The sequence below is a fragment of the Bacillus chungangensis genome (assembly GCF_030812995.1).
Taxonomy (GTDB): domain Bacteria; phylum Bacillota; class Bacilli; order Bacillales; family Bacillaceae_C; genus Bacillus_CF; species Bacillus_CF chungangensis.
On the sequence record NZ_JAUSTT010000013.1, the window covers coordinates 57,672 to 115,342 of the forward strand.

General features: G+C 37.3%; 57 protein-coding genes and 3 pseudogenes (2 of these 60 cut by a window edge). 40 read left to right on the forward strand and 20 right to left on the reverse strand.

Annotated elements, in window-relative coordinates:
• Nucleotides 1–153: the 5' end (the start) of an ImmA/IrrE family metallo-endopeptidase gene (locus tag J2S08_RS11730; protein ID WP_307229822.1), read on the reverse strand. Its footprint begins 234 nt before the window's first position; 153 of the gene's 387 nt are visible here — the first part of the coding sequence; the start codon lies at nt 151–153; the stop codon falls past the left edge of the window.
• A 165-nt stretch (nt 154–318) separates the two neighbouring features.
• Here J2S08_RS11730 and J2S08_RS11735 point away from each other — a divergent pair, with 165 nt between their 5' ends.
• The 5 genes and pseudogenes from J2S08_RS11735 (at nt 319) to J2S08_RS11750 (ending at nt 3,366) form a co-directional block, all read left to right on the forward strand.
• Nucleotides 319–495, forward strand: coding sequence for a hypothetical protein (locus J2S08_RS11735; RefSeq protein ID WP_307229694.1), 177 nt, complete (start codon nt 319–321; stop codon nt 493–495).
• A 495-nt stretch (nt 496–990) separates the two neighbouring features.
• Nucleotides 991–1,239, forward strand: a complete 249-nt coding sequence (locus J2S08_RS22530; protein WP_370875675.1) for a CotD family spore coat protein — start codon at nt 991–993, stop codon at nt 1,237–1,239.
• 484 nt (nt 1,240–1,723) lie between these two features.
• Nucleotides 1,724–2,137 (forward strand): phage holin family protein, encoded by a 414-nt coding sequence (locus tag J2S08_RS11740; protein ID WP_307229695.1) that lies wholly within the window; start codon nt 1,724–1,726, stop codon nt 2,135–2,137.
• Nucleotides 2,134–2,559 (forward strand): annotated as a pseudogene (locus tag J2S08_RS11745) (glycoside hydrolase family 73 protein); the annotation flags it as partial. The gene J2S08_RS11740 and the pseudogene J2S08_RS11745, both read left to right, overlap by 4 nt.
• Before the next feature lie 48 nt (nt 2,560–2,607).
• Complete coding sequence (locus J2S08_RS11750) at nt 2,608–3,366, forward strand: N-acetylmuramoyl-L-alanine amidase family protein (RefSeq protein WP_307229824.1); 759 nt, start codon at nt 2,608–2,610, stop codon at nt 3,364–3,366.
• Between the two features lie 624 nt (nt 3,367–3,990).
• Here J2S08_RS11750 and J2S08_RS11755 read toward each other — a convergent pair.
• A complete protein-coding gene (locus J2S08_RS11755; RefSeq protein WP_307229697.1) occupies nt 3,991–4,779 on the reverse strand; it encodes a helix-turn-helix domain-containing protein in 789 nt (262 codons plus the stop codon).
• Nucleotides 4,780–4,999: 220 nt separating this feature from the next.
• Here J2S08_RS11755 and J2S08_RS11760 point away from each other — a divergent pair, with 220 nt between their 5' ends.
• From J2S08_RS11760 to J2S08_RS11770, 3 genes and pseudogenes are all read left to right on the forward strand, one after another.
• On the forward strand, nt 5,000–6,355 hold the full coding sequence (locus J2S08_RS11760; RefSeq protein ID WP_307229699.1) for an acetaldehyde dehydrogenase (acetylating): 1,356 nt from the start codon (nt 5,000–5,002) through the stop codon (nt 6,353–6,355).
• Nucleotides 6,356–6,651: 296 nt separating this feature from the next.
• A pseudogene (locus J2S08_RS11765) lies at nt 6,652–6,798 on the forward strand (sporulation protein YhbH); the annotation flags it as partial.
• A gap of 525 nt (nt 6,799–7,323) precedes the next feature.
• A complete protein-coding gene (locus J2S08_RS11770) occupies nt 7,324–8,289 on the forward strand; it encodes an alpha/beta fold hydrolase (RefSeq protein WP_307229702.1) in 966 nt (321 codons plus the stop codon).
• Between the two features lie 441 nt (nt 8,290–8,730).
• Here the strand turns inward: J2S08_RS11770 and J2S08_RS11775 are convergent, their stop codons facing one another.
• From J2S08_RS11775 to J2S08_RS11800, 6 genes are all read right to left on the reverse strand, one after another.
• Nucleotides 8,731–9,357, reverse strand: a complete 627-nt coding sequence (locus tag J2S08_RS11775; RefSeq protein WP_307229704.1) for a superoxide dismutase — start codon at nt 9,355–9,357, stop codon at nt 8,731–8,733.
• Between the two features lie 259 nt (nt 9,358–9,616).
• Nucleotides 9,617–10,552 (reverse strand): ferrochelatase, encoded by a 936-nt coding sequence (gene hemH, locus J2S08_RS11780; RefSeq protein WP_307229705.1) that lies wholly within the window; start codon nt 10,550–10,552, stop codon nt 9,617–9,619.
• A gap of 7 nt (nt 10,553–10,559) precedes the next feature.
• Complete coding sequence (locus tag J2S08_RS11785) at nt 10,560–11,567, reverse strand: ABC transporter substrate-binding protein (RefSeq protein WP_307229707.1); 1,008 nt, start codon at nt 11,565–11,567, stop codon at nt 10,560–10,562.
• Nucleotides 11,568–11,757: 190 nt separating this feature from the next.
• Nucleotides 11,758–12,531, reverse strand: a complete 774-nt coding sequence (locus J2S08_RS11790; protein ID WP_307229709.1) for an ABC transporter ATP-binding protein — start codon at nt 12,529–12,531, stop codon at nt 11,758–11,760.
• Complete coding sequence (locus J2S08_RS11795) at nt 12,528–13,607, reverse strand: FecCD family ABC transporter permease (protein WP_307229710.1); 1,080 nt, start codon at nt 13,605–13,607, stop codon at nt 12,528–12,530. Before J2S08_RS11795 ends, J2S08_RS11790 begins: the two co-directional genes overlap by 4 nt.
• A gap of 295 nt (nt 13,608–13,902) precedes the next feature.
• Complete coding sequence (locus J2S08_RS11800; RefSeq protein ID WP_307229826.1) at nt 13,903–15,120, reverse strand: NAD(P)-dependent malic enzyme; 1,218 nt, start codon at nt 15,118–15,120, stop codon at nt 13,903–13,905.
• Between the two features lie 372 nt (nt 15,121–15,492).
• Here J2S08_RS11800 and J2S08_RS11805 point away from each other — a divergent pair, with 372 nt between their 5' ends.
• The 4 genes from J2S08_RS11805 (at nt 15,493) to J2S08_RS11820 (ending at nt 19,125) form a co-directional block, all read left to right on the forward strand.
• Nucleotides 15,493–16,482 (forward strand): ABC transporter substrate-binding protein, encoded by a 990-nt coding sequence (locus J2S08_RS11805; protein ID WP_307229828.1) that lies wholly within the window; start codon nt 15,493–15,495, stop codon nt 16,480–16,482.
• A 17-nt stretch (nt 16,483–16,499) separates the two neighbouring features.
• A complete protein-coding gene (locus tag J2S08_RS11810) occupies nt 16,500–17,522 on the forward strand; it encodes an ABC transporter permease (protein WP_307229712.1) in 1,023 nt (340 codons plus the stop codon).
• Nucleotides 17,523–18,320: an ABC transporter ATP-binding protein gene (locus J2S08_RS11815; RefSeq protein ID WP_307229714.1), complete on the forward strand. Its 798-nt coding sequence runs from the start codon at nt 17,523–17,525 to the stop codon at nt 18,318–18,320.
• Nucleotides 18,321–18,462: 142 nt separating this feature from the next.
• Nucleotides 18,463–19,125 carry an HAD family hydrolase gene (locus J2S08_RS11820; RefSeq protein ID WP_307229716.1) on the forward strand — a complete coding sequence of 221 codons (663 nt, stop codon included), beginning with the start codon at nt 18,463–18,465 and terminating at the stop codon, nt 19,123–19,125.
• Between the two features lie 389 nt (nt 19,126–19,514).
• On the opposite strand, the gene J2S08_RS11825 is transcribed toward J2S08_RS11820, so the two are convergent.
• Nucleotides 19,515–20,513: an inorganic phosphate transporter gene (locus tag J2S08_RS11825; RefSeq protein WP_307229718.1), complete on the reverse strand. Its 999-nt coding sequence runs from the start codon at nt 20,511–20,513 to the stop codon at nt 19,515–19,517.
• A gap of 11 nt (nt 20,514–20,524) precedes the next feature.
• Complete coding sequence (locus J2S08_RS11830; RefSeq protein ID WP_307229720.1) at nt 20,525–21,145, reverse strand: DUF47 domain-containing protein; 621 nt, start codon at nt 21,143–21,145, stop codon at nt 20,525–20,527.
• A gap of 512 nt (nt 21,146–21,657) precedes the next feature.
• Here J2S08_RS11830 and J2S08_RS11835 point away from each other — a divergent pair.
• From J2S08_RS11835 to J2S08_RS11915, 18 genes are all read left to right on the forward strand, one after another.
• Complete coding sequence (locus J2S08_RS11835; RefSeq protein WP_307229722.1) at nt 21,658–22,488, forward strand: aldo/keto reductase; 831 nt, start codon at nt 21,658–21,660, stop codon at nt 22,486–22,488.
• Between the two features lie 318 nt (nt 22,489–22,806).
• Nucleotides 22,807–22,953: a DUF3889 domain-containing protein gene (locus J2S08_RS22535; RefSeq protein WP_370875677.1), complete on the forward strand. Its 147-nt coding sequence runs from the start codon at nt 22,807–22,809 to the stop codon at nt 22,951–22,953.
• A gap of 175 nt (nt 22,954–23,128) precedes the next feature.
• A complete protein-coding gene (locus J2S08_RS11840) occupies nt 23,129–23,836 on the forward strand; it encodes a pirin family protein (protein WP_307229724.1) in 708 nt (235 codons plus the stop codon).
• Between the two features lie 173 nt (nt 23,837–24,009).
• Nucleotides 24,010–24,618 carry an NAD(P)H:quinone oxidoreductase gene (wrbA, locus tag J2S08_RS11845; RefSeq protein WP_307229727.1) on the forward strand — a complete coding sequence of 203 codons (609 nt, stop codon included), beginning with the start codon at nt 24,010–24,012 and terminating at the stop codon, nt 24,616–24,618.
• A 375-nt stretch (nt 24,619–24,993) separates the two neighbouring features.
• Nucleotides 24,994–25,707 carry a phosphoadenylyl-sulfate reductase gene (locus J2S08_RS11850; RefSeq protein WP_307229729.1) on the forward strand — a complete coding sequence of 238 codons (714 nt, stop codon included), beginning with the start codon at nt 24,994–24,996 and terminating at the stop codon, nt 25,705–25,707.
• Between the two features lie 50 nt (nt 25,708–25,757).
• Nucleotides 25,758–26,903, forward strand: a complete 1,146-nt coding sequence (sat, locus tag J2S08_RS11855; RefSeq protein ID WP_307229731.1) for a sulfate adenylyltransferase — start codon at nt 25,758–25,760, stop codon at nt 26,901–26,903.
• A gap of 18 nt (nt 26,904–26,921) precedes the next feature.
• Nucleotides 26,922–27,521, forward strand: coding sequence for an adenylyl-sulfate kinase (cysC, locus tag J2S08_RS11860; protein ID WP_307229733.1), 600 nt, complete (start codon nt 26,922–26,924; stop codon nt 27,519–27,521).
• A 12-nt stretch (nt 27,522–27,533) separates the two neighbouring features.
• Nucleotides 27,534–29,162 carry a nitrite/sulfite reductase gene (locus J2S08_RS11865; RefSeq protein ID WP_307229736.1) on the forward strand — a complete coding sequence of 543 codons (1,629 nt, stop codon included), beginning with the start codon at nt 27,534–27,536 and terminating at the stop codon, nt 29,160–29,162.
• Nucleotides 29,163–29,189: 27 nt separating this feature from the next.
• Nucleotides 29,190–29,390, forward strand: coding sequence for a DUF3906 family protein (locus tag J2S08_RS11870; protein WP_307229738.1), 201 nt, complete (start codon nt 29,190–29,192; stop codon nt 29,388–29,390).
• Between the two features lie 46 nt (nt 29,391–29,436).
• Complete coding sequence (gene cobA / locus J2S08_RS11875; protein ID WP_307229740.1) at nt 29,437–30,237, forward strand: uroporphyrinogen-III C-methyltransferase; 801 nt, start codon at nt 29,437–29,439, stop codon at nt 30,235–30,237.
• Nucleotides 30,238–30,239: 2 nt separating this feature from the next.
• Entirely contained in the window at nt 30,240–31,004 is a 765-nt protein-coding gene (locus J2S08_RS11880) for a sirohydrochlorin chelatase (protein ID WP_307229742.1), read from the forward strand.
• A gap of 108 nt (nt 31,005–31,112) precedes the next feature.
• Nucleotides 31,113–31,685 carry an NAD(P)-binding protein gene (locus tag J2S08_RS11885; protein WP_307229744.1) on the forward strand — a complete coding sequence of 191 codons (573 nt, stop codon included), beginning with the start codon at nt 31,113–31,115 and terminating at the stop codon, nt 31,683–31,685.
• Between the two features lie 57 nt (nt 31,686–31,742).
• Nucleotides 31,743–31,985 (forward strand): 4Fe-4S dicluster domain-containing protein, encoded by a 243-nt coding sequence (locus J2S08_RS11890; protein WP_307229746.1) that lies wholly within the window; start codon nt 31,743–31,745, stop codon nt 31,983–31,985.
• 101 nt (nt 31,986–32,086) lie between these two features.
• Nucleotides 32,087–32,233 (forward strand): YezD family protein, encoded by a 147-nt coding sequence (locus J2S08_RS11895; RefSeq protein ID WP_307229748.1) that lies wholly within the window; start codon nt 32,087–32,089, stop codon nt 32,231–32,233.
• Between the two features lie 533 nt (nt 32,234–32,766).
• Entirely contained in the window at nt 32,767–33,405 is a 639-nt protein-coding gene (locus tag J2S08_RS11900) for a TetR/AcrR family transcriptional regulator (RefSeq protein WP_307229750.1), read from the forward strand.
• Between the two features lie 61 nt (nt 33,406–33,466).
• The gene (locus J2S08_RS11905) at nt 33,467–34,609 is read left to right on the forward strand and encodes an acyl-CoA dehydrogenase family protein (protein WP_307229752.1); all 1,143 of its coding nucleotides are present in this window, start codon (nt 33,467–33,469) and stop codon (nt 34,607–34,609) included.
• Nucleotides 34,610–34,630: 21 nt separating this feature from the next.
• A complete protein-coding gene (locus J2S08_RS11910) occupies nt 34,631–36,265 on the forward strand; it encodes an AMP-binding protein (RefSeq protein WP_307229754.1) in 1,635 nt (544 codons plus the stop codon).
• A 32-nt stretch (nt 36,266–36,297) separates the two neighbouring features.
• Nucleotides 36,298–36,510 carry an acetyl-CoA carboxylase biotin carboxyl carrier protein subunit gene (locus J2S08_RS11915; RefSeq protein WP_307229757.1) on the forward strand — a complete coding sequence of 71 codons (213 nt, stop codon included), beginning with the start codon at nt 36,298–36,300 and terminating at the stop codon, nt 36,508–36,510.
• Between the two features lie 135 nt (nt 36,511–36,645).
• Here J2S08_RS11915 and J2S08_RS11920 read toward each other — a convergent pair whose 3' ends face one another.
• The 3 genes from J2S08_RS11920 to J2S08_RS11930 all read right to left on the reverse strand — a co-directional run bounded on the left by J2S08_RS11920 (nt 36,646) and on the right by J2S08_RS11930 (nt 38,722).
• A complete protein-coding gene (locus J2S08_RS11920; RefSeq protein WP_307229759.1) occupies nt 36,646–36,954 on the reverse strand; it encodes a DUF3870 domain-containing protein in 309 nt (102 codons plus the stop codon).
• Between the two features lie 177 nt (nt 36,955–37,131).
• Nucleotides 37,132–38,547: an amidase gene (locus J2S08_RS11925; protein WP_307229762.1), complete on the reverse strand. Its 1,416-nt coding sequence runs from the start codon at nt 38,545–38,547 to the stop codon at nt 37,132–37,134.
• Nucleotides 38,540–38,722, reverse strand: coding sequence for a hypothetical protein (locus J2S08_RS11930; RefSeq protein WP_307229765.1), 183 nt, complete (start codon nt 38,720–38,722; stop codon nt 38,540–38,542). The genes J2S08_RS11925 and J2S08_RS11930 overlap by 8 nt, the downstream gene beginning before the upstream one ends.
• 478 nt (nt 38,723–39,200) lie before the next feature.
• Here J2S08_RS11930 and J2S08_RS11935 point away from each other — a divergent pair, with 478 nt between their 5' ends.
• Nucleotides 39,201–41,495, forward strand: coding sequence for a transporter substrate-binding protein (locus J2S08_RS11935; protein ID WP_307229767.1), 2,295 nt, complete (start codon nt 39,201–39,203; stop codon nt 41,493–41,495).
• A 382-nt stretch (nt 41,496–41,877) separates the two neighbouring features.
• Here the strand turns inward: J2S08_RS11935 and J2S08_RS11940 are convergent, their stop codons facing one another.
• A complete protein-coding gene (locus tag J2S08_RS11940; RefSeq protein WP_307229768.1) occupies nt 41,878–42,777 on the reverse strand; it encodes an RluA family pseudouridine synthase in 900 nt (299 codons plus the stop codon).
• 346 nt (nt 42,778–43,123) lie between these two features.
• Here J2S08_RS11940 and J2S08_RS11945 point away from each other — a divergent pair, with 346 nt between their 5' ends.
• Nucleotides 43,124–43,525: a DUF5365 family protein gene (locus J2S08_RS11945; protein ID WP_307229769.1), complete on the forward strand. Its 402-nt coding sequence runs from the start codon at nt 43,124–43,126 to the stop codon at nt 43,523–43,525.
• Nucleotides 43,526–43,562: 37 nt separating this feature from the next.
• Here J2S08_RS11945 and J2S08_RS11950 read toward each other — a convergent pair whose 3' ends face one another.
• The 3 genes and pseudogenes from J2S08_RS11950 to J2S08_RS11960 all read right to left on the reverse strand — a co-directional run.
• Nucleotides 43,563–44,030: a thioredoxin family protein gene (locus tag J2S08_RS11950; protein WP_307229770.1), complete on the reverse strand. Its 468-nt coding sequence runs from the start codon at nt 44,028–44,030 to the stop codon at nt 43,563–43,565.
• On the reverse strand, nt 44,031–44,468 hold the full coding sequence (locus J2S08_RS11955) for a disulfide oxidoreductase (protein WP_307229772.1): 438 nt from the start codon (nt 44,466–44,468) through the stop codon (nt 44,031–44,033).
• A gap of 129 nt (nt 44,469–44,597) precedes the next feature.
• Nucleotides 44,598–45,209: pseudogene (locus J2S08_RS11960) on the reverse strand (cupin domain-containing protein); the annotation flags it as partial.
• Between the two features lie 138 nt (nt 45,210–45,347).
• On the opposite strand from J2S08_RS11960, the gene J2S08_RS11965 reads away from it, so the two are divergent.
• The 3 genes from J2S08_RS11965 to J2S08_RS11975 all read left to right on the forward strand — a co-directional run bounded on the left by J2S08_RS11965 (nt 45,348) and on the right by J2S08_RS11975 (nt 49,548).
• A complete protein-coding gene (locus J2S08_RS11965; protein ID WP_307229774.1) occupies nt 45,348–46,886 on the forward strand; it encodes a carbon-nitrogen hydrolase family protein in 1,539 nt (512 codons plus the stop codon).
• Between the two features lie 857 nt (nt 46,887–47,743).
• Nucleotides 47,744–48,859: a GAF domain-containing sensor histidine kinase gene (locus J2S08_RS11970; RefSeq protein ID WP_370875678.1), complete on the forward strand. Its 1,116-nt coding sequence runs from the start codon at nt 47,744–47,746 to the stop codon at nt 48,857–48,859.
• A 53-nt stretch (nt 48,860–48,912) separates the two neighbouring features.
• The gene (locus J2S08_RS11975; RefSeq protein WP_307229778.1) at nt 48,913–49,548 is read left to right on the forward strand and encodes a response regulator; all 636 of its coding nucleotides are present in this window, start codon (nt 48,913–48,915) and stop codon (nt 49,546–49,548) included.
• A 77-nt stretch (nt 49,549–49,625) separates the two neighbouring features.
• Here J2S08_RS11975 and J2S08_RS11980 read toward each other — a convergent pair whose 3' ends face one another.
• From J2S08_RS11980 to J2S08_RS11990, 3 genes are all read right to left on the reverse strand, one after another.
• Entirely contained in the window at nt 49,626–49,871 is a 246-nt protein-coding gene (locus tag J2S08_RS11980) for a YhdB family protein (protein WP_307229779.1), read from the reverse strand.
• Between the two features lie 118 nt (nt 49,872–49,989).
• Complete coding sequence (locus J2S08_RS11985; protein ID WP_307229781.1) at nt 49,990–50,304, reverse strand: hypothetical protein; 315 nt, start codon at nt 50,302–50,304, stop codon at nt 49,990–49,992.
• 49 nt (nt 50,305–50,353) lie between these two features.
• Entirely contained in the window at nt 50,354–50,593 is a 240-nt protein-coding gene (locus J2S08_RS11990; RefSeq protein WP_307229783.1) for an indolepyruvate ferredoxin oxidoreductase subunit alpha, read from the reverse strand.
• 262 nt (nt 50,594–50,855) lie between these two features.
• Here J2S08_RS11990 and J2S08_RS11995 point away from each other — a divergent pair, with 262 nt between their 5' ends.
• The 5 genes from J2S08_RS11995 to J2S08_RS12015 form a co-directional block, all read left to right on the forward strand.
• Nucleotides 50,856–52,265, forward strand: coding sequence for a SpoVR family protein (locus J2S08_RS11995; RefSeq protein ID WP_307229830.1), 1,410 nt, complete (start codon nt 50,856–50,858; stop codon nt 52,263–52,265).
• An 877-nt stretch (nt 52,266–53,142) separates the two neighbouring features.
• Nucleotides 53,143–53,694, forward strand: coding sequence for a class I SAM-dependent methyltransferase (locus J2S08_RS12000; RefSeq protein WP_307229832.1), 552 nt, complete (start codon nt 53,143–53,145; stop codon nt 53,692–53,694).
• Between the two features lie 408 nt (nt 53,695–54,102).
• Nucleotides 54,103–54,840 (forward strand): 2,3-diphosphoglycerate-dependent phosphoglycerate mutase, encoded by a 738-nt coding sequence (gpmA, locus tag J2S08_RS12005; RefSeq protein WP_307229785.1) that lies wholly within the window; start codon nt 54,103–54,105, stop codon nt 54,838–54,840.
• A gap of 408 nt (nt 54,841–55,248) precedes the next feature.
• A complete protein-coding gene (locus tag J2S08_RS12010) occupies nt 55,249–56,217 on the forward strand; it encodes a DMT family transporter (RefSeq protein ID WP_307229787.1) in 969 nt (322 codons plus the stop codon).
• Between the two features lie 25 nt (nt 56,218–56,242).
• A protein-coding gene (locus J2S08_RS12015; RefSeq protein ID WP_307229789.1) for an NAD(P)H-hydrate dehydratase crosses the window boundary here: on the forward strand, nt 56,243–57,671 show its 5' portion. The gene runs 29 nt beyond the window's last position; only the first 1,429 of its 1,458 coding nucleotides appear in the window; its start codon is at nt 56,243–56,245; its stop codon lies off the right edge, out of view.

Below are 57,671 nucleotides of genomic sequence, written 5' to 3' on the forward strand. Positions count from 1 at the left end.
CGCACACACGAAATATTGAGTAGCAATATCCAATCTGTTATTAATATGAATAAACTGAACGCGTATATAAGAGCTATAGTAGCCGAAAGTTTTACCTAAGTTTTCAAACAATATTTCAATATTACGTGCTTTTGCAATTTCAAAAGGGTTAATCGGCTTTCATTAATTGCTTCTTTGCCTCATATATTTTCAGAATATCTCCCAATTTTTTCATTTAATACCTACTTTACACTATATGGACTAAAAAATAAATAAGAATTTTAACAGGGTCGTCCACCTGAAGATGGTGCATATACATGCTCCAAAGGGGATGACCGCATGAAGCCACCAAAAGCATTCAAGTTTGGCAATACAACCGTCATCATCCATTCTCCACTCGCTCATATGACAAACCAAGAACAAAAACAATGGTTCGATAGAGAATGGAAGAATGGCAACAGTGTATTAAAAGGAATCGCTGCCACTTTGTTTAACCGACGTTCAAGCTCCTGGTGAGCTTGATGAGGTGGACAAGCTATTTTCATCTATTAAATGTGGAATAAACGGAAGGAGGCAAAAATTAAATTTAATAAAATTGCCTAAATTAACCGAATTATCTAGAAGGAAATATCGATAAGCGATATCGTTCAAAAATTTCTATGTAATTCGATTAGATTCGACAATAACGGAGGGAATCGTTATTTATGTCAAGAGTCTTGTATTCTCTTAGGCACAAGAGTAGAAAAAGCTATTTAATCTGATCCATCTTGCATTTTGAAATGAAGAAGGCGACATGCAATAAAATTACTAAAGAATTAGCGAGATGAGGGAGCCAGTACTCCTTTCTGGACATTCGCCTCCAATTTCAAGTCTTTATTTTATCACTTCCTAAAAATATTAAAGGGCTTCTTAGTTAATTTAGTAAATTTAATTATTATGTCTAAGACAAGTTCTCCTTTTTTTCATAAGATATAACGTAAGTAAAAAAACTGAAAAAGGGGGGTACTTTCAATGAGCTGCCATTGTAATAGATGTAGATGCGAAGACTCTCATTGGGATGATGTGTTTATATGTCCTACTAAAAAGATTGTAAAGAAAAGAACGAATCATCGTGTAGTGAAACACATTCACCCAATTGAGGTTATTAATGTAAATAGAAGAGTAATTTGGAATGAACATTTCTATCCAATCACTGAGAGAGATGTACATGAAACTGTTGAAGAAAACTGTCATTGTGGTTATTCTAAAAGATGTAAATAAAATGGGTTTTAGTATATGGAATTATTCAGGCACTCAATTATGAGTGCTTTTTTTATATGCGGATAAGTCATCAAATTAGTGGTAATTTTGAAAAACGGATCAATATATAAGGTAGCGATTAAGCCTAAGCCTATTTATAGATAGGTTAGAAAACGTTTAAAACAATACCTTGTGTCGTTAATCACTTTTACTTCTTTGATTGAAATAGGTAGTTTCGTAAATTGTTATTTTTAAAATACACATTCTTATATTAGATATGTAAAACGACAATAAGGAGGAGATTATCGGATGTCAAAACTATCTAAACATATAGTTGTTGTAGAGCTTGAAAGAACTTTCATTTACAGGAGCGATTAATACAAAAAATTAGAAACTTAAAATGTTTGCTTCATATTTACTACGAATGAAACATGAAAGAAAACTCGTATAATAGAAAATTTATTTTTGTAAATAACATTAATCTAATTGAGAATGGAGTAGAAAAATGGAAGGTTTTTTAAAATGGACGGCGGCAGCTGTATCGGCTGTCGTTTCTTTTTTATTTGGGGAATGGTCTCCTATGCTTAGTATTTTAATAGCATTAGTTATGATGGATTATGCTAGTGGACTTACGGCAGCATACCTTGAAGGCGGATTGAAATCTAATGTTGGTCTTTTAGGAATTGCTAGGAAAGTATTCATTTTTCTTATGGTTGCTGTAGCTAACTTAGTTGATGTAGTGATGATCGAAACAGGTATTCGAGAGGAGCCATTAGTAATGATGGCAGTTATTATTTTTTATATCATCAATGAATTACTATCCATAACGGAAAATGGCGGCCGCATCGGGTTGCCTATTCCAAGTCAAATTAGGCAAGCGATAGAAATACTAAGGCAAAAGGATAGTGATAAAAAATGAGCTTCATAGATGAAATTGCACCTTATGCTCAGGATATCGGAATAGAGAATGATATTCTTCCATCTTTAATCATTGGACAGGCGATACTTGAAAGTGCTTCTGGCAAGTCGGAACTGGCTCAAAAAGGGAAGAACTTGTTTGGGATAAAAGGATCATACAATGGAGAGTCCGTCACCATCCTAACGAAAGAATTTGTAAATGGGGAAGAAATCAAAGTAAACGCAGCTTTCTGTAAATATCCAAGTTGGCGTGAAAGTATCGAAGCTTTGGTGAACAAATACGTAAACGGTGTTTCATGGAATCAGGATTTATACCGAGCAGTCGTTGGTGAAGAAGACTACCGAAAGGCAGCACATGCAGTCAAGAATGCTGGCTACGCTACAGATCCTGCTTATCCAAGTAAAGTGATCAATATAATTGAGAAATACAATTTAACAAAATATGATCAAGTACCAGAAAGGATGGATAAAATGGTTAAGATCTTTATTGATGCTGGACATGGTGGAACGGACTCAGGAGCAAATGGAAATGGTTTAAGGGAAAATGATGTGACACTACAAATCGCTAATCGTGTACGTGATATGCTGCAAAACGAATACCAAAATGTATCAGTCAAAATGAGTCGTACAGATGATCAAACACTATCGTTAAAACAGCGGACAGATTTGGCCAACGCTTGGGGAGCTGATTTCTTCCTTTCTATTCATATCAATTCAGGAGGCGGAGTAGGTTATGAAGATTTCATTTACGACAAGTTGTCCGACAGCTCAAGAACAGCTCAACTACGAAATGTCATTCATGAAGAAATTACTAGATTGATAGGAATGAAAAACCGCGGCAAGAAAAAAGCAAACTTTCATGTGCTACGTGAATCTAAGATGGATGCGATCTTAACCGAGAATGGGTTCATTGATAATGCTGGTGATGCAGCACTGATGAAAAGCAATGCGTGGCTGGATAAAGCGGCTCGTGGTCATGTCAATGGTTTGGCTAGGGCGTTAGGGTTGAAAAAGAAAAGTGGCATTGCAAATCCTACAGTGCCAAAGGAGGAACCAAAAATGGACAAAAATAAACCATCCGCATGGGCGAAAAAAGATTGGGATGAAGCTGTTGCTAATGGATACTTTGACGGCACACGTCCACAAGAAAACATCACTCGCCAGGAAATGGCTGTTGTCGTGAATCGCCTGCGGAACAATCTGCTGCCTTTGATACACTCAGAAAAATAAAAATAGCCCGCCATAATGACGGGCTGTTCCTCATCTAAAAGAGACGTCCAACTGGGCGTCTTTCCAATCCCTCATAGGTAAGATATAAACCCCAAAATTGGTTAATGTTATGCACATTACAAAATTTCAGATTGCCGTTCAAGCCAATTAAAATTTATCCCACATCTAACTGGCAGTAAGACCCCCACCTCAAGAGTTAAGAGGATTCGAAGAAGTCTAGGTGGGATAACTGCCAGTAAATGTCCGATTGGTTCGGGCCGACAGGATGTCGGTCACAAAGGCGTTGCAACAGGACGTTGCGACCTTAGCCTTTGTTCTACTAACCATCAGTAGGGGATGAGAGAAAACCCCCACTGATGGAAGTCTCACTTTATTGTGATATACGAAAAAACAGACAGTTTCTTTCTTACCGCTAATCAAGTGTTTTTATGAAGTTTTAGCCTTTCCACTTAAAATACATTCATCTTCAATGACGTGCTTTAGATAGTTCATGAACAGATATATTACTATGTTTAGTCAGTTTATAAATAGTAAGTGCTGATATAACAATGAAATTAGATAGTAATCAATAATTCAGTAAGGATAGTGAATGTGGCGGTTGTAGTTCACTTAAATAAAAAAGTGTTATTTTGCTGACATCTCCTCGGCAAATGCTAAATCAGCTGGAGTGTGTTCACCTTGAAAGATTTGTTTGAATTCATTCGGCGTGAGGTTAGTTTCTTTTTTGAAAATGCGACTAAAGTAGGTTAATTCAGGATATCCAACTTGTTCAGCAATTTCTGTTATTGTTAACTCAGATGTTCGTAATAGCTTTTTCGCTTGTTCGATTCGGTAATGTCGTAAATAACTTGAAAACGTCATGCCTACTGTTTCTTTAAAAAAACGACTTACATAACTTTTGTTCAAATGCATAAAGTGAGCTAATAAATCTAAATTAATTTCTTCATTATAATGTTCGTGCACATATTGCATCATTTGACTGGCACTTTCTTTAATAGTATCTGTAACCGATTTTCTTTCGTAATGGAGTAAAGAAACTTGATTTAACGCTAAAATAGCACGGTGGATCGCAGATTTGCATTCCTCTACATCCAATGGCTTAACAAGATAATCAATCGCACCACAACGAATGCCAGTTTGAATATGTTTAAAATTTTCCTCATCATCTAGTAAAATCACTTTGACGTTAGGATAACGCTTTACAATGTTTGTTTTATAATGAAAAATATCATTACTAGAGCCACTTAGATCTAAAATCAGCATGTCAGGTTGTTTCACCAGTGAATGTTGATACGCTTCTTCAGCTGACAAAGCGTCTTCAAGAAAAGTAACATTAAAAAAGTATTGGCCAAATAGTCGTTTTAAAAACTCTCGATCTGCTTGATAAGGACTCGCTATTAAAACACGGCACATGAACAACACCTCACTATTTATTCAGATCGTCTCCCTCTTTATAAGTATAGCATGAATACATTGTAAGCTATATGATTGGAGTTAGTACTTCAGTTTTAATTGTGAAATTGTGAGCAAGTGTCAAAATAGTGCAAATAAAGCCAAAAATAATCCTAACGACTTAATATGTAAACGCTTTATGATAGAGGTAGAAAAAATACAATTTAAAGGGGATGGCAACATGGCTATCAATTTAGCAAAAGAAAACGCTCACGAATTTGAGATAGAAACCTTCATCCATGAAGCAAAGCAGGCTCAAAAAGTATATGCCGATTTTACCCAAGAACAAGTAGATAAAATTGTGGAAGCTGTTTCATTGGAATTAACAGAAGCAGCAGAGGATTTAGCGATAAAAGCTCATACGGAAACAGGCTTTGGAAATATAAAAGATAAAACAACGAAAAATTTATTTGCCAGCCAGCAGGTATATGAGAGCATCAAAAATGAAAAGACTGTTGGTGTTATTCATCGGGATGACGTAAATAAAGTAATAGAGGTTGGAGTGCCAATGGGTGTTATTGCAGCACTTGTTCCTGTTACTAACCCGACATCAACGGTTATTTTTAAAACATTAATTGCATTAAAAACGAGAAATGCAATTGTATTATCACCTCATCCAAAAGCAGTCAATACAATTGTTGAAGCAGCACGTTTAGTAGAGGCAGCAGCAATAGAAGCTGGTGCACCGAAAGGAATAGTACAAGTAATTGAGTCACCAAGTCTAGAAGGAACACAAGCTTTGATGAAGCATGATGATATAGCGTTAATTTTAGCGACTGGCGGAGGTCCAATGGTAAAAGCCGCTTACTCTTCAGGCAACCCAGCAATTGGTGTAGGACCTGGTAACGCACCAACATTTATTGAAAAAACCGCTGATATAAAAGCAGCTATTGATAAAATTATTACGAGTAAGACATTCGATCATGGCACGATCTGCGCTTCGGAACAGTCACTTGTCGTAGAGAAAAGTGTGAAAGAACAAGTTGTTCAGGAATTGAAAAACCGGCATGCTTATTTTATGAATCAAAAGGAATCAGAACAAGTTGCGAAGTTTATCATGCGAGAAAATGGCACAATGAACCCACAAATTGTAGGAAAACCAGCAACCGATATTGCGAAACTATGTGGCATTATTATTCCTACTGACACTACTGTTCTTATTTCAGAAGAAACAACAATAGGTTCAGACAATCCTTATTCACGCGAGAAATTGACTCCTATTTTAGCCTTGTATACCGTTGATGATTGGGAGGAAGGAATAGCTACATGTAACGCTATTTTAGAAAATGAAGGTGCTGGTCATACAGCTATTTTGCATACGACTGATGGCGATTTAGTACAAGATTTTGGTTTGCGTATTAAAGCATCACGCATTTTGATTAACACGCCTGGAACATTTGGAGGAATCGGCTTATCAACGAAGCTCTCTCCATCTTTAACGCTAGGTTGTGGTGCAATAGGTGGCAGTAGTATTACAGATAATGTAAGTATCCGACAATTAATGAATATTAACCGAATAGCTTATGATAATCAATAATCATACTTCCTTCAGATTCTAGGTCACCCTAGAGCTAACGGTTACTATTGATATGATATAAATTACCACTAAGGGTGGGAGAATATTGAAGAAATTTTATTTAATTACTTCTATGAAATTTAGAATAAACAAAGCCGTTGATAGGTATTTATTTATGTTTAGTATTTACTCCTAAGAACTTATTGTATATTAACGATTTCGTGTAGTATGTACATCTGTCTAAGGGCTTCTTTCATTTTATGAAAATAGTATATTCGGAATAATCGATCATTTGGGTATATGTTGGGTAGTTATATCAATACAATCGTTATTCAACGTTAATGTCAGCATACAAAAATTTTCAGGACGATAAATTTCGTTCCTACATTTTAAAACAAAAAAAAGATGTCTTTTTTGCGATGAAGCACTTTTTTAGCAGTGAAAAGCAAACAATTGCACAGTGAGCTATTGACAGTCCCACTTAAAGTATATAGTGGGGCTGTCCAATGCACCAACTCCTGAAGTCGTTCTCAAATATGACATTTAAAGTTGACCACTGCAAATATAATAGCGCACACTTATTGTATAGATGAAAATCAATGGAAGAAAACGATTGCACCAGTTAATCCTTCGTTATTCATTGGTCCTCCTAAAGAATGTGAAAGAGGGAGTAAAAGGACAGCTTATCAAAATACCCATTATGTAAATTATTGGAATTACAACACCAATAAATATCAGCCCTATTATCAACCAAACTATCAACCCACCCCATATTTACAGTATTATGATTAAATGACATGTTGTTACATGTCTTTTTTTGATATTGTTATGTAAGATAATAGAATTCCGATAAGTTGGACGTGTAGAGCAAAGGAACTGTTGAAGTAATACTTAAGGAGCTTTATAGTTCAATTGACCTAATGGTTCTTGTTTTTCTTATATTCACTGCTTATTCGTTGTTTACTATATAAATAAGGAGGAAGTGATAGATGAAAATTTTTAAAAAAAGGAAGAATAAAATGAGCTACTTACTCTATTTTATTCTGGTGGCTATCATTTTTGTTGTTAGTACCTCTATCTATCAATACATAGGTGTGAGAACGGATCAAAAAAATCATTCTTTTTTAGGCAATTTTATTAAATTAGAAAATGAAAAGATTCATTTTTATGAAGCCGGAGAAGGTGAGGTAACGGTTGTATTCGGCTCTGGCAGTGGGACCTCTTCACCTTATTCAGATATGTATTATCTTCAAAATGAAATTAGTAAGTATACGAACACAGTAGTTTATGAACGTCCAGGATATGGGTGGAGCGATAAAACGTCTAAAAAGAGATCTGTAGACAATATTTCAGAGGAAATTAGTGATGTATTAAAAGAAACTAGTGGTAATGACTCCTATATTTTTGTAGCACACTCCATGGCTTCATTGGAAGTAATGCGTTATGCCCAAAAGTATCCTGAGCAAATAAAAGGAATTGTATTAATTGATGGAGTAAGTCCAGAATTTGCATTAAACATGGAAAATACAGTGTCAACTGGTTATTACTTCATGCAAGGGTTGAAAAATACAGGAGTACTCCGTCTATTAGCTAATATGGACAGTGTGTATGAAGGTTTAAATACAAACAATTACTTGCCGGAAGATTTGAAAGAACAGAATACTGCATTAACTTTAAAGCACCTTTGGAACAGCACAATGTTAAATGAGAGGAAACTTTTAAATGAAAATGGAAAAGTAGTTATTTCTAATGGAGACCTTGGAGACATTCCATTAGTCATTTTAACTGCTGAAACTAGTGAAATGAAAGGATGGCACGAATCTCAGGAAACTTTAAAATCCTGGTCTACGAATAGTCATCAAATTTTAGTAGAAAACACGAATCACTTTATCCACTACGAAGAACCTAATGTAGTTATTGAAGAGATTAAGAAACTACTGTCCGTTTCAGACTAGGTAGCATATATTGTACTTAATATGGAGAAAAATAGAAGAACGAGATTAAGCGTGTAAACTAAGAAGTGGGGTGAAGTTCCTTCTTTTAACCACCAATAATTTATATTTCCGATTTTTTTGGATGAATTGATGACAGATTTGTTCGGAAATGAAACCAATTTTATCTACGTCTTCGTTAATCCCTGTTATCTAAGTTACATGATATGCCTGAAACAGTTGTACCAATCTCTTTTTCGTTTTTATTATGAGTGAGTACGCAATTATATCATGAGGACAAAAAAAAGACTCCCGGAATGGCAAACCGGGAGTTTTCAACATGACGTTTGAATTACCGCTAATAAAAACATCAATGAACTAATAACATCACACTAACTTGAAACAACATCACATTAACTAAAATCGGTGTACAACAATGAATACAATTTCAAGACTTTCCATGTTTTACAGATTCTCATTTGACTTTGCCTGTAGGAAACGTTCGTTTACCATGTCCCAATTAACCGTTTCCCACCAATTTGTAACAAACTCAGGCCGACGATTTTGATACTTTAAGTAATAGGCGTGCTCCCATACATCAATGACGAGAAGCGGCACCTTATCTTCTACAAGAGGGGTATCTTGATTTGGTGTACTCGTGATAGAGAGCTTTCCTTTGTCATAGACTAGCCAGCCATATCCGCTTCCAAAACGGCCTATAGCGGCTTGGGATAGTTGATCTTTAAACTGATCAAAGCTTTTAAAATAGTAATCAATTTCCTTAGCAATATCAGCAGTTGGCTCGCCGCCTCCTTTAGGGCTCATGACTTCCCAGAATAGGCTGTGACAGTAGTGTCCCCCACCATTATTGCGAACAGCCGTTTGAATATCACTAGGCAGTGAATCAACGTTTCGCAATAACTCCTCTAAAGAATTTTGTTGTAAGCTTTCATGGTTTGCCAAAGCATTGTTTAAATTATTTACATAAGTTGCATGGTGCTTTGAATGATGAATTTCAAGTGTGCGAGCATCAATATATGGCTCTAATTCATCATATTCATATTGCAGCTTAGGCAAGGTAAAAGTAGACAATTTATCACCTCTTTCGTTGATTTGGTTATGGGACACTTTTTTCCTTAAATTAAAAAAGTTTCTCTGATGCAAATTTACGATTTTTAAAATGAAAAGTCAACTACCTGTACGAATATTATTAAAAATAAGACTAAAGAACTAAAATTCTATTCTCACTTCTTCGAATGAATGTTTGTCTAAGCAAGTTAGAGTTGATGAGGATGTTATTGACGAGGCAAGAAAGCGGGAGGCAATTCTAAAGAAAAGGCTCAAAAGAACGTTAAAAAAGTTCTTTTGAGCAGTCATTTTCCCATTTCTCTAAAACGAGGTTCATTAATACTTCAATGAAATCGTGGCTGTCATTTAAATATTGCGTGCGAACAAAATCTAAATGTAATTCCTGAGCAAGCTGTTGGCAATCCACCCCTGCTTCATATATTGCTTCAACATTTTCAATCATCGAAAGAAGTTCACAAACAACGACAGCTTTAAATCCATCATTAGCTGCACAATGAATGACTTCAAGTACATCTGGTTCTAACCAGACTTGCGGTTTTGGATTGCCGCTTCTATATGCCATTTCATAATTTCTCCATGAAATGGAGGCTGCAGTTTGTTCTGCTAAATGTTGGTACTGTCGAATGAATTCTTTATGTCCACTCGGCAAACCAGGCTGACTATGGGCTGTGAAAATCACTTTTGTCTGAGCGCGCACGCTGTTAGGCAGCCAATTAATCGCATCTTGTAATCGTTCAGAAATAAGCATGATAAAAGCTTTGTTATCAAAATAATCATGTATATGCAGCACAGGAATGGCTGCTTCCATTTGAGCTAATTGTTTTTTTACTGTCCTTTCATATTTTTTCGTACCAGAATGAGAATATAAAGGGGAAAGCGGCAATGTAAAAATTTTAGTAACGCCATCTTCTATGCATTGTTTGACGACGTCTCCAATAAAAGGCGACGTATGTTTATTGCCAATATATACTTTCCACTTTTGTGATGTAGCGCTGCTTAGTCTTTTTTCCAACGCTTTTGCAATGCGAATACTGTACGAGCCAAGGGGATCACATGTACCTATTGCAGCGTATTTTTGGATTCCTTTTTCGATAATCTGCTTGTTTGGCAGTCTTCTATTAAAAATATGATTGTAAAAAGGTTCCACATCATCAAGCGAATGAATCGTTCCATAACTAAATAAAATGAGACCATTCATGATGAACTCACTCCTTCGCAGGATAGATCCAATTTGTTAATATTTCTAAACCATCTATTACTTTCGTATTTGGGTTTAATAAGTATTTAACTTCTAATACCTTTAACTGATCGTTTTTTACTGCTTGTAAAGTGCTCCAGCCAGGTGTTTCAATTAAATCTTTATAAGTTTCTTCGCCTCTGCCAGCCCAGTCTAAAAGCACGATATAATCAGGGTCCATTTTTATTACTTGTTCCACAGATGCTTTGGTTGAACGATCAAGGCCAATTGTATCTACGGCAGGGGCTCCGCCTGCAAGATGAATGATATCATATGAAATATTTCCAGCTGCCATCATATAAGGGCCTGTTCCGGGGCCAACTTCCGAAAGTACAAGGACTGTCGGCTTTTCTGCATCTGTTGGAATCTGTTTTTGGATTTCTGCCATTCTATTATTCATTTCTTCTACTAAAGTGTTTGCTTTTTCTTCTTCACCAATTGCCTGTCCAATAATGAATAAGTTATCTTGGAATTGTTTTACAGTCTCCATTTTATCAAATGAAAGAATAGGAATTCCAGCTTGGCTAAGTACTTGATCAGCATCCTCTTCTTGGCCATGTAATTTTGTTAGTAATAACAAGTCAGTTTTGTATGAAAGCACTTGTTCAGGATCAATAGAAGTCGCAGAGGCAATATTGTTTTCGATATTCGCAGCTTTTTCAGATTGTGTAGACAAATATGGATCAGCTATACTACTTGAGATTGCCACTACTTTTGATTCATCAACAAGCTCTAACACAATTTCTGCTACATCAAGAGAGAGAGGAGCTATCTTCGTTGGTTTTTCAGGAATAGAAATTGTCTTGTCTCCAATCTGAATATTACGCGGAAAAGCATTCATTTCTTTTGTCTCTTCTAACATTTCTTCTTTCTTTGGAGATGCATTTTCTGGCGTTTCTTCTTTTTTTCCAGTACAAGCACTTAATAAGAGTACAGATATGATTGCACAAGCAAAGCTTTTTGTTCTAAGTTGCATTTTCTAAATCCTCCATTATATATTTAATTTTCATTTATCCCACATCTAACTGGCAGTAAGACCCCCACCTCAAGAGTAAGAGGGAATCGAAGAAGTTTAGGTGGGGGATAACTGAAAGTCAAATGTCCGATTGGTTCAACTAACCATCAGTGGGGGATGAGAGAAAACCCCCACTGATGGAAGTTTCACTTTATCGAAATGCAGTGACAGTAACTGAATCTGTCGCGTCATCGAAACGAATATGAGTGTTCACATGATAAGCATCTTTTAATAGCTGTTTCGTCAAGACATGTTCAGGATTTCCAAATTGCAGCATTTGACCATCTTTTATTAACATTAATTTATTACAGTACCGGGCAGCCAAATTCAAATCATGCAGCACTGCAATAATTGTGGCGCCTTGATTTCTACGTTTTTGCAGCAGTTCTAATATATGGAGCTGAAAATGAATATCTAAAGCTGATATTGGTTCATCCAGCAGCATAATGGGTGTTTCTTGCGCCAATGCTTTTGCAAGAAAAATGAGCTGCCGTTGTCCTCCTGATAAATTCAATATTGATTGGTCCGCTAAATGCAAGGAATTTGTTTCCTGTAAAGCGAGTTCAGCACAACGAATATCTTCTTTTGTTTCCGTTGCAAAACGCGACGTATGCACATGTCTGCCCATTAAGACAATTTCTCTTGCTCTAAAATGAAAATTGACCTTTGTCTCTTGTGGAACATAGCTCATTAATGCTGCTCTTTCTTTCGTTTTATAGGTATGAAGCTCGTTTCCAGCTACTGTAACAGTGCCTTTTGTTATTCTTTGCAAGCCAGCAAGTGTTCTTAATAAAGTTGATTTTCCACTCCCATTTGGGCCTATCAATCCGATAAGATCTCCTTTATCGATATTGGCATGAATATCGGTAAGAATTGGTTTTTTTTCAATGGCTACCTGTAGCCCGCTTGTATGTATGATGCTCATGTTGCATTCATCCCCTTGTTTGTTCGCAATATAAGCATGATAAATAACGGTGCTCCAATGATGGCACAGATAACACCAACTTGCAGAACAATTGGCTGTATGATTAACCTGGAAATCAGGTCTGCTAGAATTAAGAAAATTGCTCCGCCGATCGCGCTGATAGGGAGTAATAAACGATGATCAGGTCCAATGATAAAGCGCATGATATGAGGAACGATGAGACCGACAAAACCGATAATCCCACTTACTGCTACAGCTGATCCTGTTATGAAGGAGGCTAGAATTAAAACGATATACCTAGTCGCTTTTACATTGACTCCAGAGCTGCTCGCTTGTTCATCACCGAGCAGCATCATATTTAAATCACGTCCAAACAAGCATAAAATGATGCAGCCAATGAGAATAGGGAAAAAAATAAGTGTTACATGACCCCATGTTCGTGCTTCTAATCCGCCTTGCAGCCAGTAAACAATACTTCGCAACTCTTGTTCATTTTTGGATGCTGCTATCATGATGTTCATGAGGGCTGAAAAAAATGAATTGATCCCAATCCCTAATAAGAGAAGCGTGACAATGTTTCTTTGGCTATTTATGCTCCAAATAGACAACACAACTAAGATAGCAACAAGCGCCCCTAAAAACGCGGCTCCCGGTAAAAACCAACTGCTTATTTTCGTCCAGCCAAAAAAGATGGCACAGACTGCACCTAATGCTCCACCACTAGATACACCGACATAGCCCGGCTCTACTAGTGGATTTCGAAATAAACCTTGCATAGCGGCTCCAGATACGCCAAGTGCGGCTCCTACAAGTGCCGCAACCAGAACACGAGGGAGGCGAACTTCAGTGATGACAATTGTCGGCTGCTCGTTATGCATTATGCCTAGAGAAATACGCAATTTATTCAACAATATTCCAACGGTTTCACTAAATGGAATGTTAATAGGTCCGAGTGAGACCGCTAAAATTATTGCCAAAAATAAAAAAATGACCGACAAAATAGCAACCATACTTAATCGCCATGTTTGTACATTCGTCATTGCGATTCTTTTTGTTGTTTTTTTATTAACGAGCAAATCTTCTTCTCCTTTCTTTTAGTTAAAATTGTTTCTTTAGGTGAAATTTATTTACCATAGTTAAAATAGTAGTGTCTAGTAAAATGAAAGTCAATCAATTTCGTTTATACATTTGTTTCAGCAGTATTTTTAGCTCAAGTTTAAAGATAAACTGCTTAAAAATTGGACGTATAGAAATGAAAGTATTTTTATCTTTTTGTGCGCTTGATTGGGAGTTTATTAAAAAAGCAGCATCCTCTCGCATAAGTGATAGAGGATGCTTTTTTATAAAATGAAGGCTCTAATAATAAGAGCTTTATATGACTGCATTTGCCAACGTAATTTTAACAGAGGAAAGCTGGTAGCAGTTATTTCGAAGCTGATTCAAATCAATGACTTGACGAGCGATCCCTGTTTCCATTGCAGCAGAAGCTACTGCGGCTGCTACTTCCGGAGCAACTCGTGCATCAAAGGGAGAAGGAATAATGTAGTCTTCCTTCATCTCATAAGTGTTTACTAATGAAGCAATCGCTTTGGCAGCGGCAATTTTCATTTCTTTATTAATATCAGTTGCTCTTACATCTAAAGCCCCTCTAAAAATGCCGGGAAATGCCAATACGTTGTTAATTTGATTTGAGAAATCAGATCGTCCTGTTCCAATGATCCGTGCCCCTGCTTTTTTTGCTTCATTTGGATGTATTTCAGGATTTGGATTTGCCAATGCAAAAACGATTGGATCATGCTTCATTTTTTGTACCATTGCTTTTGTTAATGCTCCTTCAACGGAGACGCCAATGAATACATCTGCATCAACTATTGCGTCCTCCAATGTACCTGCTTTCTGTGCTGGATTCGTGATAGAAGCAATTTCATCCTTGATGGCATTCATGCCATCACCGCGATCTTGATAAATGATGCCTTTCGTATCACAAACAAGCATATGCTGAACTTTAAAATCCAATAACATCTTTGTAATTGCAATTCCTGCTGCCCCGGCACCGTTGATGACAATTTTTATCGTGGAAAAATCTTTTCCTGTTATTTTTAAGGCATTTATTAGTGCTGCTGTTGTGACAATGGCAGTGCCATGCTGATCATCATGGAAAACGGGAATGTCAAGCGCTTGCTTTAAATGTTTTTCAATGATAAAACAATTTGGCGCTTTAATATCCTCTAGGTTGATGCCGCCATAAGAAGATTGAACGAGCTTAACAGTTTCAATCACTTTTTCAGCATTAGCCGTATCAATACAGAGTGGAACAGCATCGACTCCTGCGAAATGTTTAAAAAGAATCGCCTTTCCTTCCATTACAGGCAAAGCTGCATCTGCTCCAATATTTCCTAACCCTAAAACCGCCGTACCGTCAGTTACAACTGCCACTGTGTTGGCTTTCATCGTATATTGATAAAGATGCTCTTTGTTCTGCTGGATTTCTTTGCAAGGTTCAGCTACGCCGGGAGAATAGACAAGACTTAAATCCTTCATATTCTTCACTGCCACTTTTGATTTTGAGGAGAGTTTCCCCTGATGCATCCGATGAATTTGCAACGCTTCTTCACGCAATATTTACATCCTCCTTCATTATCTGTATTAATACAAAATAATAAAATATAGACTATTATATAACAGATGATATAGAAAATGCAATCATACGTTTAGACTGAATAAAAATAAGGTTTGTCCATATTGGTACAATAATTTTAAAATTTGAATTATTGTTGACGGTAGAAATACCTAAGTGATAACATATTCGATATCTTCATACCTTTTTTAAAGTAGGTGAACCAGGAATCATGAACCAAAAAAGTATAAATATACAACTAGGGGGTTAGGTAGAAAAGCGTTAAAATAGGAAAAAAGAGTGATCGTTAGTCATACGAATGATTTAGGGAGGAAACAGGCATGATGAAATGGAAGAAAAGCGCAATTACAATACTTGGAGCAGCACTGTTTCTAGCAGGCTGTGGAACTAGTTCAAAACAAACAAAAGAAACAGGGGATTCAACTGGAGATAAAGAAATTTTTAACATCGGAATTACGCAAATAAGCGAGCATCCATCTTTGGATTCTGCCCAAGAAGGGTTTAAAAAGGCATTGGAGGATGCTGGTTTAGAAGTTAACTATGATATTCAAAATGCACAAGACGATAATAGTGCAAATGATACGATAGCCACAAATTTAGTTCATTCGAAAGTGGATCTTATATTTGCCAATTCGACACCAAGTGCTCAAGCATCTTTAAGTAAAACAACAGACATTCCGATTATCTTTACATCTGTTACCGATGCAGTAGCAGCTGAGCTCGTGCAATCAATGGAGAAGCCAGGAGGAAATGTTACAGGGACAATTGATATGCATCCTGAAGCAATTCAGAATACATTGAAATTTATGAAAGAAGAACTAGGAGCAGCTACTATTGGGACAATTTACAACGCAGGTGAACAAAATTCGCGGGCACAAGTGGACAATGTGAAGAAAATACTGGACAACCTTGGCTTAAAGTTAGAGGAAGCCTCTGTTGCAACGACGGCAGATGTCAAACAAGCCGCGGAATCACTCATCGGTAAAGTCGATGCTTTTTATATTGTGACTGATAATACTGTTATCAAAGCAATTGAATCGGTTGTGTCAGTTGCAGATGAGAAAAAACTTCCATTGTTAACTGCTGAACTTGATTCCCTTGATCGCGGTGCATTTGCAGCATTCGGGTTTGATTATTACGATATCGGTTATGAAGCAGGTGAAATAGCAGTGCAAGTATTAAAAGGGGAAAAGAAACCGTCTGAGATACCTGTGCAGCCGCCACAGCAATTAAAATTGAAAATGAACAAAAAAACTGCAGAAACAATCGGTGTCAAAATAAAGCCTGAATGGGAAGCAGAGCTTGTTGAATAATAAGGAGATGATTCGATATGTTTACAGTTATATTTGGGTCGATTGAACTCGGAATCATCTATGCCATTATGGCTTTAGGGGTTTACTTATCTTTTCGCGTACTTGATTTCCCTGACTTAACAGTTGATGGCAGCTTTGTTACCGGAGCTGCTGTTGCTGCAACAATGATCTTTTTAGGATATGATCCGCTTATCGCAACTTCCTTAGCGCTCGTAAGTGGATTTTTGGCAGGCTGTATGACAGGATTTTTGCATACAAAAGGAAAAATCAATCCGCTGCTCTCAGGGATTTTGATGATGATTGCCTTATATTCTATTAACTTGCGCATTATGGGCGTCACTTCTGATTCTGTAGGAAGACCTAATATTCCACTTATCAATACGGAAACACTATTTTCAAAGTTTACGAGTTTTTGGTCTTCACTGGGAATCGATGCCTGGATTAATGGAATTGCGGAAAAAATCGGTATTCAAGATGTACCTGCTACATGGGGAATTGTTATAGTAGTAGCGTTAATCACTTTTATGATTAAGCTGATAACGGATCGCTTTTTACAAACAGAAGTTGGCTTGGCCATCCGTGCGACTGGGGATAACAAACGAATGATCCGCAGCTTTTCTGCAAATACAGACTTACTCATCATTTTAGGACTTGGGATTTCCAATGCTTTTGTCGCTTTATCCGGAGCTTTAATTGCACAGTATTCGAAATTTGCTGATGTAAGCATGGGTATCGGGATGATTATTATCGGTCTCGCTTCGGTTATTATCGGCGAAGCAATCTTTGGAACAAAAACAATGATGCGTACAACGCTAGCCGTCATTGGCGGGGCTATTATTTATCGTATTATACTTGGGATGGCGCTAAGGATGAAAGTGCTTGATACTGGCGACATGAAATTGATTACAGCGTTGATCGTCATATTGGCACTTGTTCTGCCAAAAGTTTTAGAAAACCAAAAAGAAAAGCGTAGAAAAAAGCGGCGTTATGCTGAACGGATGGCAAATGTTGATGTTGCGGTAAAAAAGGAGGGAAATTAAGTGCTGAAACTTGCCCATATAAGTAAAGTATTTAATGAGGCTACTCCTGATGAAAAAATTGCGATTGATCATATTGATCTCACTTTAAAAGAAGGGGATTTTGTCACCGTGATCGGCAGTAATGGTGCAGGAAAGTCAACGTTAATGAACATTATTTCTGGTGTTCAATTTCCAGATGCAGGGACTGTTCATATTGAAGGGAAAGATGTCACAAAACTGCCAGAATATAAGCGTTCCACGATGATTGGCAGGGTGTTTCAAGATCCAATGGCAGGCACTGCACCGACGATGACGATTGAAGAAAACTTAGCAATCGCTTATTCACGGAATAAAAAACGAAGTCTGCGTAATGGCGTTAATAGGAATCGACGTGCTTTTTTTAAAGAAGCTTTAGCTGCCTTGCATCTCGGTCTTGAAAATCGTTTAACGGCAAAGGCTGGCTTGTTATCAGGCGGTGAGCGGCAGGCACTTTCACTATTAATGGCCACTTTCACAGAACCGTCAATTTTGTTGCTTGATGAGCACACAGCTGCACTGGACCCTTCGCGAGCTGAACTGATCACGAATTTAACGAAGGAAATAGTAGAGAAGCATAGACTAACGACGTTAATGGTGACGCATAACATGCAGCAGGCATTAGATCTTGGAAATCGCCTTGTAATGATGGATAAAGGACAAATCATTTTGGAAGTAGATGAAGAAGAGAAGCAGCATTTAACGATTGAAAAATTAATGGAAGAATTTCAGCGCATACGCGGCAAACAAATGGCCAATGATCGAGCGCTTCTTAGTTTTTGAACTCTCAAGGGTTTCCATGAAGAAGTCGACACGATATGATATACTAGAAAAGTAAAGTCATCTTTTTATAGGCTTTTTGGGAGCTGACTCCCGGATGCAAGTGTCGTATTTTACGAGTTCACTTACGGAGGTGTTCACTTTGGTGAAGGCAGTGATTTTTGATTTTGATGGCACAATGATCGATACAGAAGCATTATGGTTTGAACAAACGAAATTGCTATTGAAAGAACAATATGATATCGATCTGCCATTAGAAGTGTTCGCACGTATAATCGGTACAACGAATGAAGAATTGATTCGTTACATTATGGATAAAACGAATGGACTTTTTCAGCAGGAATCTTTCCAACAGATACTGCTTGAAAGGGTTGAGCAGCAGCTCAATCATTTACCTCTTCGTTCCGGATTTTTACCTTTTTTTACACAGGTAAAGACGTTTGGCTGTAAAATCGGCCTGGCAACTAGCTCTAATCTCGCATGGATAGAGCCTTTCTTAAGACGTTTTGACCTATATCATGATTTTGATGTGATATGCACGAGCGATGATGTAGAAAAAGTAAAGCCTGACCCAGCTCTCTATCAGAAAGCTATACAAACCCTTGAGATAGAACCCAATGAAGCAATCGCAGTTGAGGATTCTGTCAATGGTTCACTGGCTGCGTTAAGAGCAGGACTTCATTGTGTCGTCGTACCTAATGTCGTCACAAAGCAGATGTCATTTTCAGACAAGGTCTTACTATATGATGGTTATGAAAAAATGAACATGCATGAGCTGCAAAAATGCTTGTTAACGATGACCTCATGATGCAGGGGAGCAGGCAATTGAAATGCAGCGATATGCTTAAATAAGAAGCAATTACTCGCTTTTATAATGGACACACGTGAAATGTAAATTTCTTCACGATGTGTCTTTTTTTATTTTATTAAAAATGCCAAGGGGAATATAGTTTAATAAAATCATTTATATCTTGAAAAAATAAATCTGGATATCAAACAATACTTGTAGATAAAGTTAAACTTGTTGGATCATTATTTAACAGTATTGGGATGTGAACATTTTTCACATCCCAATTCCGTATTTCATTATAGTGAAATATGGACATAAAAAAGGTTCTGCTCTTGTAAAGATGAGCAGAAATTCCTTCTTGGGCAAAGCATATTTTTTTAATCTATCCTGGTATAGCCTATATTTCTTTAAAAAATAGTATTCAAAATAAAGTAAATGATTGCTGCGAATCCAGCAGAAATTGGAAGGGTGATGACCCATGTCATCAACATTCTTTGTGCAGTATCCCACTTAACGCCTTTCACACGATGTGATGCACCTACTCCTAATATAGAGGAAGAGATCACGTGTGTAGTACTAACAGGCAGATGAAGAAACGTTGCACCAAAAATAATCATTGCCGAGTTAATGTCTGCTGCAACACCATTCACAGGACGGATTTTCATAATTTTCCCACCAACAGTTTTAATAATTTTCCAGCCGCCAATAGATGTCCCTAAGCCCATTGCAAGTGCGCAGGAAAATTGAACCCAAAAAGGAATGTCAGTAGATGTATGATAATTATTTGCAATCAACGCCATCGTAATAATTCCCATCGCTTTTTGCGCATCATTTGTTCCATGTGTATAAGCTTGTAAAGCAGCAGTGAAAATCTGGATAATACGAAAGTGCTTATTGGTCTTCGCCAAGTTAAAGTTTTTAAACACGATTTTAAAGATGCTGTAAATGATATAACCTAATACAAACGCTATGATCGGCGAAAAGATGAGTGCTTGTACAATCTTTAGAAAACCGCTGAAATTAAGCGCAGAAAGACCAGCTGCCATCAATGCCGCGCCAGCGATTGAACCGATAATAGCATGTGACGAACTGCTTGGAATTCCATAATACCATGTGATTAAATTCCATGCGATAGCCGAAAGAAGCGCGGCTAAAATAACGAGCGGGCCATTTTCTAGTGTAAAAGGATCAACAATATCTTTTGTAATTGTTTGTGCGACCCCAGTAAATGTCATGGCACCGACAAAGTTCATGATTGCAGCCAATAGAATAGCGTGCCGAGGCTTTAAAGCCTTCGTAGATACAGAGGTTGCAATTGCGTTGGCAGTGTCATGAAATCCATTGATAAAATCAAAGGCTAAAGCGCAAACGACAATAAGTATAGTTAATAAAAGAACACCATCCATTTGTAAACTCCTTATGCGTTTTTCATGACGATACTTTCTAGTGTATTAGCTACATTTTGACAATGATCTGCAATATCTTCTAAATTTTCGTATACTTCTTTTATTTTAATCAAACGAATTGGATCTTTCTCAACCGCAAATAATTCTTTAATGGATTGACGTAAAATATCATCACATGTTGATTCGTAATCTTTGATTTTAATGGCTAATGGTCGAATTTCCGGTAGTTTTTTACTAAAAAGCAATTCGACAGCTTTTTCAATTTCAATCGTACATTGGTGAATAGCATCAACAAATTGTATCATAAAGTCATCTGCTTTCGTAATAGAATACATCTCAAAAATAGCAGCACAACTTTCTAAACCATCAAGGACATCATCCATAATCATCGCAAGAGCTAAAATATCTTCACGTTCAATCGGTGTAATAAAAGCATTATTTAGCTCCATAATCGTTTCGTGGACATAAGAATCGCCTTTTGTTTCAAATTCCTTCATCTTTTCAGAGAAAACTTTTAAGTCTTCCGTATTATTTAGTTTAAAATTGACAAAAAAATCTGCACCTTCCTTTAGATTAACAGCAATATTTTCTAACAAAATCGCGAATTTGTCCTTTTTATTTTTAAATACCATCAAAAGAACCTCCTCATATAATGGAAAAAACTAAAAAAGGATGATCAAAAGGTTGATGTAGTCCACGGCAAAAAATAGAGAAGAAGTCCTTGACACACGGATTATAAATGAAAAATTATTTCTCTTTTATGCTGTAGACAACAAAATCACCAAACGTTCTTATTTTAGCTGAAAAACGAAGAAAATGAAAGGATCGTTCAAATCTTTCTTTATACAATCTTAACAAAAATGTGAACAAAGTCACAAATAATCAATGTTAGTAAAGGTTATTTATTTGTTACAATAAGTATAGTACAACTTTATCCCACATCAAACTGGCAGAAGAGAAGCGGTGGGGGGTATCTGACATTCAAATGTCCAATTAGTACTTATATACAGGCTAAAGAAATTTTTTGAATCAGCAGCGCACGAAGGAAAAAAAATTTTTTCGTGGGCGTTTGTGACTTTCACTTTATTTTTCTTTGTTAAGCAAACATATATACTGTCTAAAAATACAAGAAAGGATGATAAAAATGTCATCAAGCCTACAGACAAAGTTGACATTACATAATGGTGTGGAAATCCCATATATCGGTCTTGGGGTATATAAAATGGAAGATAAAGCGGAGACAGAGGCTGCAGTGCAAGAAGCGCTGAAGATTGGGTACCGCTCAATTGATACTGCAAGTTTTTATCAAAATGAAGATAGTGTTGGGAATGCAATCAAAAATGCTAGTATTAAACGAGAGGATATATTTGTAACAACAAAAGTTTGGAATAGTGAGCAAGGATATGATGAGACATTGGCTGCCTTTGACAGTTCGCTTAAGAAACTGCAAATGGATTATATCGATCTATATTTGGTGCATTGGCCTGTAAAGGAAAAATATTTAGACACTTGGCGTGCTCTCGAACGTCTTTATAATGAAGGAGTTGTTAGGGCGATTGGTGTCAGCAACTTTCATATCCACCATTTAGAAACGTTATTTGCAAAAGCAAATGAGAAGCCTGTTCTTAATCAAGTAGAGCTTCATCCACTTCTTAGTCAAGTTCCATTAAGAGCATTTTGCACCGAACATCAAATCGCGGTGGAGGCATGGTCGCCGCTGGCAAGAGGTCGCATCTTAAAAGAGTCAATATTAAATGATATTGCTAAAAAGCATGGGAAGACACCTGCCCAAGTTATTCTGCGTTGGCATTTGCAACATCATATTATTGTAATTCCGAAATCCGTTCGTGCCGAACGTATTCAAGAAAATGCCGATTTGTTTGACTTTTCATTGTCAAAAGAAGAAATGAAGCAAATAGATGCACTTAATAAGGATGAAAGATACGGTAAAGATCCGGATTATATTGATTTTTAGTCAGTGAACATATTTAACGATTAAGCTCCAGCTTCATTCTGAAGAGGGGGCTTATTATATTTGTTTGAACAAAGGGGATATTATGATCAAATATAAGTGTAAGGAAGCCGGATGATATTGTATGTTTATGAGAAAAACCTTTTTAAGCTTTTTATGCGTCATGATTTCGCTATTCGCTTTTCATTTCGTTCAAATGGATACGGTAGAATGCAATGTTCATGCACAAAAAATCGTACCATTGTATGGCCAAATGGGGAATAATCACCTTGAAAGACGAAAGAGAAATACCCAAATAGCCAAAATATTGATTACCTCTATATTGGAAGAGAGGAAAAATTATCTATTTCCATTGAAAAATTCAAGTTAAGGTTAAGAGAGGATAACAGAGAATTCTCTGTTTTTGTTTATATAGAATTTATTACAAAAACGGAGGAGATTGTTTATATTACTTTTAGAGAATCTTGATTATTGCCACATTCATCCTAAGAAACAAAGATGTTGACGAAACGACAAGAACAATATACAATATATCTCGAAGTCGAGATAATCATTTCCGAGACTTTTATTTATCCTATCTTTGTATGGAAACATAGCAGCGTGAGAAAAATAATGGAAAGTCATATCATATAGGAGGAAAGCCATGATAAATATATATCGTGCTAAGGAACGTTTTTTCATGGATAGAGGCTGGCTGCAAAGTCATTTTAGTTTTTCCTTTGCTGAGTATTATGATGCAAACAATCTTCAATTTGGTCCACTTCGAGTGTTGAATGATGACTACATAGCACCAGGTCGAGGTTTTGGGAAACACCCTCATGAAGAAATGGAAATTGTCAGTATCGTATTGAAAGGGCAATTAAAACATGAGGATAGCACAGGGGAGTCAGCAACGACTACATTTGGAGAGATTCAAAGAATGTCTGCTGGAACAGGTGTCTTTCATTCAGAAGTAAATCCATCAGCACATGAGGAAGTCAACCTTTTGCAAATGTGGTTTTTGCCAGATACACCTCGTTTAACTCCGTCATATGAAAAATCAACGTTTGGCGTTGAAGCACTGCATAATCAGTTATTGCCTGTTGTATCAAAGGAGCATGCTGGGGAAAAGGTAGCTGCTATTCATCAGGATTTGACTATTTATTTGGGCGATTTAGAACCAGAAATGACGATCGATTTTCAGCAGCATCCGGATAGAAAGATTTTCTTTTTCGTTATCGAAGGAGAAGTGGTGCTAAATAATAAAGAATTATTGCAAAGACGAGATGCTGCACGCATGACTAATATAACAGACTTAAGGATAAAAGCTGCAAAGAAGAGCAGAATGATGTTAATTGACTTGCCCTCATGACCTCGCTGAATGAATGACAATGTGCTGGGATAAGTAGATAGGAAAAGGAAATGTAAATCAGTAAAACACACATGTTTTTTCAGGAGCTTATTCCAAGTTCTCTTACAGTAGCAGAAAAAAAGGCTCCAGGGACGATCGTGTCATCAAAAGACTAGAAATAAGGAGAGATAAAGATGTCAAATGTCAAATTAGCCATTGTATACTATAGTTCTACAGGTACAAATTATCAACTTGCAAAATGGGCAGAAGCAGCGGGGAAAGAAGCTGGAGCAGAAGTAAAAGTATTAAAAGTGCAAGAGTTAGCTTCACCTGAGATTATTGAAACAAATCCTGCTTGGAAAAAACACGTTGATGAAACAACAGATGTTCCAACTGCAACACCAGATGATTTAGCGTGGGCAGATGCGGTAATCTTTAGTGTACCGACCCGTTTTGGAAATATTCCTTCACAAATGAAGCAATTTCTTGATATAACAGGTGGTGTTTGGTCTCAAGGCAAGCTTGTGAATAAAGTTGTCAGTGCAATGGCTTCCGCTGGAAATGCACATGGCGGACAAGAGCAAACGATCCATGCTCTTTACACTTCTGTTATGCATTGGGGAGCCTTAATCGCAGCTCCTGGGTATACAGACGATTCCATCTATGCAGCAGGAGGAAATCCTTATGGTACAAGTGTTACCGTTGGCGAAGACGGCAACATGATTGAGGATGTTGAAGCAGCAGTTAAACATCAAGCAAAACGCACCGTTCAAATTGCAGGATGGGTAAAAGCTGGCAATTAAAAAGAGTAGATCAGTTTCACATTTGTGAAGCTGATCTTTTTTGGCTTTTTTAGAAAGATTCCCTTTCGGTTTTTAGATTCGGTTAACTTGATCGAGTGATGAAAGGATGAGCAGGCGGGTTATTACCAGATTTATTGATTTATAAGCAGAAACGAGCAAGTTACTTAAGATACGAATGAGGAGAGATCCAACGATGGTTTTCAAATTAAACAATTCCTATATAAATACTTGACATTTGATTTATAACTGGATAAGATGGTTAGAAATTACAATCTTGTTTCGCTGACTAGACAAACTAGAGGCGACTTTAACGGTTTTATCGTTAAAGTCGCCTTTTTAGTTTTCAATATTAGTGAAGAAAGGAGGGGGCTTACGTTGGCAAAGCTAACGTATGAATCATGGCTGGAGCCTGAGCGTGACTTTGAGATACTTAATGAGACAAAAGGTGCTTTAGAGGTGCTGCACTGGGCATACGAAACTTATGATGATGATTTAGTGTATGCTTGCAGCTTTGGAGTTGAAGGAATTGTCATGATTGATCTCATTTCAAAAGTAAATGAGCAAGCGAAGGTTGTATTTCTTGATACAGGTCTTCATTTTGCAGAAACATATGAACTTATTGAAAAAGTACGTCGTCTATATCCTAAATTGATGATCATTATGAAAAAACCAGCATTGTCTGTTGAAGAGCAGGCAAAGGAACGTGGCGCAGCACTTTGGGAAAGACAGCCAGATGCATGTTGTCAGATTAGAAAAGTTATTCCGCTCCAAGAGATTTTAAACAACGCAGCAGCATGGTTGTCTGGACTGCGCCGAGAGCAATCGATCACAAGAAGCAATACTCATTTCATTAATAAAGACGAGACATTTCGCTCGATAAAAATATGTCCACTTATTCATTGGACGTGGAAAGATATATGGCGCTACGTTCACGAACATCAATTGCCTTATAACCCCCTGCATGATCAAGGCTTCCCAAGCATAGGCTGCAAACCGTGTACGAATCCGACAGCTGACAAAACAGATTTACGTGCTGGACGCTGGGCTCATCATGCAAAAACGGAATGTGGATTACATCAGAAAAGGTAGAACGGCCCTGTTTTAGCAAATATGATGAAAAAATGATGGAGGTATTTGTTATGGGATTAAGTCAACCGCATGGAGGAACTTTAATCAATCGTTGGAACCCAAATGTTCCCTATCAATCAATCACAAAAGCGATTGAATTAGATGACATAGCTTTAAGTGATCTTGAGCTCATTGGAACTGGGGCATACAGTCCTTTAACCGGATTCCTTTGTAAAGAGGACTATGAGTCTGTCTTACACAATATGAGATTAACGACAGGTGAACCGTGGACAATACCAATCACCCTCCCAGCAACAGAAACTGAAGCAAAATCATTCTCTATAGGCGATCAAATAAAACTTATACAAAATGGAGTCGTATATGGAGTAATGGATGTTGCGGATATATTTGTAGTTGATAAGGATAAAGAAGCGAAGTACGTATATAAAACAACAGATATACAGCATCCAGGTGTTAGAAAGTTAGCTGAGCGGCCGAATATTTTTGTTGGAGGGTCTATTACCCTTGTTCGACGACTACAAAACGAGTATTCCACCTACTATTTTGATCCAATCGATACTCGAAAAAAATTTCAGCAGCGTGGCTGGAAAACGGTTGTCGGTTTTCAAACAAGAAATCCAATTCATCGTGCACATGAATACATTCAAAAGACAGCACTTGAAACAGTGGACGGTTTATTTTTGCATCCGCTTGTCGGAGAAACAAAAAAAGATGATATTCCACCAGATGTAAGACTAGAAAGCTATGAAGTTTTACTTCAAAACTACTATAAGCAGGAGCATGTGTTTTTAGGCGTTTTTCTAGCAGCGATGCGCTATGCTGGTCCAAGAGAGGCTGTTTTTCATGCAATGGTAAGAAAAAACTATGGGTGTACTCATTTTATCGTTGGACGTGATCATGCAGGCGTCGGCAATTATTACGGTACATATGATGCCCAGAAGATTTTTGATCATTTTACACATGAAGAGCTAGGCATTGTTTTATTATTTTTTGAACATAGTTTTTATTGCAAGCAATGTGAAAATATGGCGACCTCCAAAACATGTCCTCACGATCTAGAACATCATGTGATCTTATCGGGGACAAAAGTAAGAGAATTGCTGCGAAAGGGCGGCCGCCCGCCAAAAACATTTAGCCGTCCTGAGGTCATTAGTGTACTAATCAACGGATTAAAAAAAGAGGTGAAAACCTCTTAAAAAAAGGGGGAGAAACTTATGAAAAAAGAACAGAATATTACGTGGCATGATCGCACCATTACGAGACGAGACCGCCATTTGCTCAATAATCATAAGAGCAGCATCATTTGGTTTACTGGTCTTTCAGGATCAGGGAAATCTACCATTGCAAACGCTGTCGAGTTGGCATTATTTGATCTTGGCGTCAGCAGCTATTTACTTGACGGCGACAATCTTCGCCACGGCTTAAATAGCGATTTAGGCTTTACAGATAAAGATCGAACGGAAAACATTCGCCGGACTGCTGAAACAGCAAAGTTATTTATCGATAGCGGCTTATTTGCAATCACTGCACTAATATCTCCGTTTCGAAAAGATCGAGACACAGCTAGAAAGCTTGTTTCATCGGATGATTTTATTGAGGTATATGTAAAATGTCCTCTAGCTATCTGTGAATCTCGTGATCCTAAAGGATTGTATAAAAAGGCGCGAGCAGGAGAAATCCCTGCATTTACTGGAATTGATTCGCCGTATGAAGAACCGCTTCATCCCGAAATTATGCTTGAAACAGATCGATATTCCATAGCAGGCTGTGTAAAAATAGTGATTGATTATTTAAAAACTCATAAAAGAATATAAGGAGGAGTCGGAATGGCCTATGTGAAACATTGGGCAGACAACCCCAAATTAAACAAAACAGAACTGAAAAAGCTAAAAAAAGACGGATTGGAAATTTTGAAGGATATCGATTATTATGCTGAAAATGGCTTCGAATCGATCCCCCAAGAAGACTGGGATTTGTTTAAATGGGCAGGTCTTTACTTGCAGCGTCCGAAAGAAGCTGGATACTTTATGATGCGCATTAAAGTTCATTCTGGCATTTTAAATTATGAACAGACGATGACGCTTGCCAGTATTTGCAAAGAATATGGAAGAGGCATATTTGATATTACGACGCGGCAAGCGATTCAATTCCATTGGCTAAAGATTGAACAGATGCCAGACATTTTTAAAAGGCTTAAAGCAGTTAGCCTTACAACATCTGGTGCATGTGGAGATATTACGCGCAACATTGTTGGCAATCCACTCGCAGGCATTGATCCCCATGAATTAATGGATACAGAGCCGATTGTTCGAGAAGTTCATGAATATTTCCATGAAAATGTTGCATTTTCCAATCTGCCAAGAAAATATAAAATGTCTATTAGTGCAAATGTAAACAATGCCGCACACGCAGAAATTAACTGTGTATCGTTTACACCTGCAACAAAAGAAATAGATGGCAAAAAGGTAATAGGGTTTCATGTTTTAGTAGGCGGTGGTCTTTCCGCTAGACCATACTTAGCTAAAAAACTGAACATTTTCGTTAAACCTGAAAAAGTGAAGGATGTTGCCATTGCGATCACTACTATTTTTAGAGATTATGGTTATCGTGAAAAACGGCATATTGCCCGCCTTAAATTTTTAATGGCTGATTGGGGACCTGAAAAATTTACAGAAAAACTGCTTGAATATACCGGACCATTGCCTGAAAGCGGAGAGGATGAAATAAAAGAATGGAATGCTGGCTATTTTTATGGGGTTCATCCTCAAAAGCAGAAGGGTTTGAATTATTTGGGTGTAAATGTTCCTGTCGGAAGACTTCAAGCAGATGAAGTATTTGAAATTGCACGTATTTCTAAGAAGTATGGGACAGGAGATGTTCGTACATGCAACTCTCAAAATCTGATTATTCCGAATATAAGGGATGATAAAGTGGAGACTTTATTGAAAGAAAACATTTTTGAAAGGCTGACAATTCATCCGCAAAAATTTATCGCTTATTCCGTTTCCTGTACTGGAATTGAATTCTGCAACCTTGCTCTTGTAGAAACAAAGGAACGGATGAGGCGCGTCGCAGAATACTTAGATAAACATGTTTCCGTTGATGTACCGATCAGAATGCATATGATTGGCTGCCCTAACTCTTGCGGCCAGCGGCAAATTGCAGACATTGGAATTCAAGGCATCAAAATGAGAACGAAAGATCGAAAAATGCTTGATGCATTTGAAATTTACGTCGGAGGCACGTTGGATCATGGCGGGAAATTTAATGAAAAACTTCAAGGGAAAATTGAACAACAATATTTAGAGCCAGTTCTGAAAGAATTGATTGAGTATTTTAAGGAGACAAAAATAGCAGGTGAATCCTTTTTTACTTACTACAAACGGGTAGGCATCGAAGTATTGCAGCAGCGATTTACCAAGATCATGGAGCAAGTTTGTGTTCCAGCATCATGAATTGGAGATAGAAATGAGGGGATTGTTTTGGAATTATTTAGATTTGAAGTGCAAACAAAAACGAAGGTTATTGATGTGATCATTGCAGCGAAAGACGAGGAATCAGCCTTTCGACTCGTTGATGTTGAACTGGAAAAATTCTTTTTAAAGAAGCCAGAAATGGAGCATGTCGCATTACATGAAAAAAAGAAGATTCGAAAAAGTGCAGGATTTGTCATCCATGCTTGAATCATTACTCCAAACGCTAACGAGGTTTTGAAAGGGGATAAATAAGATGGGGAAAGTATATCTAGTGGGAGCTGGACCTGGAGATGTCGATTTAATTACTGTAAAAGGCATGAAATGCATTCAGAGAGCAGATGTAATCTTATACGACCGTTTAATCAACCAGCAGCTGTTAAGCTATGCAAAGCAAGAAGCCGATCTAATCTATTGCGGAAAGCTTCCAAGCTACCATTCTATGAAACAGGAAACAATTAATCGCTTTTTAGTAAAACATGCGCAGCAAGGAAAAGTCGTTGTTAGATTAAAAGGCGGTGATCCTTTCATATTTGGCCGGGGTGGTGAAGAAGCCGTATTTTTGGCAAAGCACGGCATCTCATTTGAAATCGTTCCAGGGATTACGTCTGGGATTGCAGCACCTGCTTATGCAGGGATTCCCGTTACACACCGTGCGCTCAGTTCAACATTTGCTTTTGTCACAGGACATCGCCAGCACAATAAAGAAGATAGGATTTGCTGGGAAAGTCTCGCAAAAGGAATTGATACATTGGCTATTTATATGGGTGTTGGCAATTTACCATATATTTGTGATCAACTGATCAAATATGGAAGAAGCAAGAGCACTCCAGCGGCGATTGTTCATTGGGGAACAACAAATAACCAACAAACTATGACAGGAACGTTGCATTCGATTGTTGAGATAGCAAGAGAGTCTCACATTCAAAACCCAAGCATCATTATTATTGGAGAAGTAGTGAAACTTAGAGACAGCATTCAATGGTTCGAACAAGCAATCACCAAGGAGAGCAGGAATACGTATCAAGAAAGCTGTTCCATTATTGGAGGAGGTTAACGGTGCAAGCCATTTTGTATATAGGGCATGGCAGCCGTATGAAAGAGGCTGTTCGACAAGCGATCGAGTTTATTGAGCATGGGAAAAAAGCTATTTCGATTCCGATTCAAGAAATTTGTTTCTTAGAGCTGGCGTCTCCAAGCATTCCTGAAGGCATAAAGCGTTGTGCTGAACAAGGGGCAACAAAAATCGCCATCGTACCCGTCTTGTTACTAACAGCAGTCCATGCAAAAATAGATATCCCGATTGAAATACAAAAAGCAAAAGCGCTATATCCCGCCATCCAATTTGAATACGGAAAGCCATTTGGCGTCCATTCAAAAATCATTGAAAGTTTACTAGCGAAAATTTATGAAAAAGAAATAAAGATAAAAGAAGATGCTATGGTGTTATTAGTAGGAAGAGGCAGCAGCGATCCTGATGTCAAACATAATCTTGCACAGATTGCTCAGCTCCTTCAGCAAAGGTATCCTTTTAAAAAAGTAAGCATTTGTTTTTTAACAGCTGCTGAACCTAGCTTTGAAGAGGGGCTGCAATTAGCAATAGAATCTCGTCATGAGCAAGTGTTTGTTGTTCCTTATTTGTTATTTACAGGCATCTTAATGAAAAGCATAGAAAGAACAGTTCGGCAATTAAAGACAGGGAAACAGCATTTTATTCTATGTGAGTATCTCGGCTATCACACCAATTTACAAGAGGTGCTTATTGAACGAGCTGTCGCTTTAACGAATCGAATGTGTGAAACAAGTGAAGAAAGTCTCGAATAATGTTGCAATAAGAAAATGGGAAGAAGTACAGGGCGAAATGAAGAACGAATCAATCGGCGGCAAGCTCGTTTGTTTTAGGAAAAAAATGATCATAAAGCAGGGGATGACATGGGAACATATCCGATTATGCTTCATGTAAAAAACAAAAATGTTATTGTTGTTGGCGGCGGGAAAGTCGCCTATAAAAAAATCACTTCCCTTTTAATAGCAGGTGCAGATATTACGGTTATTAGTCCAACTGTTATTTCACCAATTAAAAAGCTAGTTGACGAACGCCAAATAAGATGGCTGCAAAAAACGGTCAAACGTGAAGATTTACGTGATGCTTTTGTTATTATTGCGGCAACAAACAATGAAAAAGTCAATAAGCTCATTGCCCAATCGAGTTCCAGTCATCAGCTTGTGAATGTAGTTGATAACCAAAAGACTGGAAACTTTCAAGTTCCTGCCACATTAAGAAGAGGAAAGTTGACAATTGCTGTAGCAACTTCAGGAGCAAGTCCGAAACTAGCTAAAATGATTCGCAACGAACTAGCAGAAATATACGATGAGTCTTATGAGTCATACCTTGATTTTTTATATCAATATAGAGAAAAAATAAAGCAGCTCAAGCTTGATGATAGGACAAAGGATCGGATGCTGGAAGAAATTCTGCACGAAAAGAAGAAAAATCTTTCATAAAGAAATGAAGCGGCTCATTTGAAAAACTTTGTATAAACCCAGAAGGAGGAGAAGGCAATGGCGTTTGTCATTACATCTCCATGTATAGGAGAAAAAGCAGGAGACTGTGTCACTGTTTGTCCAGTTGATTGCATTGAAGAAGGGGAGGACCAATTTTATATAGATCCTGATGTATGCATCGATTGCAGTGCATGTGAAGCGGCTTGCCCAGTAAGTGCGATTGTCCTGGAAGACGAGCTGTCTGAAGAAGATATCGTGTATCTTGAGCGAGCGCGAGCATTTTTTAACAACAATGAATAACAATTATTCTTGCTATTTCCATTATTCTCATTTAAAATATGTTTAATCCGATAGGGAAACTATGTATTTAAACTATTTTTAATAGAAAGGGGTCTTAGGAAATGGGGAAAGTGAAGCAAGACCATGATGAGATTATCGAAAAGATGAAGGCAATGTTAGCTGTTATGAAGTATGGATCGATTACACTCATCATACAAGATGGCAAAGTCATTCAACTGGAAAAAAATGAGAAGGTTAGATTAAAATAATTAGAAAATCAAGCTCTAATCAAGAATGATAGATCATACTGGTTTTTATTTAAAGATATTATTTTTGAATACCTTATGCATAAGCGATCTATCGAAAAAAATACACTTCATCCATATAGCACCTCTCTATTCATCAAAGTAAGTTTAAATCAAAAATATTTTAATAACATGTTTTATCCTAACATCGAAGCAATCCTTTTAAAACGCCGCTGCTCATTCTTTCTAAAAATAGTGGGAGAAAGAGCAGCTTGTGAAATCCTCCGTGCCGAAGGTTTTAGGGAAAGTAGTATCTAACTAAATTTCTTTCACTCCACATTCAACCTTTTCAGCAGTTCTTGCCCTGACATCTCGTCGTCATTACATTTTAACTTGGAAGAATCGTATTAATGGGATGAAAAAACGATTAAAAAAAATGGAATGAGTTGAAGCATCTAGTTTAAGGATTCAACAATCTCATGACTCCGATTATTCAAAATATTCCCTTTACACAAGTTTTTATCTATGATACGATAACAGCCAAAGGATGGAAACAGATGACAAAAAAACGTTTAAAAGAGAGAATTATTGATGCTGCCCTTATATTGTTTGAAGAAAAAGGCTATCACGGTGTGACTGTTGAGCAAATTGTCGATCGATGTCATACATCAAAAGGTGGTTTCTACCATAACTTTAAATCAAAAGATGAATTGCTTTATTCAATCCATGACATCTTTATTTCTTATGTTTTAGATAAGGCGAAAGAAGCATATGACAAATATGAAACACCGATTTCACGAATGTATGCAATTATTCATTCCTTTACAAAAGTGTTCGATATGTATAAGCCCCATATTACTGTTTTTTATCAAGAAAGTACGTATTTAAAATCCGAATTTCAAGAGGCAATCAACAAAAAACGCGACCAATATCGGGACATTATTTATCAGGTTATTAAAGAAGGACAGGAAACGGGAGATTTTCGCAATGAAGTGCTGCCAGATATTGCAACGATGGGACTTATCGGGATGATTAATTGGACATACAAGTGGTTCAAACAAGACGGTTCTCTCACCATTGAAGAAATTGCCCACATTTTTACAGACCTCATTCTTCATTCATTATTAACGGAAGACGCATTAAAAGACTTTCAGACAAAAACCATGTTATTAAAAAACCAGCCAATTCATTATTAGGCTGTTTTTATAAAAACAAAACAGACCGACTAGTCGGTTCAAAGTTGTAGGGGGAATAGCGGTGAATTTTGAGCTAACGAAAGAACAGCAAATGATTCGCAGTATGGTGAAAACGTTTTCAGAAAAGGAAATTAAGCCGTATGCTCAAACTTTAGATAAAGATGCGGCGTTTCGCTATGAAACATTTAAGAAATTAGGTGAGTTAGGGCTTCTAGGCATTCCATTTCCTGAAAAGTATGGAGGCACAGATGCTGATACGATTTCTTACTGTATTGCTGTTGAAGAAATTGGGAAAGCATGCGGGGGAACAGGATTAAGCTATGCTGCTAATATTAGTCTTGGGGCCAGTCCAATCTACTATTTTGGTACAGAGGAACAAAAGCAGAAATGGCTCATCCCAATGGCAAAAGGGGAAACTTTGGGAGCTTTTGGGCTAACAGAGCCGAATGCTGGCTCCGATGCAGGGGGAACAAAAACAACTGCTGTACTTGATGGCGATGAATATGTGATTAATGGCGAGAAGTCGTGGAGCACCAATGCGGGGTATGCTCGCCAAGTAATCGTAACCGCCGTCACAGGGAAGAGAGAGGACGGAAAAAACATTGTTTCTGCTCTTATTGTTCCTACTGATGCACAAGGCATCAAGATTTCTTGCAACTATGACAAAATGGGAGTTCGCGCATCTAATACGTGTGAAATTGTGTTGGACAATGTCCGTGTACCGAAAGAAAATTTGTTAGGGGATGAGAAAAAAGGATTTAGTCAATTTTTATACACTCTTGATGGAGGAAGGATTTCCATCGCTGCTTTGGCTGTCGGAATTGCTCAAGCCGCATTTGAAAAAGCACTCCAATATTCAAAAGAAAGGGTGCAATTCGGAAAGACGATTTCGAAATTTCAAGCGATTCAATTTAAATTAGCTGATATGGCAATGGAAATTGAATTAGCTCGAAATTTAGTATATAAAGCTGCATGGCTAAAAGATCATGGAAAACCATTTGCTAAAGAGGCTGCAATGGCAAAATTATATGCATCTGAAGCTGGATTCCGAACCTGTAACCAAGCGGTGCAAATTCATGGCGGGTATGGATATATGCGTGAATATGACGTCGAAAGACATTTGCGCGATATAAAATTAATGGAAATTGGAGAGGGGACATCTGAGATTCAACGGCTTGTTATTGCTCGTCAATTAGGCTGTTAAATATATTTAGGGGGATTTACAATGACCGATTTTATTAAACATACAATCGCTTCATTGTTAGAAGAAAAGGCAGCACAATATCCAAATCACGAAGCGGTTGTTTATCATGATCGCTCACTACGCTATACGTATGCCCAATTTAATGACCATTGCAAAAAAATAGCTAAAGGACTCATGGCGCTCGGAATTGAAAAAGGAGAGAACATTGCAGTATGGGCAACGAATAGGATTGAATGGGTTAGTTTGCAATTTGCCACCGGTAAAATGGGAGCTGTCTTAGTGACCGTGAATACAAATTATCAGGCAAAAGAACTTGAATATTTATTAAAACAATCTGAATCTACCACTTTATTTTTAATTGAACAATATCGCGATAACTCATATATTGATACTCTCTATAGGCTCGTTCCAGAGTTAGAAACTTGTGAGCCTGGAAAGCTTTGCTCTAAACGTTTGCCGATGCTTAAAAATGTGATTATTCTTAGCGAGAAAAAATATAATGGAACATACAATTGGCATAATCTTATTAAGATGGCTGACGAGATTAGCGATGAAGCATTAGAAAAACGAGAACAATCACTTCATTACAATGAAGTGATTAATATGCAATATACGTCAGGGACAACCGGTTTTCCAAAAGGCGTTATGCTCACTCACGGAAATATTATTAATAATGCATACCAGATTGCGGTATGTATGGCATTCACAAAAGAGGATAGGCTCTGTATTCCAGTTCCTTTTTTCCACTGTTTTGGCTGTGTCATTGGAACTTTAGCATGTGTTACTGTCGGTGCGACAATGGTGCCTGTGGAAGAATTTGATCCAGAAAATGTGCTAAAAACAATAGAAATGGAGCGTTGTACAGCACTTCATGGTGTACCGACGATGTTTATTTCTCAATTAAATCATCCTAACTTTAGTAAATATCAATTGTCGACATTGCGTACTGGAGTCATGTCTGGCTCTAATTGCCCAAAGGAAATTATCAAAGCAGCAATAGAGAAAATGGGAATGGATGAAATTACAATTTGCTACGGGCAAACAGAAGCTTCACCTGTCATTACACAAACTCGTACACATGACCCTATTCAATATAAAGTGGAAACAGTTGGAAAACCATTGCCAAATGTTGAAGTGAAAATTGTCGAACCTGGTACAAATAAGGAAGTTCCAGCGAATGTGCAAGGAGAACTATGTACAAAAGGGTACCATGTCATGAAAGGCTATTATAATAATGAAACAGCGACAAAGGAAGTAATTGATGAAGATGGCTGGCTTCATACTGGAGATCTTGCCGTTATGAATGAAAACGATTACATTATCGTGACAGGAAGATTAAAAGATATGATCATTCGCGGCGGTGAAAATATATATCCACGTGAAATAGAAGAATTTCTTTATACCCATCCGAAAATATTAGATGTGCAAGTAATTGGGGTGCCAGATGAAAAGTTTGGAGAAGAGATTGCTGCATGGATCATTCTTAAAGAAGGAGAAAGTGCTACAGATGAGGAAATAAAGGAGTATTTTAGAGGAGAGATTTCTCGTCATAAAATTCCAAAATATATTTTCTTTACGAACAACTACCCGATGACCGCTTCTGGCAAAATTCAAAAATATCGATTAAGAGAGCAATCTCTTTCATTATTATCATAAATGGTTGAATGAATAGTAGGAGGATGTTAGATATGACAAATATAAATGCGAGTATGGCAGGAAGTGTATGGAAGATTCTTGTTTCAAAAGGAGATAAAGTGAATGCAGGGCAAGATGTGGTCATTCTAGAATCGATGAAAATGGAAATTCCAATAGCTGCTGAGCAAGATGGCGTTGTAAAAGATGTTCTTGTTCAGGAAGGAGGATTTATTAATGAAGGAGAAACGTTAATCGAACTTGAATAAGGAAAAATGAGATAAAGGCATTGTTTTCTCTTTATAGACTAAGAAGAAAGCGCAGCTGAATAATGAAAGCAATGAGAGAAGGCTAGTTCGTCTTTTATTGTTCTGCTGCCATGCTTTCCTCATTCCATCAAATGCTTAAACAGGAAGTAATTGATATTGCTTATATAAATCCTTCAATGCTGATGCGAGTGCATTACCAGCTTTTCCGAAATAGCCATTTTTTAATTCTTCTAAAGGCTCATCAATTCCATCACGCAAGCTGTGGCCTCTTAATAAATTTGCAATATATTGCCGGCCATGCTCTGTTGCTAGTGTACAATTAACTTCAATCATGACCCCATATTTTTTATCAATTTCAGCCGTTATTGTTAATGTTTCATAAATACTTTTTGCAGCCATTCCAGCTGGAAGTTTCGCATGTCCAGCAATAAACAATGTATTCAATTTCCATTCCCCGCCTTCCTATAAGTCATTGCCTTCCCTAATTTTAGAATAATGGAAAAATGAAAATCCTATATTATGTATACGCCAAGGAAGCTTGTTTAACCTGCAAGAATAAAGATGTTTAAGAGTATTTACCTATCAGGGGGGAATGGCCCCCCCTCACAAGAGTCAATATGTTTAAGTTAACGACAATTGAGGTTTAATATTTGCTAATGGATTTGTTTTTTCAACCGCATAACCGACATTTAGTACGGTTGCTTCGTTGAAGGCAGGTCCGATAATTTGCAGGCCAACAGGCATTCCGTCTTTTAAGCCACATGGCACGCTTAAAGCAGGCAGGCCAGTTAGATTACCGGGGCCAGTAAATCGAATAATATGGTTAATAAGATCAACTTTCTCTCCATTTAAGTCCGCAAGATCATCGCCAATTTTTGGCGGCATGATCGGCAATGTTGGCGTAATTAAAACGTTTACCTTTTCAAAGGCCCGTTGGAAATCTTTTTTTAGCTGCTGTCTTAATTGTTGGGCTTGAAGATACTCTACGGCAGATGGAATCTCGCCTAATTCAAAAAGAAGGCGAATGTCATCCCCAAAGTCATCAGGTCTTGATAATAGGTTTCGATGGTGAATGGTTGCTGCTTCCGTTAAAATGGTGATTAATTCAGCATATTCAGCGTATTTTAATGTTGGTATTTCTACTTCTTCTACTTGTGCTCCTTGATCAACTAAATTTTGTATGTTTTTTCTAACTAGTTTCTCAATTTCAGAGTCTACATGTTTAAAGAAATATTCCTCATTGATCCCAATTACGATATCTTTCATCTCTCCAGTTAAATATTCGCTATAGGCGGTTGTTGGAACATGAATGGAAGTCGGATCATTCTTATCGTATCCAGCAATAATTTCAAGCAAGCCTGCTGCATCCTTGACGGTTTTTGTCATCGGTCCAATATGGTCAAGTGTCCATGCCAGCGGAAAACAACCATATTTACTTACTCTCCCGTGAGTTGGCTTCAATCCTACGATTCCGCACGCAGAAGAAGGAATTCGTATCGATCCTGCGGTATCCGTACCTAAAGAAGCAAAGCTCATATCGGCGGCAACAGCTGCTGCTGATCCTCCACTAGATCCTCCAGGAATTTTCTCAATATCCCACGGATTTGTACATGCTCCAAAATGTGGGTTGTTATTCGTAATCCCCCATGCATATTCATGCATATTTAATTTTCCAGTAAAGATAACACCAGCGTTTCTTAACTTAGCGACGACAGTCGCATCAAAATTTGGAACAAAATTTTGATGGATTTTTGAGGCCATTGTTGTTGTTTCGTTTCTTACATATAGATTGTCTTTTATTGCCATTGGAATCCCATGATACATCCCGCGATAGCTGCCATTGGCAATTTCTTTTTCTGCCTTTAAAGCGGCTTCTTCTGCACTGCTGCGTGTGATTTGGATATAGGCATTGATTTGTTTATTATGTGTTTCGGCATGATCTAATACAGCTTTCGTTAATTCGACAGGGGAGATGTCTCTTTTTTTAATAAGAGGCGCTAACTCTTCTACAGGTTTCTCAATGAAGCTTTTATGCATCGTAATCACCCCCTGGAAGATGGCGAAGTGCGATATCATAATCGTCTAACAATGCATTTGCTTGATCTCCTTTTAGACGTTCTATCGTTTCCCAACGTAATTCCAACTCATCAATATGATGGGCAGGTACATCTACACCTTTGCTTTTTAATCGCTCATGAATTATGAGTTTCAAAAAAATCATCTCCTTGTATTATTTTTCTTTTTCATGACAAACAAATAAATTCCCCTTTGTTTTGTCGACGATGATTATTTATGCAATTGTCATGCCATTGTTAAAAATGATGAGAAATGAAGGTTTTTTATCCTACATCTTACTGTTAGAGGAATTAGAAGTGCTAGGTGGGGATAACTGAAAGTCAAATGTCCGATCGATTCGGGCCTACAGGATAAGGATAGCTTCTTGAATCCAACATCGCACGAAGAAAAAAGCATTTTCCTTTTTGGAGGACGCTTTTGACCTTTGTTCAACTTCTTATCAGTAGGGATGAGAGAAAAGCCCACTCATGGAAGTTTCACTTGAAAAGGAATGTAGCAAAAAAAGACAAAAATTTAAAAATATTATTTTTTTTGCTATAATATTCCCCATAAACCGTCTTGTTTCATTTTGGGACGATGTCCGAAGACAGTACAGAGAGAGGAGGATTTCTTTCATGTTAAGCGTAGGTTTGTTATTTTCTTTAACAGGTACGACTGCTTTAACAGAACGGGGCCAATGCGATGCCGCCAAATTTGCGATTGAAGAATACAACAAAGATCATGTAAAGGTGCAAGCGATTGTTCGTGATATTTGTTCTGATCCTATGAAAACAGCAAAAGAAGCGGAATCTCTTGCTAAAGAGGGGATAAAAGTTTTTATTGGCTGCTACAGTTCAGCGTGCAGAAAAGCGGTATTGCCTGTGTTGGAAAAATATGATTGCCTTTTGGTATATCCAACTTTATACGAAGGGAAAGAGTGCCACCCAAATGTCTTCTATTCAGGAGAAGTCCCTAATCAGCAAGTTCATACACTGCTTCATTATTTAACGTCCCATTATGGGAAACGCATTTATTGTATTGGTTCTGATTATATTTATTCACGAGAAACAGTTGGACAAGTGAAAACGTATTTAAAGGAAAATAATGGACAACTAATCGGAGAGAAATATGTTCCTTTTGGCTATCAGAAATTCGACTCTATTTTAGAAGAAGTTATTTTAAAACAACCGGACGCAATATTTTCAACAATTGTCGGCCAAAGTATGATTCCATTCTATAGAACGTATAAACGCATGAATCTGAAGCCAGAAAAAATTCCTATTTTTAGTCCTATTATGAAAGAATCTGAAATTAACATGATAGGAGAATCATTAGCTGCAGGGCATTATAGTTCCGCAAGTTATTTTCAGTCATTCAGCAATCCTCTTAATCGAATCTTTATACAAAAGTTCCACACTTACTTAGGAGAGAAGTGCGTTATTTCTTCCGCAATGTATAACACATACTTAGGGGCTAAAATTATTTTGGATTGTATTTTAGAAGAAAAGAACAGTGATTTTCGTCATGTTTTTGAGCAATTAAGTGGAAAAAAAATCGAAACGGCTTGTGGTCCAGTAAGTGTAGAACGAGATTATTGCCATCTTTCAAGGCCTGTAAAAATTGGGAAAGCTCTTCCTAATGGCCAATTTGAAATCGTTTGGGACTCAAATAAATGCATTCCAGCAAAACCATTTAGAATGAAAGCGAGAGAACATGACTATCTTAATGACATTGAATTAGAAGTTTGGGGAAAATTGAGCGAAGAGGCTCTTTTCGTTATTTCTCAACATGATGTTATCTTATACTCAAGTAAAAAGGGAAAAGAGCTTACGCAACTCGTAGAAGGGCAAAGACTCACAAAAGAGTTGTATCGTGAAATATGCGAATTATATGAAGTGATTCATTATAAGACAAATCATCAGCAAATTTTTTTATTGAAAGAAAAAATAAATGATCTGTTGCATCAGTCTCCTTATTGCTTCGGACGTATTCAGACGATGAATCACGATTACCAAATGGAGCTTCAAGTTGCTCAGCTGTCTTCGCAATCAACAGCAAATGTGCTTATTTTAGGGGAGACTGGCACAGGGAAGGAAGTGGTTGCGCGCTCCATCCATGAACAGAGCGACCGCAGAAATGAGCCATTCATTCCAGTAAATACAGCAATGCTTCCTAAAGAACTGATTGCGAGTGAATTATTTGGATATGTAGAAGGTGCTTTTACTGGTGCCAAAAAAGGAGGAGCTATCGGCAAATTTGAAGCAGCCAATAATGGAACTCTCTTCCTAGATGAAATAGGCGATATGCCTTTAGATCTTCAAGTAGTTTTATTGAGGGCAATTGAATCAAAAAAGATCGTCAGAATAGGGGATCATAAAGAACGGATAGTAAATGTGAGAATCATTGCGGCGACAAACCGAAATCTTCAAGAAGAAATTGCTTATAATGGCTCCTTTCGAACTGACCTTTTTTACCGTTTAAATGTATTATCTATTCATATTCCCCCCCTTCGTGAACGCCCAGAAGATATTAATCATTTATGTAAAGAGTGTCTAAAAGAGTTTCATCAAACATATGGAGAAGGTCCGAATGCAGTTAGTGATGACGCATTAGCAAAACTAGTCCAATATCAATGGCCAGGAAATATTAGAGAGTTGAGAAATGTAATGGAACGTGCATTTTTATTAGCTGGGAAAAACCAATCTCATATTCAACTATCACATTTGCCGCGCTTTATCAAAGGGGATAGCAAGGGACATGCAACAGTAGGCTCGCTAAGGAAAAATGAAAAAAGAATCATAGAGCAAGTGTTAAAAGAAACGAGAACAATAAATGAAGCTTGCAGCATACTTGGCATTGCTCGAAGCACATTATATAGGAAAATCCAGCAATTTGGAATTAATCGTTCACATTTTCAATCTAGTAAATAAATTGGTTTATCCCACATCTAACTGGCAGTAAGACCCCCACCTCAAGAGTAAGAGGAATCGAAGAAGTCTAGGTGGGAGATAACTGCCAGTAAATGTCCGATTGGTTCAACTAACCATCAGTGGGGGATGAGAGAAAACCCCCACTGATGGAAGTTTCACTTTATTTAAAGTAAGCGTTTACGATCATAATGGTGCTGCCATTGCAGCACCATTAAAAATTGTTGCTTTTATCCCACATCTAACTGGCAGTAAGACCCCCACCTCAAGAGTAAGAGGGATCAAAAGAAGTCTAGGTGGGGGATAACTGCCAGTAAATGTCCGATTGGTTCAACTAACCATCAGTGGGGGATGAGAGAAAACCCCCACTGATGGAAGTTTCACTTTATACTTCACTAAAAATAGCAGGTTCATCTAAATAAGGAGCTGTACATTCAATGATCTCACCTGTAAATGGGTGCTCTAATATAATTTGCCGCGCATGCAAAGCCTGCCGGTTAAAAAGTTTTTCCCCTCCATAAAGAACATCGCCAGCTATCGGATGTCCAATATAACTAAGGTGAACCCTTATTTGATGTGTTCGGCCTGTTTCGAGTGAACACTGCACGAGTGTAAGATTTTTTTTAGGGTATTGTTTTAATACGCGATAATAGGTAACTGCAGACTGTCCCGTTTTCGATACTCTTCTTTTCGTAGGATGGTGTCGATCTCTCCCAATTTGCTCCTTTATTTTTCCTGATTTTTCTTTCATTTTTCCAGTTACCAACGCATGGTAAATACGGGTTATACGTTTTTCTTCAAGTATTCTGTTAAGAATGGCTTGGCTTAGTGAATGTTTTGCAAATAAAATCGCTCCCGTTGTATCTTTATCGAGTCGATGAACATGTCTAACTTGGTTTTGTTGATTTGTTCTTTGGAAATATGCGGCAACGACGTTAGCAAGCGTTCCTGTTTCCTCCGCTTCATTTGGATGGGTATCCATTTGTGCGGGCTTATTGACAATGAGCAAATGATCATCCTCATATAACACTTCAATTGAACTGTTTGACGCTAAGATCGGATGTTGGCTGTCTTCACACAATTGAATATGCAGAACATCTCCCACTTGCAAAACTTGTTTCCAATTTTGACTCTCTTTGTTTATTGTCACTGCTTTTTCCATTCGCAGTTGGTGAACGAGTTTTTTAGGTGCACGCCAATATTGTTTGAGAAGTTCTTCGATGGATAGGCCTGCTATTTTTTCATGGATAACGATTGTTACAAGGTGCTGCTGGCAAGCTGTCATAATGATGATCTCCTTTACGATAAAATGCGAAAAGCTGCTGCATTATTTTTAGCTTATTTTCTAGCAGCAATGCCTTGAATTACCACCATTCATAGACTTTTATCTATGATATGCTTAATGCGATATCGTCAATAAGGTTCAGTAATTTGCATGTTTAGACGTTGAAGAAAGCTGAACCTTTCGTGAGGTTTTTATCCACTACGCACTCCCCCTTGATTAAATACGCTCGTCATAGGTTTTCGGGGAAGCTGCGTTCTTAGCTTGAGATTCTCTTTTTATAGGGATACAGAAAATCGACAAATGGATGAAATCTCACTTGATTCTGAAAAGGCAGGTGCTTTACATAATGAAAGTTTTAAAAGCAACAACAAATGAACAAGAAGAAAAAATGAATGAATTGATTCAATATATTTATCAACAGATTTTCCCTAAACATTTCCACGATGTTGAAATTGAGCATTTTAAGACATTGGGAGTATTGGAGACGACTAAACGCTGCCAAGAATATACTGGTATCATGCGCTACTCTTTTCAAGTGATTACAAGTTTGCAAACGATTATTATTATTTTAGAGTCATTGGAAAAAGGACACTATCACTACCAATATGAAGAAATGTTCACTAAAAATGTGTCTACTTTGCAGCAGTTTGATTTATGTTTTCCTTTCAGTCTTCATGCATTCCGAGATATGAGGCCAGGAACCGATATTAGTATTTACACAAAAGCAGTAAATGAATATTTAGTATAACATAAGGCACCTCTGATAAAAGAGGTGCCTTCCTAATCTATTTTACATTTTCTTTGAAAAAGTTTTCAAAGGCTTCTTTCTCTCCATAACCAGTAATACGGTCTTTTTCCTTGCCATTTTCATAATGAATAATAACAGGTGTTACTTCCAAATTATAATCGTCCCATGCTTCCTCAAATTCCCAAACATTCAATTGCACTAAATCAATATCCATTTCTTCTGCCAACGGCGAAACGATAGGAGTTGTTTTATTACAATAAGAACATACTGGACTAAAGAAATAAACAGTAACATCTTCTTTATTGTCCAGTTTTGCATTTAACTCATCTGGAAGAATAATATTTTGATAGAGAGGATCGTCTAGCTGATCAATCGTTTCAGGTTTAAGATCTTTTGTTTGATAAGGATTATTCTCCAGTTTTTGATTTTTTTGCATATTCGTTACGAGTACAATCACAATAAAGATACTGACTACTGCAGCTAAAAAAATGATAATTTTTTTCACTTACATTTCCTCCTTGTACTTCCGGTACACGATCATACTTGCAATAAAAATTAGCACGAAAGCGGTGAGTGCCAGAAATGGAATCGTGATAAAACCGAACCAATTAATATATTCTCCGGTGCAGGGAATACGCCCACAAGCTGGCGCATTTGAACTGAAAAACGGGACTTTCTGAATCAAATAGTGATAGAGAGAAACACAACTTCCGATTCCTGATAGTACAATCGTGTATAAAGAAAGCTGATAATCTTTCCTAATAACAGCAATACCGATTAGTATCGACAGCGGATACATCAAAATACGTTGATACCAGCAGAGAGTGCATGGTTCATACTGGCGGATTTCAGAAAAATACAAGCTGCCAAATAATGCGATAACCGCTACCCCCCAAGCGAAAAACCAGCTGTTTTCCACTAATGTAGATGATCGTTTATTCATCTTTACAACCCTTTCTATTCATAAATGATTGGCTGGCGTGCATTTTCTAATGTTGAATAACATTCTCTCAAAATTATAGTATTAATGACAGAGAAAAGTAAAATAAAAGCATGTATTGAAAAACACTTTTTAATAAAATGAAACATGCAAAGTGTCTTGAATGAGATTATGAGGGGTTAACGCCATCCACTGGTTCAACGAGAGATCTGCAAAACGGCTGCTTTTGAACATTTCCAGAAACCAAAGCTTTTCGTTTCCAGTATTTTGAATGTAATGCCCAAATGCAAATGGCACGTACCCTACATCACCAGCACTGAAATCAAAAGTACGCTGTTCCATTAGCTGCAAATGCCGTCATTTGCCCCTTTCCTGAAAGATAATAATGCCATTCATCGTTGTTTGGATGCCAGTGCAATTCTCGCATTCCGCCCGGCTCTATTTCAACAAGTACTGCCGCAATGGCGGTTGAGACAGGGAAATTTGTTGAATCTACTATCCGAACAGTTCCCCCTGAAGTTCGTAAAGATTTCTGGGCAAGCAGACGATGCTTGAAACTCTTCGGTACGGTACCATTTGGACTTGTGATCTTTTCCGCTGCAATAGGGCCTGGCACTTTGCTTTGAAACATATATCGCTGTTTCTTCGGTATATGAGTCCGATACGCCGAAGTTCGCAGCAAAGCACATCTTTTGGTGTATGGGCAAACCAATCAGAGATGGTGAAGGTATCATTTTCAGAAAAACGCTCTTACAATGAGTGTTTTTGAAATATGTGCTAAACAGTTATTGCTGCTGTATTATTCCGACAAGCGCAATTTATCATGATTTCTTATAGAAAGTGATAAAATAGAAGGATAAACAGCTGAAAGGAGCTGACAATGTGTCAGACTCATTGGATTTATCACAGTTTGAAAAAAAGATGATCATTAGAAATTTAGAAGAGAAGGATATTGACACGATTATTCGAATGCAAGATATTTGTTTTCCTGGGATGGAGCCATGGGAAAAGAAGCATTTGGAAAGTCACTTAAACATTTTTCCCGAAGGACAGTTTGTCGCAGAATATGAAGGAAAGGTCATTGCTTCCTGTTCAAGCTTGATTATTAATTTTGATGAATATGATGATATGCACACGTGGGATGATGTGACAGATGATGGCTATATTACGAATCACAACCCAGATGGCTATAATTTATACGGAATTGAAGTGATGGTAGATCCTCAATACCGTCGTATGAAGATAGGCCAAAGATTATACGAGGCGCGAAAGGATCTTGCTCGGAAGCTAAATTTAAAAAGTATTATTATTGGGGGAAGAATCCCATATTATCATCGATATGAAAAGGATATGAGTGCAAGGGAATATGTGGAGGCAGTAAAACGCCATCAAATTTATGATCCTGTTCTTACTTTTCAATTGATAAATGATTTTAGACTTATTCGTATTAATCCTAATTATTTGCCAGATGATGTACAATCGAAAAAGTTTGCAACGTTAATGGAATGGAATAATATAGATTACGTTCCTATTAGTAAGCGGCATTTTAAGACAAGTTATCCAGTAAGAATTTGTGTCGTACAATATATGATGCGGCAAATCTCTTCTTTTGAGGATTTTGCCAACCAAGTGGAATACTTTACAGACGTAGCATCAAATGCAGATTCAGACTTTGTTGTTTTTCCAGAGATTATCACTTCTCAGCTTATGTCCTTTTTAGATGAAAAATCGCCTTCTTTAGCAATTAGAAAGTTGGCAAATTACACGGAACAGTATATCGAGCTTTTTACCGATTTAGCAATTCGCTACAACGTCAACATCATCGGCGGTTCTCATTTTGTAGAAGAAGGTGGAGAAATATTTAATATTTCTTACTTATTCCGTAGAGATGGCACAATAGAAAAACAATATAAAATTCATATTACGCCAAATGAACGAAAGTGGTGGGGAATTAGTGCCGGTGATGAAGTAAAAGTGTTTGATACAGATTGTGGCCTGATTGCCATTCAAATTTGTTATGATATTGAATTTCCTGAGTTAGCTCGCATTGCAGCAGAAAAAGGAGCGAAAATTATTTTTACTCCTTTCTGTACAGAGGATAGACAAGGATACTTGCGTGTTCGTTATTGTGCCCAAGCTCGTGCGATTGAAAATCAAATTTATACGGTTATTTCTGGAACTGTTGGCAATTTGCCGCAAGCAGAAAATATGGACATTCAATATGCCCAATCCGCTATTTTTTCACCATCTGATTTTGAATTTGCTCGTGACGGCATTGTTGGGGAGACGAATCCTAACATTGAAATGGCACATATTGGTGATGTAGATTTAGAAGTCTTGCGGCGCCAGCGGCAGAATGGGATTGTTCAACAGCTAAAAGACAGACGCAAAGACGTTTATGAAGTAAAATACAAAAAATAAACAGGAAAATCAAACGTCAAAGATTGTATGCTATGTTTTGTCATAAGGAAACGGACAATTAGCATGCAATCTTTCTATTTAAACTATTATTAGGCTGAAGAAATTAAGATGTGATACATATGTACAAAACAAAGAAAAAGAACCTGAAGTTTTGATATATAAAGAAATGAAATGCTGTGTTAGTGACTACATTTTACTGGAAAATCAAGCCCCTCATCTCGTTAAGTGAGAGGAATCAGAAGTGCTAGGTAGAGAACCTACAGGATAAGGAAAGCGATTGCCTTTGTTTCACTTCTTATTAGTGAAGGAAGCACTAATAGAAATTTACTTTATTGCTACTAAAAAGCTCAGCATTCAGACAAAAGTCGTAGAGGGAATTCCATCTTATTAAGAATGCTTCCCATGTGCTTTTTTTTTATAATGAAGAGAATAAGAACTAACAGAAGCCGGGTTAAATGTTGAAATATCAACATGAAACCATTTGCCAATTTATCCCACATCTAACTGGCAGTAAGACCCCCACCTCGGGGAGTAAAAGGAATCAGAAGCGCTAGGTGGTGGATAACTGAAAGTCAAATGTTCGATTGGTTCGGGCCGACAGGATAAGGAAAGCTTCTTGAATCAACATCGCACGAAGAAAAAGTGCTCTTCTTTTTCGAGGATGTCGGTCACAAAGGCGTTGCAACAGGACAAGGAAAGCTTCGACAGCGATACATCGCACGAAGAAAAGCGGTTTCCTTTTCGAGGACGTTGCGTCCTTAGCCTTTGTTCTACTTCCTATCAGTGGGGGATGAGAGAAAACCCCCACTCATGGAAGTTTCACTTTATTGAGAAATGTTTGTCATGATGGAGGGAGCATTCATTTGAAGAAGCAAGCACATTTACAAATTCTAAAAGAAATTGCCGAACTCTTAAATGAAGAAACAGAATTGTTGCCAATGGTGGAGGGCGTACTAAAAAAACTTCTAAAAGCAACTGGTTTCACTACTGGCTGGGTTTTTCTCTTACAAGAAAATGGAGGACATTATTTAGCAGCTGCCGAAAATTTACCGCCCGCATTAAGTATGAATCAATGCCAGTCTTTGAAGAAAGGAAATTGTTGGTGTGTCGACCGATTAAAAGATAATCGCTTAAAAAAGGCTACAAATATTATTGAATGCCGACGCATTGAAAAAGTATTAAAAAAAAATAGTGGAGAGGCGAATGGTATTATTTACCATGCGACAATCCCATTGCAGTCAGGCAATGAATTGTTTGGCTTATTAAACGTGGCTGCTCCATTTAAAGAAAAATTCACTGATGATGAGTTGGCTTTTTTGGAATCAATCGCTTTACAAATTGGCTCTGCAATCAAACGAATTCGGCTTACAAAAAGAGAACAGGAAATAGCGCTTGTGGAAGAACGAAATCGTCTTGCACGGGATTTGCATGATGCGGTTAATCAATTATTGTTCTCGCTAACATTAACTGCAAGAGGCGGCTATGAAATGTCTCCAGATCCTATTGTGAAGAAAACATTTAACTCAATACAGGAAATGGCTCAAGATGCTTTGACGGAAATGCGCGCACTAATTTGGCAGCTGCGACCCCATGGTTTAGAAAAAGGATTAATCGAAGCAATTAAAGGTTATGGCGAGATGCTTGGATTACGTGTTCATGTAAGTTTGCAAGGCGTGATTTCACTGCCATCGCTTGTGGAAGAAACGCTATGGCGCATTAGCCAGGAAGCATTAAACAACTGTAAGAAACATGCTGGAGTGTCAGAGATTTTTCTGGAGCTTCAAGTATTCAAGCATCAAGTAGCTTTTACAATAAGAGATCATGGCATTGGATTTTTTTATGATGATAGCAAAAAACTTCCAACTGTCGGGGTTGAAAGCATGAAAGAGCGTACTGAAGCGATGAATGGAACGTTTATGCTCAAGAGCAAGCCTAAAGAAGGTACGGTTATTCATGTTATACTCCCTTACTAAACCGTATAAGGAATGTAAATCTGGCTCTCAGCTAAAATGAAGGAGGAAGAGACATGGCGATACGTGTGTTAATTGCAGATGACCATCATATTGTTCGTAGAGGATTAACCTTCTTTTTGCAAACCCAAAAAGACATTGAAATAGCTGGGGAAGCGAGTAATGGAAAAGAAGCGATACAGCTAGTGGAACGTTTGCAGCCAGATGTTGTTTTAATGGATTTGATTATGCCAATAATGGATGGCATAGAGGCGACAAGGCGCATTAAATTAAGGTTTCCAGACGTGCATATTATGATGTTGACAAGTTTTTCGGATAAAGACCATGTGATTCCAGCTATTGAAGCTGGAGCTGCTGGATATCAATTAAAGGATATTGAACCGGATGAATTGGTAGAATCTATTCGCAAGCTTGTTCATGGTGAAAATACACTGCATCCGAAAGCAACCAATCACTTATTAACGAGAATCAATCAAAACGAGGGTAAAGAGCTTCATTTGCAATTAACGAAGAGAGAGCATGATGTCTTAAAAGAAATAGCAAGTGGAAAAAGCAATAAAGAAATTGCTGCAGCTCTTTATATAACAGAAAAAACAGTCAAAACGCACGTATCTAATATTTTTTCAAAACTAGAGGTTGCTGATCGAACGCAAGCAGCATTATATGCGGTGAAACATGGTTTGCAAAAATAAAAGAAGCAATGGGAAAATTATCCCATTGCTATTTTGGCTTCTCATCTGTTCTTTACAGCAAGTGTTTAACTGCTTTTTTAGAACATTTGCTCCATATGATTAGCGGTTAACATCATGTCATTCGCATGCTCTACATAACGCAGCAAAGAGTAAAGCTTTCGTTCGATTACTGACAAATCATTTGAAAAATGATAAGCAGAGAGCAAGTCTTCTATCTTTTTTGAAAGCAAGTCATCCTTTGTTCGCACCATGAGAACTAATAAATCATCCCATTGGGAGCGATGTGCATAATATAAAGCACGATCATAATCCACTCTCTCCAATCGAAGCCCTCCTCCTGAAAAGAGGTATGTTTATTGTATGTCTGTTATTTCATAAAGTTGCACTGTAAAAGTTGCCTATTTATGATTTTTTTACGGATTTAAAAAACGCTGAAGGTGATTAGCCATCAGCGTGCATTTTTGGAATAATAAAGCAGATAAAAAAGACGACACTAGCTGAAAAATATAATCCAATAGTTAAAATTAACCAAGATAGCACAAAATCAATATTTGTATTGTTTTTTACACTTAGAAAATAGGCAATGGTAAAAACAACAGCAGTAATAATTGTGGCAAGCAGCGGCATATTTTTCTTTGGATCATTTGTCTTATGATATTTTTTTGTTAAAATCGTACCAAAGGTTGCTGCCAAAATGACGATTACGAAAGCTGCAATCATCATAAAAATACCGTCAGCCATATTTATTTGCTCCAATACTTATATTTCCCGATTGACTCACCTATCATATCCAGCCTTGCCAGCATTAGTCTAAATTGAAAAATTTACGTGCTTTTTCAAGGTATATCATGTCTTCTTCTAGCAGTTCATCTTCGATATAAATCGCTTCAACAGGACAAGCAGCTTCACAAGCTCCGCAATCAATGCAGATATCGGGATTGATAAAAAACTGATCTTCTCCTTCTTCAATACAGTCAACAGGACAAACCTCTACACAGTCTGCTGCTTTTTCCCCTTCACACGGGGAGGTAATCACAAACGCCATTGAAAACAACCACCTTTAAGAAAAAATTTATATTTTGAGGATACTGAGCAGTCCTCTCTAATGTTAACAAAAATACGAACCATCATTACTACAACTTTAGGCTGAAATGGTCGTGAGATGACACAGATAGGGTAAAATACTCATCTACTTAACCTTACCACATCTCTTGTATTTTAACACATGATATTCAATTTTTCATGATTTTTCAACTATCTACATAGACTGTTTTAAAAGAAAAAAGGGGAGCTGTCAAGTGAATCATATGCCAGATAAACAGTTAGCATACGCTATCTCAGAAATAACAGAAATTGCTAGTGGATTTGGACTGGACTTTTATCCAATGCGCTATGAAATTTGCCCTGCTGAAATTATATATACATTCGGAGCTTATGGGATGCCGACGCGATTTTCTCATTGGAGTTTTGGAAAGCAATTTTTTAAAATGAAAACTCACTACGATTTAGGATTAAGTAAAATATACGAATTAGTGATCAATTCTAATCCTTGCTATGCTTTTTTACTTGATACGAACTCTTTGATTCAAAACAAATTAATTGTCGCACATGTTTTGGCACACTGTGATTTTTTCAAAAATAATGTAAGATTTCAGAATACAAAACGTGATATGGTCGAAAGTATGGCAGCAACGGCCGAAAGAATTCGCTCTTACGAAATGTCCTATGGAAAAAAGGAAGTAGAGCGTTTTTTAGATGCTGTCTTGTCGATTGAAGAACATATTGATCCTTCTTTGATGAGATCTCAGCTAAATTGGGATATGAACGAGGAGGAAGAATGGGAGCAGGAGAAACAAAAAGCAGCTACCCCATATGATGACCTTTGGAGTTTAGATAAAAAGAAGGAAAAGCCTGTGGAAAAAAAGAAAAAGCCTTTTCCACCAGAACCTGAAAAAGATTTGGTGCTCTTTATTGAACAATATAGCAGGGAACTTACTGATTGGCAGCGTGACATTATGACAATGATTCGTGAAGAAATGCTCTATTTTTGGCCACAGTTAGAGACGAAAGTAATGAACGAGGGCTGGGCATCATTTTGGCATCAACGAATTCTTCGGGAGCTGGATTTAACAAGTGATGAAGCAATTGAATTTGCTAAGTTAAATGCAGAAGTGGTTCAGCCTTCACGCACAAGTCTCAATCCATACTATCTTGGCGTGAAAATCTTTGAAGATATAGAAGAACGCTGGAATAACCCTACAGATAAAATGAAAGAAAGAGGAATAAAGCCACAATCTGGCCAAGAAAAAATATTTGAAGTGCGAGAAATGGAATCAGATATTTCTTTCATGCGCAATTATCTTACGAAGGAATTGGTGCTCCAAGAAGATATGTATTTATTTCAAAAACAAGGCCGTGATTATAAGGTAGTTGATAAGGATTGGAAGGCTATTCGTGATCAGCTTGTAAGTTCACGTGTCAATGGTGGATTCCCTTATATAACCGTAAATGATGGTGATTATAACAAAAATGGAGAGCTTTATTTAAAGCATGTTTTTGAAGGTATTGAACTTGATTTAACATATTTGGAGAAGGTACTTCCATATATATATCAACTTTGGGGAAGAATTGTTCATTTAGAGACAGTTGTAGAAAAGAAAAGGATGTTGTTTACTTATAATGGCAAGAGTGTACAAAGAAAATACTTACATGAATAAATACACTTTTCACCAGTGGCAACAGAAACGCCGCTGGATTTTTTAATGAGCGCAAAACTCACTCAGTTACAAAAGAACAAGAGAAATAAACAATGAATATTTAGATTAATAATAAGAATTGCTGTTTGAATAAGTTGAAACAAAAATTGTTCATTCATTTGGAAGTGAAGAAACCCGCATAAAAAGTGAGGAGAAAATACGCACAAAAATGGAAACAGATGATCACCTGGATTTCGTTTAGGAACTACTTGTCTCTTAGGTTTTCGAAATTTGAATGAAAATTCATCCATACATCATATAAGTGCATTTTAAATCCATCATAGTAAACATTAGTAAGCAAAGTTCTTCCCGCTTAGGAAATTCCTTTGCTTTTGTGAATGGAATATTGGCTTTATCAGAAGAAGATCGAAAATTGACGATAGCCAATGCTAAGTGGTAAAATAGGGAAGCCATTTTGTATTCAATAATAAGAATGAAAGCCAACCTAAGTATTTTTTAATAATGAAGGAAATAATTATTTATGGTAACATTCAAAAGTTTTTATTGTTTGCAAATAAAAGGTGATTGGCAACTTCGTTATCGTACATTGGCCAAATTTTTTTATTCAATGATTTTTCCGATCTTACATTTAGCTTTTCTATAAATGGACGAGAGAAGAACCTATTGTTAATGTTGTCAGACTATTAAAAATGATAAATATGAACCATTTCTTTTGGATAAAAAGCGATATAAAACTCTTAATCTATCTTTTTAATAAGGATCAGACTAGTAAATGCAGCACGATTTATAAATAGATGGCGAGAAGATCAATGCCTATATATATAAATCAACCGATAACAGCAATGAGACTTACTACTATACATAGAGGGTGATTTTTATTCAACTAGTTATGTTTTTAAAAGAATTTATTAAACATCCACGATATACTGGAGCAATTGCTCCAAGCTCGCCAAAATTAGCAAAAGAAATGGTTAGCCAAATCGATTTTCAAACTGCAAAATGTATCGTAGAACTTGGCCCTGGCACTGGGGTTTTTACAAAAGAAATGATGAAGAATAAAAAGAGCGAAACACAAGTTATTTTAGTAGAGATTAACGAAATTTTCGCTAAAGATTTACAGAGAGAATATGCAAATGAACCAAACGTTCATGTGATTGAAGGTTCTGCTGAAAATTTGCAAGCATTATTAGAAGAGCTGCATATTAAATCTGTTGATTGCATTATTTCTGGTTTGCCCTTTACTTCCCTCCCAAGTGAAGTCTCTTCTCGAATTCTTACAAATATAAAGAATGTATTATTAGGTAAATTTATTACATTTCAATATTCACTTGTGAAAAAGGCATTCTTTCAAGCGGTTTTCACAAAAACGAAATGTAGAAAAATTTGGTTGAATATTCCACCTGCATATGTGTTTATATGTGAGAAATAAGAGATACTTCCACATTAGTCATTAAAATCGATTTATCCCACATCTAACTGGCAGTAATACCCCCACCTCAAGAGTAAGAAGGAATCAGAAGCGCTAGGTGGGGGATAACTGAAAGTCAAATGTCCGATTGGTTCAACTAACCATCAGTGGGGGATAAGAAAAAACCCCCACTGATGGAAGTTTCACTTTATCATTGTTGCATTTGTTTAGATTGTCGACTTTTTTAATGTTTGCTTTATTTTTTCCATTAGTGTTGCAATTTTTGTTGTTTAACATTACTCCGACTTTCTTGCAGTTTAGTGATCAGATACGTTATTATTTCGTTAAGGAAACATTATTTCTTTAATGCAATTTTAATGCTCGGTATTTATCGTCATCACTTTAACAAATAAAGGAGATGGAAAGGAAATGAAGCTTGTCCTAATAAGGCATGGTGAAAGTCAATGGAACTTAGAAAATCGATTTACTGGGTGGACAGATGTAGATTTAACAGATAAAGGGATAGAAGAAGCAAAAGTAGCAGGGAAAATCTTAAAGGAAGCTGGTTATGCATTTGATGCAGCATTTACTTCTGTATTGAAAAGAGCAAATAAAACATTGTATTATGTGCTAGATGAAATGGATTTATTATGGATTCCTGTTCATAAGACATGGAAGCTAAATGAAAGGCATTACGGAGCACTGCAAGGATTGAATAAAACTGAAACTGCAAAGCAATATGGTGAGGAACAAGTAAAGATTTGGCGAAGAAGCTATGATGTTCCTCCTACTCCATTAAATAAGGATGATGAAAGATATCCTGGGAATGACCCGAGGTACAAGCAGTTGAAGGATGAAGAGCTGCCATTAGGAGAAAGCTTAAAAGATACGATAGCGAGAGTTGTTCCTTGTTGGAAAAATGACATTGTTCCCCTTCTCCAAAAAGGAAAAAAGGTCGTAATTGTTGCTCACGGCAATAGCTTGCGAGCGCTGGTAAAATATTTAGAAAACATGAGCAGCGAAGCAATTTTGGAACTTAATATTCCTACAGGTGTTCCTTTAGTCTATGAATTAAATGAAATATTGCAACCAGTTAAAAAGTATTATTTAGGAGACGAAGCGGCAATTCAACAGAAAATGACACAGGTTGCAAACCAAGGTAAATGAATACAGTATGCTAAAATAAAGGCGGGAAGTGTGTTGAACGTTAAAAACGTTTTCTCACATCTCGCTTTTATGATAAATCTGTCATTCATTTGATGGCAGAAATATGGATAGTTTTATTAGCAATCAACATCCTACGAAGAGAAGTGCCTTCCTTTATTAAATGTTAGTCACAAAAGTGTTAGGAACTTCGTCGACGAACATGATAAGTTTTCAATGATTCGTCTAATGTAGAACAAGACGTAAGTTAAATTCAATACACTTCGACAGCAATGCTTCACATAAAGAAAAAGTGGCTTTCTTTTTTGAGGACGTTGTATGTTTATCTTAAGGTCCTCTAATACGTAGGGGGATGATAGAAACCCCCATTTAAAAGTATGATTTTATTTTATTGTAAAGGTGGGGGGTGTTTTGCGTCCAATCATATTAGGAATTTGTGCTGCTTTCTTTTTTGCATTTACCTTTATTTTAAATCGTTCTATGGAGCTTGCAGGCGGAAGCTGGATTTGGAGTGCTTCGCTTCGTTATTTTTTTATGATTCCTTTTTTGTTTATCATTGTAGCGGCAAGAAAAAATGTCACCCCACTTGTAAAAGCAATGAAGCAGCATCCGGCCACATGGATATTGTGGAGTTTCATTGGCTTTGGGCTTTTTTATGCACCATTAAGTTTTGCGGCGGCATATGGTCGAGGCTGGCTGATTGCAGGAACATGGCAAGTAACCATTATCTCTGGTTCGTTATTGGCGCCTCTTTTTTATGAATCCGTGCCAACGAAGAATGGTTTCCGTAAAATAAGGGGGAAAATACCTCTTCGCGGCTTACTATTTTCTATGCTTATTTTACTTGGAGTACTTTTGCTGCAACTGGAACAGGCAAAGCAATTATCAATCAAGTATGCATTGCTCAGTGTTTTCCCTGTTCTCCTTGCTTCTTTTGCATATCCGCTTGGAAATCGAAAAATGATGCAGCTCTGCAAAGGCAAGTTGGATGTATATCAACGTGTATTAGGGATGACGCTAGCAAGCATTCCGTTTTGGCTCTTACTTTCCTTTTATGGTGTTGTAACAGTAGGATTTCCGAGTGGTAATCAAATCTTTCAATCTTTACTTGTCGCTATTACCTCAGGTGTTATTGCAACGGTATTGTTTTTTCAAGCAACGGAATTGGTAAAAGACAATATGCAGCAATTAGCAGCTGTAGAAGCAACTCAATCGATAGAAATTCTTTTCACTCTAGCTGGTGAAATGCTCGTGCTTCATGCCCCGTTTCCAACTACGTTTTCTTGGGTGGGAATCAGCTTAGTTATTATCGGAATGATGTTGCATAGTTATGTGTCGAGAGTAAAAAAACTCACTTTTAGGCGCCATCTTGATTTGTAAAGATGTAGATAAGAAGAAAGAGTGGATGACAATGTATATTTATCAGCAAGCGGAAATAAAAAAAATTGATGAAATTGCTATGATGAATGGACTCTCCTATTTTTCATTAATGGAAAATGCAGGGAAGGGATTGTATCAAACACTCCTATCCTATATTCATAAAGAAGAGAAAATACTCGTATTAGCCGGCAGAGGAAATAATGGTGGAGACGGTGTTGTGTTGGCGCGCTATTTACAAATAAATGGCTATGATGTTAGTTTAGTTTTTCCTATTGGACCGCCGAAAACAGAAGCTGCGAAACAACATTTGTCGCTCTATAAACAGCACGGTTTTTCTTTATCTGTGTGGAATCCCGAGGAACATTATGATGTGATTGTTGATAGTTTGTTAGGTGTTGGCATGAAGCTTCCTTTAAAAGAGGAGATTCGAAAAGTAATTGTATGGGCAAATGGAAAAAAGGCGAGACGGATTGCCGTTGACCTACCAACCGGTGTGCAGGCTGATAATGGAAAAGTAGAGACAGCATTTAAAGCAGATGCAACATTTTTTTTACATGGTGCAAAGCCTGCTGCTTTTTTGCTGCCATCTAGTGTTTATTTTGGTCAGACAAGTGTTATAGATATTGGAATTCCACAGACGGGCAATGCGCATGTATGGACGTTAGAAAAGGTGCAGAACGCATGGCCAAGGCGAACAGCTGCTTCTCATAAAGGAACATTTGGTACAGGCTTGATTATAGCAGGAAGTGATGAAATGCCTGGCAGTGCAATATTAAGTGGAATCGGTGCTCTTCGTTCAGGAATTGGAAAGTTAATGATTGGGACAAGTGCATATTGTGGCGCCATTATTGCTGGGCGTATTCCAGAAGCAACTTATCTTTTTGATGGTTTAGAGAAGGTAGCAAAAGGGAAGGTTCCAAATAAGCTAGCAGCTGTTGGAATTGGCCCCGGACTTCAGGATAAAACAAATATCAATCAGGCATTGTCTGTATTGCTAGAACACAATATTCCACTTGTAATCGATGCTGGTGCGCTGCTTGAGAAGGCATGGAAAACAAGCAGCTCACTCCAACGAAAGGCGCCAATTGTTCTTACTCCTCACCCAGGAGAGTTTAGTCGCTTGACAGGTGTATCCATTCAAGAAATAGCTGAAAATCGTATAGAATTGGCAAAACAGTTTGCAAAAAGGGAGCAGGTGATTGTCGTTCTAAAAGGCCAGTATACTGTCATTGCCTTTCCTGATGGCGAGATTATCGTCAATCCGACCGGAAATTCAGCCTTAGCTAAGGGAGGAAGCGGAGATGTGTTGTTGGGAATGATTGTTGCTATGCTAGCAACCCACCATTGTCCACGATCAGCAATAGCCAATGCTGTGTTTATTCATGGTTTATGTGGAGATGAGTATACTGCACATGCCAGCGATGCTAGCATGGTAGCAAGTGATATGGAACGTT

Coding starts and splice junctions, on each gene's coding strand:
- J2S08_RS11955 (WP_307229772.1), bottom strand. CDS start 44,468: ATGAATAAACGATCATCTACATTAGTGGAAAACAGCTGGTTTTTCGCT.
- J2S08_RS11735 (WP_307229694.1), top strand. CDS start 319: ATGAAGCCACCAAAAGCATTCAAGTTTGGCAATACAACCGTCATCATC.
- J2S08_RS11760 (WP_307229699.1), top strand. CDS start 5,000: ATGGCTATCAATTTAGCAAAAGAAAACGCTCACGAATTTGAGATAGAA.
- J2S08_RS11785 (WP_307229707.1), bottom strand. CDS start 11,567: ATGCAACTTAGAACAAAAAGCTTTGCTTGTGCAATCATATCTGTACTC.
- J2S08_RS11790 (WP_307229709.1), bottom strand. CDS start 12,531: ATGAGCATCATACATACAAGCGGGCTACAGGTAGCCATTGAAAAAAAA.
- cysC (WP_307229733.1), top strand. CDS start 26,922: ATGAAAAAAGAACAGAATATTACGTGGCATGATCGCACCATTACGAGA.
- J2S08_RS11890 (WP_307229746.1), top strand. CDS start 31,743: ATGGCGTTTGTCATTACATCTCCATGTATAGGAGAAAAAGCAGGAGAC.
- J2S08_RS11740 (WP_307229695.1), top strand. CDS start 1,724: ATGGAAGGTTTTTTAAAATGGACGGCGGCAGCTGTATCGGCTGTCGTT.
- gpmA (WP_307229785.1), top strand. CDS start 54,103: ATGAAGCTTGTCCTAATAAGGCATGGTGAAAGTCAATGGAACTTAGAA.
- J2S08_RS11835 (WP_307229722.1), top strand. CDS start 21,658: ATGTCATCAAGCCTACAGACAAAGTTGACATTACATAATGGTGTGGAA.
- cobA (WP_307229740.1), top strand. CDS start 29,437: ATGGGGAAAGTATATCTAGTGGGAGCTGGACCTGGAGATGTCGATTTA.
- J2S08_RS11995 (WP_307229830.1), top strand. CDS start 50,856: ATGCCAGATAAACAGTTAGCATACGCTATCTCAGAAATAACAGAAATT.
- J2S08_RS11805 (WP_307229828.1), top strand. CDS start 15,493: ATGAAATGGAAGAAAAGCGCAATTACAATACTTGGAGCAGCACTGTTT.
- J2S08_RS11975 (WP_307229778.1), top strand. CDS start 48,913: ATGGCGATACGTGTGTTAATTGCAGATGACCATCATATTGTTCGTAGA.
- J2S08_RS11865 (WP_307229736.1), top strand. CDS start 27,534: ATGGCCTATGTGAAACATTGGGCAGACAACCCCAAATTAAACAAAACA.
- J2S08_RS11925 (WP_307229762.1), bottom strand. CDS start 38,547: ATGCATAAAAGCTTCATTGAGAAACCTGTAGAAGAGTTAGCGCCTCTT.
- J2S08_RS11800 (WP_307229826.1), bottom strand. CDS start 15,120: ATGCATCAGGGGAAACTCTCCTCAAAATCAAAAGTGGCAGTGAAGAAT.
- J2S08_RS11945 (WP_307229769.1), top strand. CDS start 43,124: ATGAAAGTTTTAAAAGCAACAACAAATGAACAAGAAGAAAAAATGAAT.
- wrbA (WP_307229727.1), top strand. CDS start 24,010: ATGTCAAATGTCAAATTAGCCATTGTATACTATAGTTCTACAGGTACA.
- J2S08_RS11910 (WP_307229754.1), top strand. CDS start 34,631: ATGACCGATTTTATTAAACATACAATCGCTTCATTGTTAGAAGAAAAG.
- J2S08_RS11770 (WP_307229702.1), top strand. CDS start 7,324: ATGAAAATTTTTAAAAAAAGGAAGAATAAAATGAGCTACTTACTCTAT.
- J2S08_RS22530 (WP_370875675.1), top strand. CDS start 991: ATGAGCTGCCATTGTAATAGATGTAGATGCGAAGACTCTCATTGGGAT.
- J2S08_RS11830 (WP_307229720.1), bottom strand. CDS start 21,145: ATGGTATTTAAAAATAAAAAGGACAAATTCGCGATTTTGTTAGAAAAT.
- J2S08_RS11895 (WP_307229748.1), top strand. CDS start 32,087: ATGGGGAAAGTGAAGCAAGACCATGATGAGATTATCGAAAAGATGAAG.
- J2S08_RS11885 (WP_307229744.1), top strand. CDS start 31,113: ATGGGAACATATCCGATTATGCTTCATGTAAAAAACAAAAATGTTATT.
- sat (WP_307229731.1), top strand. CDS start 25,758: ATGGGATTAAGTCAACCGCATGGAGGAACTTTAATCAATCGTTGGAAC.
- J2S08_RS11810 (WP_307229712.1), top strand. CDS start 16,500: ATGTTTACAGTTATATTTGGGTCGATTGAACTCGGAATCATCTATGCC.
- J2S08_RS11825 (WP_307229718.1), bottom strand. CDS start 20,513: ATGGATGGTGTTCTTTTATTAACTATACTTATTGTCGTTTGCGCTTTA.
- J2S08_RS11940 (WP_307229768.1), bottom strand. CDS start 42,777: ATGACAGCTTGCCAGCAGCACCTTGTAACAATCGTTATCCATGAAAAA.
- J2S08_RS11840 (WP_307229724.1), top strand. CDS start 23,129: ATGATAAATATATATCGTGCTAAGGAACGTTTTTTCATGGATAGAGGC.
- J2S08_RS11750 (WP_307229824.1), top strand. CDS start 2,608: ATGGTTAAGATCTTTATTGATGCTGGACATGGTGGAACGGACTCAGGA.
- J2S08_RS11935 (WP_307229767.1), top strand. CDS start 39,201: ATGTTAAGCGTAGGTTTGTTATTTTCTTTAACAGGTACGACTGCTTTA.
- hemH (WP_307229705.1), bottom strand. CDS start 10,552: ATGAATGGTCTCATTTTATTTAGTTATGGAACGATTCATTCGCTTGAT.
- J2S08_RS11755 (WP_307229697.1), bottom strand. CDS start 4,779: ATGTGCCGTGTTTTAATAGCGAGTCCTTATCAAGCAGATCGAGAGTTT.
- J2S08_RS11900 (WP_307229750.1), top strand. CDS start 32,767: ATGACAAAAAAACGTTTAAAAGAGAGAATTATTGATGCTGCCCTTATA.
- J2S08_RS11990 (WP_307229783.1), bottom strand. CDS start 50,593: ATGGCGTTTGTGATTACCTCCCCGTGTGAAGGGGAAAAAGCAGCAGAC.
- J2S08_RS11915 (WP_307229757.1), top strand. CDS start 36,298: ATGACAAATATAAATGCGAGTATGGCAGGAAGTGTATGGAAGATTCTT.